Annotated in this window: 50 protein-coding genes and 12 pseudogenes (1 of these 62 cut by a window edge); 31 read left to right on the top strand and 31 right to left on the bottom strand. The window is 69.1% G+C overall.

Translation table 11 applies throughout. The annotated features are described in order from the left end of the window. Positions 1-488, bottom strand: partial view of an NAD-dependent epimerase/dehydratase family protein gene (locus ACFVYS_RS35990; protein WP_389509007.1) — the 5' end (the start) only. Its footprint begins 541 nt before the window's first position; the window shows 488 of its 1,029 coding nt (coding positions 1-488); its start codon is at positions 486-488; its stop codon lies off the left edge, out of view. Between the two features lie 1,172 nt (positions 489-1,660). Between ACFVYS_RS35990 and ACFVYS_RS35985 the strand changes: the two genes are divergently transcribed. Further along, a complete protein-coding gene (locus ACFVYS_RS35985; RefSeq protein WP_389509006.1) occupies positions 1,661-2,233 on the top strand; it encodes a hypothetical protein in 573 nt (190 codons plus the stop codon). Positions 2,234-2,496: 263 nt separating this feature from the next. Here ACFVYS_RS35985 and ACFVYS_RS35980 read toward each other — a convergent pair whose 3' ends face one another. The 3 genes from ACFVYS_RS35980 to ACFVYS_RS35970 all read right to left on the bottom strand — a co-directional run bounded on the left by ACFVYS_RS35980 (position 2,497) and on the right by ACFVYS_RS35970 (position 4,863). Then, on the bottom strand, positions 2,497-2,760 hold the full coding sequence (locus ACFVYS_RS35980) for a hypothetical protein (RefSeq protein WP_389509004.1): 264 nt from the start codon (positions 2,758-2,760) through the stop codon (positions 2,497-2,499). Between the two features lie 646 nt (positions 2,761-3,406). Then, the gene (locus ACFVYS_RS35975; protein ID WP_389509002.1) at positions 3,407-4,003 is read right to left on the bottom strand and encodes an NADPH-dependent F420 reductase; all 597 of its coding nucleotides are present in this window, start codon (positions 4,001-4,003) and stop codon (positions 3,407-3,409) included. Positions 4,004-4,044: 41 nt separating this feature from the next. After that, a complete protein-coding gene (locus ACFVYS_RS35970) occupies positions 4,045-4,863 on the bottom strand; it encodes a 3'(2'),5'-bisphosphate nucleotidase CysQ (RefSeq protein ID WP_389509000.1) in 819 nt (272 codons plus the stop codon). 139 nt (positions 4,864-5,002) lie between these two features. On the opposite strand from ACFVYS_RS35970, the pseudogene ACFVYS_RS35965 reads away from it, so the two are divergent. Further along, positions 5,003-5,910, top strand: a pseudogene (locus ACFVYS_RS35965) (LysR family transcriptional regulator). 957 nt (positions 5,911-6,867) lie between these two features. Here the strand turns inward: ACFVYS_RS35965 and ACFVYS_RS35960 are convergent. After that, positions 6,868-7,006: pseudogene (locus ACFVYS_RS35960) on the bottom strand (IS5/IS1182 family transposase); the annotation flags it as partial. A gap of 294 nt (positions 7,007-7,300) precedes the next feature. Next, positions 7,301-8,143, bottom strand: a complete 843-nt coding sequence (locus ACFVYS_RS35955) for a DUF6461 domain-containing protein (RefSeq protein WP_389508998.1) — start codon at positions 8,141-8,143, stop codon at positions 7,301-7,303. Between the two features lie 316 nt (positions 8,144-8,459). Between ACFVYS_RS35955 and ACFVYS_RS35950 the strand changes: the two genes are divergently transcribed. Beyond that, positions 8,460-9,593, top strand: a complete 1,134-nt coding sequence (locus tag ACFVYS_RS35950) for a hypothetical protein (RefSeq protein ID WP_389508996.1) — start codon at positions 8,460-8,462, stop codon at positions 9,591-9,593. Between the two features lie 116 nt (positions 9,594-9,709). Here ACFVYS_RS35950 and ACFVYS_RS35945 read toward each other — a convergent pair. Both ACFVYS_RS35945 and ACFVYS_RS35940 read right to left on the bottom strand, forming a co-directional pair. After that, positions 9,710-10,199: pseudogene (locus tag ACFVYS_RS35945) on the bottom strand (RNA-guided endonuclease InsQ/TnpB family protein); the annotation flags it as partial. Between the two features lie 751 nt (positions 10,200-10,950). Next, on the bottom strand, positions 10,951-11,295 hold the full coding sequence (locus ACFVYS_RS35940; RefSeq protein ID WP_389508994.1) for a hypothetical protein: 345 nt from the start codon (positions 11,293-11,295) through the stop codon (positions 10,951-10,953). Between the two features lie 2,181 nt (positions 11,296-13,476). Here ACFVYS_RS35940 and ACFVYS_RS35935 point away from each other — a divergent pair. Continuing rightward, a complete protein-coding gene (locus ACFVYS_RS35935) occupies positions 13,477-13,968 on the top strand; it encodes a sortase (protein ID WP_389508992.1) in 492 nt (163 codons plus the stop codon). Between the two features lie 116 nt (positions 13,969-14,084). Beyond that, positions 14,085-14,759, top strand: a complete 675-nt coding sequence (locus tag ACFVYS_RS35930) for a class F sortase (protein WP_389508990.1) — start codon at positions 14,085-14,087, stop codon at positions 14,757-14,759. A gap of 539 nt (positions 14,760-15,298) precedes the next feature. Here ACFVYS_RS35930 and ACFVYS_RS35925 read toward each other — a convergent pair. Beyond that, entirely contained in the window at positions 15,299-16,201 is a 903-nt protein-coding gene (locus ACFVYS_RS35925; protein ID WP_389508988.1) for an MBL fold metallo-hydrolase, read from the bottom strand. Positions 16,202-16,252: 51 nt separating this feature from the next. Then, entirely contained in the window at positions 16,253-17,515 is a 1,263-nt protein-coding gene (locus ACFVYS_RS35920; RefSeq protein ID WP_389508986.1) for an MFS transporter, read from the bottom strand. 128 nt (positions 17,516-17,643) lie between these two features. On the opposite strand from ACFVYS_RS35920, the gene ACFVYS_RS35915 reads away from it, so the two are divergent. From ACFVYS_RS35915 to ACFVYS_RS35900, 4 genes are all read left to right on the top strand, one after another. Beyond that, the gene (locus ACFVYS_RS35915; RefSeq protein ID WP_327188099.1) at positions 17,644-17,853 is read left to right on the top strand and encodes a hypothetical protein; all 210 of its coding nucleotides are present in this window, start codon (positions 17,644-17,646) and stop codon (positions 17,851-17,853) included. After that, positions 17,840-19,231, top strand: a complete 1,392-nt coding sequence (locus ACFVYS_RS35910; protein WP_389508984.1) for an amidase — start codon at positions 17,840-17,842, stop codon at positions 19,229-19,231. Before ACFVYS_RS35915 ends, ACFVYS_RS35910 begins: the two co-directional genes overlap by 14 nt. A 155-nt stretch (positions 19,232-19,386) precedes the next feature. After that, positions 19,387-19,965, top strand: coding sequence for a TetR/AcrR family transcriptional regulator (locus tag ACFVYS_RS35905; RefSeq protein ID WP_327188097.1), 579 nt, complete (start codon positions 19,387-19,389; stop codon positions 19,963-19,965). A gap of 109 nt (positions 19,966-20,074) precedes the next feature. After that, positions 20,075-20,503, top strand: a complete 429-nt coding sequence (locus ACFVYS_RS35900) for a hypothetical protein (RefSeq protein WP_389508982.1) — start codon at positions 20,075-20,077, stop codon at positions 20,501-20,503. Positions 20,504-20,599: 96 nt separating this feature from the next. Here the strand turns inward: ACFVYS_RS35900 and ACFVYS_RS35895 are convergent, their stop codons facing one another. Continuing rightward, positions 20,600-21,232, bottom strand: coding sequence for a hypothetical protein (locus ACFVYS_RS35895; RefSeq protein WP_389508980.1), 633 nt, complete (start codon positions 21,230-21,232; stop codon positions 20,600-20,602). A 952-nt stretch (positions 21,233-22,184) separates the two neighbouring features. Here ACFVYS_RS35895 and ACFVYS_RS35890 point away from each other — a divergent pair. The 3 genes and pseudogenes from ACFVYS_RS35890 (at position 22,185) to ACFVYS_RS35880 (ending at position 24,666) form a co-directional block, all read left to right on the top strand. Then, a complete protein-coding gene (locus tag ACFVYS_RS35890; protein WP_389508978.1) occupies positions 22,185-22,928 on the top strand; it encodes a class I SAM-dependent methyltransferase in 744 nt (247 codons plus the stop codon). 440 nt (positions 22,929-23,368) lie between these two features. Further along, positions 23,369-24,109, top strand: a pseudogene (locus tag ACFVYS_RS35885) (GNAT family N-acetyltransferase); the annotation flags it as partial. Between the two features lie 215 nt (positions 24,110-24,324). Next, positions 24,325-24,666, top strand: a complete 342-nt coding sequence (locus tag ACFVYS_RS35880) for a sterol carrier protein domain-containing protein (RefSeq protein ID WP_389509015.1) — start codon at positions 24,325-24,327, stop codon at positions 24,664-24,666. A 304-nt stretch (positions 24,667-24,970) separates the two neighbouring features. Here ACFVYS_RS35880 and ACFVYS_RS35875 read toward each other — a convergent pair whose 3' ends face one another. Then, entirely contained in the window at positions 24,971-26,077 is a 1,107-nt protein-coding gene (locus tag ACFVYS_RS35875; RefSeq protein ID WP_389508977.1) for a serine hydrolase domain-containing protein, read from the bottom strand. A 355-nt stretch (positions 26,078-26,432) separates the two neighbouring features. On the opposite strand from ACFVYS_RS35875, the gene ACFVYS_RS35870 reads away from it, so the two are divergent. Both ACFVYS_RS35870 and ACFVYS_RS35865 read left to right on the top strand, forming a co-directional pair. Then, entirely contained in the window at positions 26,433-26,849 is a 417-nt protein-coding gene (locus tag ACFVYS_RS35870) for a hypothetical protein (RefSeq protein WP_389508976.1), read from the top strand. Positions 26,850-26,924: 75 nt separating this feature from the next. Beyond that, positions 26,925-27,107: pseudogene (locus ACFVYS_RS35865) on the top strand (IS5/IS1182 family transposase); the annotation flags it as partial. Positions 27,108-27,299: 192 nt separating this feature from the next. Here ACFVYS_RS35865 and ACFVYS_RS35860 read toward each other — a convergent pair. From ACFVYS_RS35860 to ACFVYS_RS35810, 11 genes and pseudogenes are all read right to left on the bottom strand, one after another. Then, a complete protein-coding gene (locus tag ACFVYS_RS35860) occupies positions 27,300-27,590 on the bottom strand; it encodes a MerR family DNA-binding protein (RefSeq protein WP_389508974.1) in 291 nt (96 codons plus the stop codon). Between the two features lie 2 nt (positions 27,591-27,592). Continuing rightward, positions 27,593-28,132, bottom strand: a complete 540-nt coding sequence (locus ACFVYS_RS35855; RefSeq protein ID WP_389508973.1) for a hypothetical protein — start codon at positions 28,130-28,132, stop codon at positions 27,593-27,595. Continuing rightward, positions 28,068-28,529 (bottom strand): annotated as a pseudogene (locus tag ACFVYS_RS35850) (MFS transporter); the annotation flags it as partial. The gene ACFVYS_RS35855 and the pseudogene ACFVYS_RS35850, both read right to left, overlap by 65 nt. Positions 28,530-28,544: 15 nt before the next feature. Then, positions 28,545-28,754 carry a hypothetical protein gene (locus tag ACFVYS_RS35845; protein WP_389508972.1) on the bottom strand — a complete coding sequence of 70 codons (210 nt, stop codon included), beginning with the start codon at positions 28,752-28,754 and terminating at the stop codon, positions 28,545-28,547. Positions 28,755-28,872: 118 nt separating this feature from the next. Beyond that, positions 28,873-29,922: a hypothetical protein gene (locus tag ACFVYS_RS35840; RefSeq protein WP_389508970.1), complete on the bottom strand. Its 1,050-nt coding sequence runs from the start codon at positions 29,920-29,922 to the stop codon at positions 28,873-28,875. Between the two features lie 9 nt (positions 29,923-29,931). Then, positions 29,932-30,348 (bottom strand): MFS transporter, encoded by a 417-nt coding sequence (locus tag ACFVYS_RS35835; RefSeq protein ID WP_389508968.1) that lies wholly within the window; start codon positions 30,346-30,348, stop codon positions 29,932-29,934. Between the two features lie 55 nt (positions 30,349-30,403). Further along, positions 30,404-31,405: a hypothetical protein gene (locus ACFVYS_RS35830; protein ID WP_389508966.1), complete on the bottom strand. Its 1,002-nt coding sequence runs from the start codon at positions 31,403-31,405 to the stop codon at positions 30,404-30,406. A gap of 77 nt (positions 31,406-31,482) precedes the next feature. Next, complete coding sequence (locus tag ACFVYS_RS35825) at positions 31,483-32,397, bottom strand: polyprenyl synthetase family protein (RefSeq protein ID WP_389508964.1); 915 nt, start codon at positions 32,395-32,397, stop codon at positions 31,483-31,485. Between the two features lie 394 nt (positions 32,398-32,791). Then, a complete protein-coding gene (locus tag ACFVYS_RS35820) occupies positions 32,792-33,124 on the bottom strand; it encodes a hypothetical protein (RefSeq protein ID WP_389508962.1) in 333 nt (110 codons plus the stop codon). Between the two features lie 245 nt (positions 33,125-33,369). Then, on the bottom strand, positions 33,370-33,594 hold the full coding sequence (locus ACFVYS_RS35815; RefSeq protein ID WP_389508960.1) for a hypothetical protein: 225 nt from the start codon (positions 33,592-33,594) through the stop codon (positions 33,370-33,372). Next, positions 33,591-33,807 (bottom strand): annotated as a pseudogene (locus ACFVYS_RS35810) (hypothetical protein). The gene ACFVYS_RS35815 and the pseudogene ACFVYS_RS35810 overlap by 4 nt, the downstream one beginning before the upstream one ends. A 458-nt stretch (positions 33,808-34,265) precedes the next feature. On the opposite strand from ACFVYS_RS35810, the gene ACFVYS_RS35805 reads away from it, so the two are divergent. From ACFVYS_RS35805 to ACFVYS_RS35785, 5 genes are all read left to right on the top strand, one after another. Beyond that, positions 34,266-34,595, top strand: a complete 330-nt coding sequence (locus tag ACFVYS_RS35805) for a hypothetical protein (protein ID WP_389508958.1) — start codon at positions 34,266-34,268, stop codon at positions 34,593-34,595. A gap of 69 nt (positions 34,596-34,664) precedes the next feature. Then, positions 34,665-35,567: a Ku protein gene (locus tag ACFVYS_RS35800; protein WP_389508956.1), complete on the top strand. Its 903-nt coding sequence runs from the start codon at positions 34,665-34,667 to the stop codon at positions 35,565-35,567. A 66-nt stretch (positions 35,568-35,633) separates the two neighbouring features. Beyond that, the gene (locus tag ACFVYS_RS35795; protein WP_389508954.1) at positions 35,634-35,966 is read left to right on the top strand and encodes an STAS domain-containing protein; all 333 of its coding nucleotides are present in this window, start codon (positions 35,634-35,636) and stop codon (positions 35,964-35,966) included. Between the two features lie 160 nt (positions 35,967-36,126). After that, positions 36,127-36,564 (top strand): DUF6233 domain-containing protein, encoded by a 438-nt coding sequence (locus tag ACFVYS_RS35790; protein WP_389508952.1) that lies wholly within the window; start codon positions 36,127-36,129, stop codon positions 36,562-36,564. 130 nt (positions 36,565-36,694) lie between these two features. After that, on the top strand, positions 36,695-36,829 hold the full coding sequence (locus tag ACFVYS_RS35785) for a hypothetical protein (protein ID WP_389508950.1): 135 nt from the start codon (positions 36,695-36,697) through the stop codon (positions 36,827-36,829). Between the two features lie 140 nt (positions 36,830-36,969). Here ACFVYS_RS35785 and ACFVYS_RS35780 read toward each other — a convergent pair whose 3' ends face one another. Then, positions 36,970-37,566 carry a CAP domain-containing protein gene (locus ACFVYS_RS35780; RefSeq protein WP_389508949.1) on the bottom strand — a complete coding sequence of 199 codons (597 nt, stop codon included), beginning with the start codon at positions 37,564-37,566 and terminating at the stop codon, positions 36,970-36,972. Positions 37,567-38,453: 887 nt separating this feature from the next. Between ACFVYS_RS35780 and ACFVYS_RS35775 the strand changes: the two genes are divergently transcribed. The 4 genes from ACFVYS_RS35775 to ACFVYS_RS35760 all read left to right on the top strand — a co-directional run bounded on the left by ACFVYS_RS35775 (position 38,454) and on the right by ACFVYS_RS35760 (position 42,746). Beyond that, positions 38,454-38,786: a hypothetical protein gene (locus tag ACFVYS_RS35775; protein WP_389508947.1), complete on the top strand. Its 333-nt coding sequence runs from the start codon at positions 38,454-38,456 to the stop codon at positions 38,784-38,786. Positions 38,787-39,186: 400 nt separating this feature from the next. Next, the gene (locus ACFVYS_RS35770) at positions 39,187-39,699 is read left to right on the top strand and encodes a replication-relaxation family protein (RefSeq protein WP_389508945.1); all 513 of its coding nucleotides are present in this window, start codon (positions 39,187-39,189) and stop codon (positions 39,697-39,699) included. Between the two features lie 7 nt (positions 39,700-39,706). Then, positions 39,707-40,105 carry a hypothetical protein gene (locus ACFVYS_RS35765; protein WP_389508943.1) on the top strand — a complete coding sequence of 133 codons (399 nt, stop codon included), beginning with the start codon at positions 39,707-39,709 and terminating at the stop codon, positions 40,103-40,105. Positions 40,106-40,787: 682 nt separating this feature from the next. Continuing rightward, positions 40,788-42,746 (top strand): NAD-binding lipoprotein, encoded by a 1,959-nt coding sequence (locus ACFVYS_RS35760; protein WP_389508941.1) that lies wholly within the window; start codon positions 40,788-40,790, stop codon positions 42,744-42,746. A 22-nt stretch (positions 42,747-42,768) separates the two neighbouring features. Here ACFVYS_RS35760 and ACFVYS_RS35755 read toward each other — a convergent pair whose 3' ends face one another. Beyond that, the gene (locus ACFVYS_RS35755; protein ID WP_389509013.1) at positions 42,769-44,724 is read right to left on the bottom strand and encodes a flavin monoamine oxidase family protein; all 1,956 of its coding nucleotides are present in this window, start codon (positions 44,722-44,724) and stop codon (positions 42,769-42,771) included. Between the two features lie 307 nt (positions 44,725-45,031). On the opposite strand from ACFVYS_RS35755, the gene ACFVYS_RS35750 reads away from it, so the two are divergent. Then, positions 45,032-45,355, top strand: coding sequence for an ankyrin repeat domain-containing protein (locus tag ACFVYS_RS35750; RefSeq protein WP_389508940.1), 324 nt, complete (start codon positions 45,032-45,034; stop codon positions 45,353-45,355). Positions 45,356-45,433: 78 nt separating this feature from the next. Here the strand turns inward: ACFVYS_RS35750 and ACFVYS_RS35745 are convergent. Then, positions 45,434-45,697 (bottom strand): annotated as a pseudogene (locus tag ACFVYS_RS35745) (transposase); the annotation flags it as partial. Between the two features lie 731 nt (positions 45,698-46,428). On the opposite strand from ACFVYS_RS35745, the gene coaD reads away from it, so the two are divergent. Further along, positions 46,429-46,854, top strand: a complete 426-nt coding sequence (gene coaD / locus ACFVYS_RS35740) for a pantetheine-phosphate adenylyltransferase (RefSeq protein ID WP_389508938.1) — start codon at positions 46,429-46,431, stop codon at positions 46,852-46,854. 48 nt (positions 46,855-46,902) lie between these two features. Here coaD and ACFVYS_RS35735 read toward each other — a convergent pair. Next, positions 46,903-47,732 (bottom strand): IS5 family transposase gene (locus ACFVYS_RS35735; RefSeq protein WP_389509011.1). Its coding sequence is split into 2 segments (ribosomal slippage): positions 46,903-47,384 and positions 47,384-47,732, totalling 831 coding nucleotides; the frame shifts between segments, so codons are not numbered across the junction. A 38-nt stretch (positions 47,733-47,770) separates the two neighbouring features. Then, complete coding sequence (locus ACFVYS_RS35730; protein WP_389508936.1) at positions 47,771-48,451, bottom strand: DUF4241 domain-containing protein; 681 nt, start codon at positions 48,449-48,451, stop codon at positions 47,771-47,773. A 197-nt stretch (positions 48,452-48,648) separates the two neighbouring features. On the opposite strand from ACFVYS_RS35730, the pseudogene ACFVYS_RS35725 reads away from it, so the two are divergent. After that, positions 48,649-48,821: pseudogene (locus ACFVYS_RS35725) on the top strand (transcriptional regulator); the annotation flags it as partial. Positions 48,822-48,855: 34 nt separating this feature from the next. Here the strand turns inward: ACFVYS_RS35725 and secD are convergent. From secD to ACFVYS_RS35710, 3 genes and pseudogenes are all read right to left on the bottom strand, one after another. Further along, positions 48,856-51,119 (bottom strand): annotated as a pseudogene (secD, locus tag ACFVYS_RS35720) (protein translocase subunit SecD). 583 nt (positions 51,120-51,702) lie between these two features. Then, positions 51,703-52,368, bottom strand: coding sequence for a response regulator (locus ACFVYS_RS35715; protein ID WP_389508934.1), 666 nt, complete (start codon positions 52,366-52,368; stop codon positions 51,703-51,705). Further along, positions 52,365-53,315, bottom strand: coding sequence for a HAMP domain-containing sensor histidine kinase (locus tag ACFVYS_RS35710; protein WP_389508932.1), 951 nt, complete (start codon positions 53,313-53,315; stop codon positions 52,365-52,367). Before ACFVYS_RS35710 ends, ACFVYS_RS35715 begins: the two co-directional genes overlap by 4 nt. Positions 53,316-53,659: 344 nt before the next feature. On the opposite strand from ACFVYS_RS35710, the gene ACFVYS_RS35705 reads away from it, so the two are divergent. The 5 genes and pseudogenes from ACFVYS_RS35705 to ACFVYS_RS35685 all read left to right on the top strand — a co-directional run. Continuing rightward, positions 53,660-53,986 carry a TraR/DksA family transcriptional regulator gene (locus ACFVYS_RS35705; RefSeq protein WP_389508930.1) on the top strand — a complete coding sequence of 109 codons (327 nt, stop codon included), beginning with the start codon at positions 53,660-53,662 and terminating at the stop codon, positions 53,984-53,986. A gap of 46 nt (positions 53,987-54,032) precedes the next feature. Next, positions 54,033-54,407 carry a TraR/DksA family transcriptional regulator gene (locus ACFVYS_RS35700; RefSeq protein WP_389508928.1) on the top strand — a complete coding sequence of 125 codons (375 nt, stop codon included), beginning with the start codon at positions 54,033-54,035 and terminating at the stop codon, positions 54,405-54,407. Then, positions 54,404-55,264, top strand: coding sequence for a rod shape-determining protein (locus ACFVYS_RS35695; RefSeq protein WP_389508926.1), 861 nt, complete (start codon positions 54,404-54,406; stop codon positions 55,262-55,264). The genes ACFVYS_RS35700 and ACFVYS_RS35695 overlap by 4 nt, the downstream gene beginning before the upstream one ends. A gap of 3 nt (positions 55,265-55,267) precedes the next feature. Continuing rightward, positions 55,268-55,518: pseudogene (locus tag ACFVYS_RS35690) on the top strand (XRE family transcriptional regulator); the annotation flags it as partial. A 123-nt stretch (positions 55,519-55,641) separates the two neighbouring features. Then, positions 55,642-56,116 (top strand): annotated as a pseudogene (locus ACFVYS_RS35685) (hypothetical protein); the annotation flags it as partial.

The following is a 56,116-nucleotide window of genomic DNA, read 5'->3' as shown; positions in this document are numbered from 1 at the left end:
TGGTCGCGCTCGAAGGTGTCCAGGGTCCGCTCGAGGTAGGCCTTCTCCCGGCAGTAGGCGGCGTCCGGCCAGCCGTGCGTGGGCCAGGACTCGTCCACCGCGTGGTCCTTCGGTCCCGGCGAGTACGCGCCCACCGAGGACGCGTGCACGAGGACGGGCACCCGCGCGGCGGCCACGGCCTCGAATACCCGGATGCTGCCCAGGACGTTCGTACGCCAGGTCGCCGCCGGATCGTGTGTGGGCTGGAACGCCCAGGCCAGGTGCACGACCGCGTCCGCGTCGACGAAGGCCGCTGCGAGATCGGCCCGGTCCGAGGCCAGGTCAACGGCCGTCCACTCGGTCTCGCGCGGCAACCAGTCCGGGATCCGCCGGGCCAGACCCCGTACCGAGGCCACATCCGGGTCCTCCGACAGAAGCCGCACCACGCTCGTGCCGACATTTCCGGTCGCACCCGTGACGACGACCTTGCTGCCCGTTGCGCTGCTCACCGTCGGCTCCTCTCGCCGGTCCACGCAGGGACTGGCCGAGTACCCGGCCCCGCCGGGCGCACGCGACGCCCTCCGAGCGCGCCGGCCTGCGCGGCTAGGCCGCGAAGGCGTTCACACGGTCAGCACAGCTCCCACACCCAGACCGCCTGCCCCGGGTCCGTCGCCCAGTGCTTCACGCCAACGAGCTGCGCGGCAGTCGGGGACGGAGCGCACCGGCCGCGTAGCACTCAGTGTCAACGGCACTCCCCTCGTCCTTCTGGTGACCACTGGCGGGACGCCCTGCCAGCCCGCGCCGGCCGGGCGCGGGGCAGCGCGGCACGCAGGGAGACCAGGTGGGACAGGGCGGCCTCGGGTGGATGGTGCTGTCGCTGGCGTTCGGCTACCGGTTCCTGATGGACGAGGACCGGGGATTCCTTGCCTCAGCCGAAGACGTCCGCGTACTGGTGGGCATACTCACGTTGGCGGTCATCCCGACAACGGTCCGGGGGGTGTCTTCGCCGGCCAGGTCGTCGTCGAAGCCGACGATCATCTCCAGCTCGGCGAAGCACGCCGTCTCCTCGCCGGAGGTCTGCGGCCCTGCACCCACTGCCGGCCCGACAGCCAGCTGGACATCCCCGGCTTACCCCGCGGCACCACCTCGGCCCTCACCCACCGTCCCCCGCCGCAAGGACACCAGCACGATGAGCACTTCACCGCCCCCGCCTCCCGTCTCAGACCCTGACCCGTCCGTATTCGTCTGCTTGGGCAGCCAGGTCGGATCCTGCGCCATCTGCCAGCGCAAGATCCACAAGTACGGCCACGGCGGCAGCCCCTCTGCCAGTGGTGCATGACACCGGTTCTGCAGGGCTGGGGGCCGACCACCCGATTCACCAGTACGCGCAGCGCCTGAGAAGCTGCTTCACATTTTTCTTGCGTGGGCAGCAGCGGAGGGGTCTTCCGACGGCTGCCGCAAGATCGGCCGGATCGCCCCGGGGCAGACAGTTCCGCAGTTCCGTGCGCGCTGGTGGCGGTGAACCGTGGTCGCGCTTCCAGCGCCCCCCTCGCGGGCGGTTTGGCATGCGAAGCAGGTCAACACCTGCCGCTGGCAAGTGACACTCGGATGGCTGCGGGGGGATGACCTGGCCATCGGGGCGGGTGCCGTCCGTATGCCTTACGTCGACCAGGGGAGAAGCATGGCGAACGAGCTGAAGTACGGCGACCAGGTCCACCTGCAGAACGGCTACAACAGCTGGGCGGGCGGCTACCTGGACACCAACGGCCACAGCAGCGACGGCGGGGCGAAGTACGGAGTGTCGACGACGGACTCGCCCACGCGTGGAGAGGGCACCGGGACCTGGCAGATCCTCTCCGCCACCGGCAAAGCCGTGGGAGCCAACGTGGCCAGCGGGGACCTGGTCTATCTGCGCAACCTCTACGGCGGTGACGGCGGCTACCTCGACACCAACGGGCACGCGACCGCCGACCAGAAGAACAGCGGCGGCAAGTTCAACGTCCTGACCTCCAAAGACCAGGACCGCGCCCCCGGTACCGGCCGCTGGCGCCTCTTCGCCCAGGCGTCCAGCCCCGGTGACCAGCACGTCCGGCCCGGCGACGTGATCCACCTGTGGAACACCTACGGGGACAACGGCGGCTTCCTGGAGACGAACGGACACGGAACCGCCGGCGGCAGCAAGTACGACGTGTGCACCAACGCCTACTACAACCGGGCCCAGAACGTCGGCGACTGGAAACTCCACCGCGCGTAAGCCTCCCTCACTGCCAGGGCCCAACCGACACCCCACAAGGGCCCACACCGAACCCGCCCCGAACTTCACGGCCCAGGGCGGGTTCGGCCTTCGACCGGGACCCTCCCGGAGTACACCCGAACGCCACCGCCGCCTGGTGGAAGAGATCCCCGGTGACATGGCACCTGCCCCAGCCGATACTGACCGCCCCGACCGTCGTCGTCCGAGGAACTGAAGATCATCAGCGGGCGTGGCTCGGGGCGGTCAGTTGCACTCGATCGGTCTCACAGCTGCGGTGGGACCGGCCGGCCGAGAAACGCGGCAAGGCGGTCAATGGCCGGAGCGGTCTCCTCGACGGGTCGCGGCTCGGCGAATCGTCCCGTTCGGGACTGGGTGGAGAGTTGGGCCTGAGCGAACGCCAGGGCCTGCTCGGCAAGGTCTTCGGGCAGCCGGGCGGGGATTTGGATGGCCTGGGCGAGGTCCCATCCGTGAGCGAGCAGATCGTACAGGCGGATCTGCAAGCGCTCGGCGCCCGTGGCGCTCCCCAAGGGGCCGCTATAACTCCGCGCGAGCACCCCAGGGGCGGAGAAAGCTGCCAGCAGTGAAGCACTTGAGATCTTCGACGGAAACGGTAGTCATCCCGGGGAGACTACGGCGTCAACTGTCAGGCTGCCCACGAGATTTGCATCGGTGCGAAGAGCCCTGCCGATTCGGGCGACTGCGCGATCGCTCAGCGTCGATGAGAGGCAGCTGTCGCAGGTACCTGCCGGCTCACTAACCTCGGGCTTTCACGAGCGGTGCCGTCTACCGCTTGCTCAGAGACACGAGAAGTGCTCCTGACCTGCAACGATGAGACCTGTGGAGGGTCCTGGCCGTTGCTGTTGAAGGAGCACATCTCAGGTGAAGAGTACTGACCTAATCCGCACGGCCGTACCGTGAGCGCCGCGCGCGACTCGAGGACCTCTTCGCCAGCGGCGTGCTCAGCGCACCGGTTCACGCTGTGCCCCGCCACTACAGACCGGGAAACCGCCCTGGACTGGCTCGACCTGGCCTGGGGCGCCGCGGGCATCGAGGGCGTCGTGGTGAAGGGCGCCGATCGGGCCTATCCCATGGGCAGACGCGCCTGGTTGAAGGTGCGAAACCATCCATGCCGCGCGCCGTCTCCGGCTGCCTCCAGCCAGCGCAGCTCGACAGTCAGCGGGCGATTGAGATCGCGAAGGGTGTGAATCCGGCGGACCGGATGACGTGCGGTACGAACAGGATCGCGGCCTCTGTGGCGCGGGCGGTCTGGATCCCGCCGAGGTCGGTGATCCATTCCTTTTGCCAGCCGAGGTCGGTGAGCAGTTCGCGGACGGTCTGCTTGGCCTGCAGGTCCTCGCCGGAGAGGAACGCGGTCGGTGTCTGGGCGAGCGTGGCCGGCGAGGTCATCACCGGGAAGAGCATGGTGTTGAGTGTCTTGACGACGCGCGTTTCGGGGAGCGCTTCCTGGAGTTGTTCGGCGAGGCTCGAGCCGGGGTAGATCAGTTCGGCGGGCAGTCCGTCCGGTCCGTCGGTGGTGGCGTTGGAGACGTCGACGAGGATCTTGTCCCGGAGTTCTTCGCGCAGAGCGGCGAGCCGGTCCAGCGAGCCGGCACCCGGGGTGGCGTTGATGACGATCCGGGCAGTCCGGGCGGCGTCGGCGGCGACGCCCGGCGTGCGGTCCGCCGCGGTCACTTCGTGTCCTGCCCGGGCGAGGGCTGCGGCCAGGTTGCCGCCGACGCGGCCGTTTCCGAGAACTGCGATCGTGGTCATGATGATCTGGTCCTTCCGTGCGTGGAGGTTGTGGTGCGCGGTCAGCGCGAGAGCGTGGATACGGCCTCGGCGTGGACGCCGGGCGCGGCAGCCAGGAAGCTCTGGCTCTGCGGGGTCCAGGGGCGGCCCTCGGCGTCGGAGATCCGTCCGCCGGCCTCGGTGACGAGCAGCGCTCCGGGAAGCAGGTCCGCGCGGGCGCCGGCGAACTGCCAGAAGGCGTCGATGCGGCCGGCGGCCACGTTCAGCAGATGCAGGGTCGCGGGCACGGCGACGCGTACGACGAGCGCGTCGAAGAGCATCGCGGTGATCGAGGAGCCGACGCGCCGCACGACCTTTTCGTCCTCGTCCGGCCGGGCCTGGCTGGTGGCCACGATGCTCAGGCCGAGGTCCGCGCTCTGGGAGACGTGCATCGGCCGGCCGTCGAGTTGGGCGCCCGCACCGGTGAGCGCGGTGTAGGTCTCGCCGGTCAACGGCAGGTGCACCACGGTGAGCACCGGCTGGTTCTCACGCACGAGGGTGGCGGTCACCGCCCACTCCGGCAGGGCGTGCAGGTGGTTGACGTTGCCTTCGGCCGGATCCACGACCCACCATTCGCCGGGCGGCAGCGCCCCGCCGTCCAGTTCGTCCTCCACCCAGCCGGCCTCCGGGCGCAGCCGCGTGAGGCGGGGGCGCAGGATATCGAGTGCCGTGTCGTCGTTGCCGGCGAGCGCGCTCATCAGCTCTTCGCGGCTCTGGTAACGGACCACCTCGCCGAAGCGGCCACGCAGCGCCGAACCCGCCTCACGCACGGCGATCGCGGTCTGGGCGAGCAGGTCAGCGTCGGAGGCGGCGACGTCGGTGGTCTGGAGCGTTTCGGACATGGTGGTATTCCCGTCTGAGGAGGGGTACTGAGGCCGGTCGAAGGCCCAACTGCGCTTGGTTTCCTGCGCTTTCACCTCAACGGTATGCAGCCCTGCGGTTAACTTCAAATGCATGTCAGGCACGGCTGGGATTACTCACATGCAATTGGATTTGCATCTGCTCGCCGCGCTCGACGCGCTGCTGGAGGAGGGCAGTGTGGCCGGAGCGGCGGCGCGCCTGCATGTCACCGCCCCCGCGATGAGCCGGAGTCTGGGCCGGATTCGGCGCACGACCGGGGATCAGATCCTGGTGCGCACCGGCCGCACGATGACCCCGACGCCGTATGCGATCGCCGTCCGGGAACAGGTGCATGAGCTGCTGCACCAGGTACACGGGGTGCTGGCACCGAGCCGTGAACCCGATCTGGCAACGTTGGAGCGCATTTTCACACTCCGCCGGCACGATTCCCTGGTCGCCTCGAGCGGCCCCGCACTGCTGGCGGCCGTGCGCGGGCAGGCGCCGGGCGTGCGACTGCGCTTCGTCGCGTAATCGAGCATCGACACCCCCGAGTTGCGGCGCGGCGAGGTCGACCTGGAGGCGAACGCCAACCGCCCGAGCGCACCGGACATCCGTGCCGAGAACGTGGGCGAGACCCGCCTCGTCATCGTCGCAAGGCAGGGGCACCCCCTCACCGCGTCGGGACCGTCACCGCACAGCGGTACGCCGCCGCTGAGCACGTCACCGTCTCGCGACGTGGAAACCTCAGCAATGCCATCGACGACGCCCTCGCGCGGCTCCGCCTCACCCGCCACGTGGTGTCGACCGCGCCCACGGAAGCGGCCGCGCTGGAGTTCGCGCGCGGCTCCGATATCCTGGTCAGCGTCCCCGAGGCCGCCACCACGAGGTCAGCGGTCGCCGACCTCGGCCTGGTCGTGCTCCCCCTCCCGCTCGAACTGCCGTCGGCACCGATATACCTGTCGTGGCATCAGCGCTACGACACCGACCACGCCCACACCTGGCTGCGGGGACTGGCGCGAACCGCGCTGGCCACGTGCGGAGCGTCGTAGTCGGCGCCGTCCGGCCGCTTCACCCGTACGTCCACGGTCCACGCGACCAGCACGGCGATCTGCTTGAACGTCAGCAGCCGCTTGTCGTTGCGGGTGCTGGCCGTGGAGGCGGCCAGACCGACGCCTGCGGCTCACAATCGCGGATCTGCCGGTGGGCAAGTCAATCTCACCGGGATTTCCTGTACCTCAACTACTCACGCCCGGGGAGCCTCGTGAGTTCGCGAAAACTGAAGGGTTCTCGGTAGGAACCCACGGGTGCGACAGCCGATTCTCCGGTGACAGGGCGCGGGTTTACGACGAACCTGGGGTGCCGGACCGCCTATAGGGGTCGGTAGGTGCCGTACTTCCCGGCAAGGGAGTTCGTGGCGGCTTCGGCGACATCGGACCGGGGGCTGGACACGCATGAGGTGAGGAATTGGTGCACTCGCTGCCCTGTCCCGCCGGCTGCCGCTAGGCATCTCCATGTGCTCTGCCTCTCGCGGGGCGACACGGCCGCGCTTCCCTGATCGCGCCTCTGGTCGCGTCGGGGCGGCCGCGCACAGGGTGCCGGACTCCGGGTGTGACCTGTTGGACACGGCCTTGCGCGCTTGCCCATGGCCAAGAGCGCAAGGCCAGGAGTTCGTTCTGCCAGGTCAACGAGGCGCCATCGGAGCCGTCGCCCGCGACCCGCCGCGCAGTTTGCGCCCTGGGGCAGAGATAGGTGCATGCGCTTCGCTGGGGCTAGATCGAGCGCGTGCTCTCGAGCTGGTGAGAGAGGGCGAGCAGGGCGCGGTAATGCTGGTCCCGGACGAGTTCGTCGCGGTCGGAGCCGTGGCTAGGTCGGCGAGGGTGTCGACGTACGTGTTCTTCAGACGGTCGTGCCACGGGTCCAGGTGACGGTGGTGGTCTTGGGCAGTGCGTGCGGGACCGGGGGTAAGCTGCCCTGACCCCCGGAGCGTCGACATCGCGTTGCCGACGGCGGGCTGGACTCTTCCCACCCTCGGGAGTCGTGCCGGTTGCCGGGCAGCGGCCGGCCAACCACGACGACGCGGAGGGTATCGGCGTCGATGACCGCCTGATGGGCGGTGGAGTACCGATAGTTCTTCGACTCCTCGGCTGAACTTCGGCGCCGCCGGATCCTGCCGGTGATCTCCCGCAGAGGCGCCCCGAACTTCAAGGGCCTGGGCAAGCTCCGCTACGTGGTCGCGCAGACCTTCGCCCTGCTGCACCGGTTCAAGCGCCTGGCTGTGCGGTGGGCCTCCACGATGCCTTCGTCTCGCTGGGCTGCGGCCTCATCTGCTGGCGACGGCTCAAGAAGCCTGCCGGACCATCTTCGCTGAAGCCCGCGTGCCGGCACGTTCCCTTGTAGAGGGCGGCGTGTAACACGGGGCACCCTCCACCCGCTCGCTCGCTACTCACCTGTCTCGTGCTCCGAACGATCCATGGCCGGCGGCTCGTTGTAGGTGATCACGACCGGCGCGTTTGCCTCCGCCCGTACGCGGTCCGACGCCGTCGCGATCTCCGCGTAGGTCCATTCCCTGTGCAGGCGCTCCCCGTGGGCATCGGTGATGTCGATGACCACGCTGGTCCACTCTTCGGCGGGCTGTTCGGGGACGAGTCCCAACTCGTACGTAGCGTCCTGGAGGAGGGATTCAGTGACGCGTATGCCGGTGAGTCTCTCGGCCAGAGCGAGGACCGCCGCCTTCCCGTCGACGACCGGGGCGCTCTCGTCGTGCTCTCCCTTGAGGGTCAGAGGGAAGCCGACTTCCCGCAGCAGGGGGACCAGTTCATCGGGGGTATTACCGTCGCGCAACGAGGGGCCCTCGAACGTCGTACGGAGCTCACCGTCCTCGAACCAGTGGAAGAGGTGGATGGGCTTGCCGCCGTTGGTCGAGTGCGCCACGACCCGGCCGCCCCTCGACAGCGTCTCCACGCACGGCGCCGCGATGCCCAGCCCACCGTCGAAACCGAGGACGAGTGTCCAGTCGCCGTTCTCGCCCGGAGCGCTGAAGGCGCCCGCGACGTAGGACTCGTCCCAGTAGTCGTAATCCACCTCGGCGCGGTGAGCGTCGTCCGCCTCGATCAGCCCGGCCGTTCCCTCCCCAGTGCCGCGCGGCTCCGCCTCCATCGCACACAGCACCTCGCGCGGGGTCCGCCCCCATATCAGTGTCAAGGTGTATCCGCTCTCCATCATGTGGCGGAAGAGCGGCGAGGTGCGGATCCAGGCGTAATCGTGCGCAGTCACCAAGTTCATACGGCGCAGTGTGCCTGATGCCTCTGACAACGCCCGGTGCAAACCGGTTCCTACAGCTGGAGCAGGTCCTCGGGTCGCGCCGCCCTCGGCACGGTCGTCGGGGCCTGAGCCAGCAGCACGCCGCGCCCGCGTTCCAGCAGTTCGAACGCCTTGGCCGGGTCGTTGACCTGCAGCGCGGCGGCCGCAGCGTCGGCTCAGCTCGGCCCCGCAGGGAGGTGATCCTGTCTGAATTGAGACCTACCGGCGCTGGGATCCATAATGGCGCACCCTTCCGTTGCCAAGCGAGGTCGACTGCGACGGCGGTAGGGCCCGCCGCGTGAGCGAGTACCAGTACTACGAGTTCCAGGCGCTCGACCGGCCGCTCAACGGCGAGGAGCAGAAGCAGTTGCGGACTGTCTCCACCCGGGCCCGGATCACCGCCACGAGCTTCACCAACACCTACGAGTGGGGTGACTTGAAGGGCGACCCGCGTCGTATGACCGAGCGCTACTTCGACGCTCACCTATACGTAGCCAACTGGGGCACCCACCGGCTGATGCTCCGCCTGCCTCAGCGGACACTTAGCCTGCCCATGGTCGAGCCCTACTGTCTCGGCCCTCACCTCGATGCCTGGACCACCCGAACTCACCTCCTCCTCGATCTGACCAGCGAGGACGAAGAAGGCGACTGGGTCGAGGGCGCCGACGACTCGCTCGCCGCCCTCATCGGCGTCCGCGACGAACTCACTACCGGCGACCTGCGCCCCCTCTACCTCGCCTGGCTCTCAGCGCTCGCAGCTTGGGGACGGGTAGACGACGACGAAGAGGAGTACCGGACCTGTCTGGAGCCGCCCGTCCCGGCAGGGCTCAGTGAACTGACCGCCCCGCAGCGCGCGCTCGCGGACTTCCTCCGCGTGGACCAGGACCTGCTCTCCGCCGCGGCTCAGACCAGTCCCACCATGTCCGCGAAACCGCCCCGGCCCACGAAGAAGGAACTCGCACCGCTAATCGCCGCGCTGCCGCAGAAAGAGAAGGACACCCTGCTGCTACGGCTCGCCCTCGGACCCGAACCCGGCCTCCACACCGAACTTCTCCACCAGTTGCGCGGCACCACCACCCCCGCCCCCACTGCCGCCAGGCGCAGGTCAGCGGCCCACCTGCTGGACACCGCGCACACTCTGCACACAGACCGCCGACAGCACGCCAAAGCCGAACGAGCCGCGGCACGCACCCGGCACCTGAACGCCCTGACCGACGAGGCAGAATCCGTCTGGCAGCAGATCGAGGCACACCTGGCCACAAGGAAACCCAGCGCCCACGACCAAGCCGTCACTCTCCTCGCGGACCTACGCGACGCCTGCGCCGGCACCGAACAGCAGGCCGACTTCCACCAGCGCCTGACTCGCCTGCGCAAGGCCAACCGCCATCGCCCTGGCCTTGTGCAACGCCTTGACCGCCGCAACCTTCGATAGGGCTTCTGCTCCTGCGGTGTCCCCTTTCCTGCCGTGGCCGGGCAACTGCTCGGCTTCGTGGCCACCATCGCCCAGGTTTCGACGCCGGTCCGTCAGGCATCCCACCAGCCGCTCGTCTCTCGGCGTGCGTCGGCGACCCGCGCGTGAGCGCGGGCGACCTTCACCCTGGCCTTGCCCCGGTTGCTGGAACCCTTCTGCTTGCGGGACAGCTACCGCTGCGCCTTCTTCAGGCGCTTCTCGGCCCGGCGCAGGACGCGCGGGCTGTCGACCTTAGGGCCATCGGAGAGGACGGCGAAGTGTCCGAGGCCGAGGTCGACCCCGATCTCTGGCGTCGTCTCGGGCAGGACCTCCGAGGCGTCCGTCTCGACGACGAAGCTCGCGAAGTACCGGCCCGCGCTGTCCTTGATCACCGTCACTGCGGACGGCGTCGACGGCAGCGCGCGGGACCACTTCACCTTGAGATCACCGATCTTCCGGCAGGCGCAGCTTCCCGCCCGACGTGATCCGCCAGGCGGCGTTCGCGGTGAACCGGATCGACTGCCGGTTGTCCCGCTTCGACTTCAGGCGCGGCGCGCCCATGCGCGGGCCCTTGCCCTTGAGGCCGTCGAGGGCGGAGCTGGGCGACCTGGCCGAGATACGGCTCGACATCCAGCGCACCCCCAAATGGGCGCTGCGAGCTCGCCGTCTTCAGCTGATGTCGGAACCCAACGTCCAGCGGCGCTCGAAGCCGCAGCGGCTGGGCCAGCGGTCCGCCCCGAATCGCCAAGGACCAATCCGCCACCCGCGCATCGCCCACCGTGATCCGCCGCCGAACACGTCGAAGGCGGCTTGGAGCTGGGCGAGCCGGGTGCACCGTGGGCGGCTTGAGTAAACCCGTCAGCTCCTCCAGGCGTACCCAGTTCGAACGGGGCGGCTGGCAGTGACGCCCGCCGCAGGGAGCGGCGCGAGGCCCAGCGGGCGGCTCGGTGGGGGCGGCAGGACACCACCGGCATCGAGGACTCGGCGGCCTGGCAGCTCCAAGGGCGCGCTCTGTCTTGCCGCCGCCCGCCTTGCCCACGCCGCGCAGATCGGAGACGTCGTCGATCAGGGGCTGCAGTGGGTCTGGGTCCAGCCTCGACGGCCGCCGGCGCCTGGTCGCCAGCTATGCGAAGGAAACGCTGTTCGAGGTCGCAGCACAAGGCCCGTACCGGCTGTGACCGTCCCGCGGGCCAGTCCAGTGATCACAGCGGCCAGCAGGCCTCTACTCGTTCGGCCTCTGCCGATCCCTGCACGGGCAGGGCGCCCCACCGAACGCCCGTGATCACGATCAGAGCTCGACGTCCTACCGCCTACCTTGCACGAGCTCGATAGGAGGCCGTCACTCTCCTATGCCGTTCAAAGCCCAGCACGCCCAGGCAATGATGGTCACCGCCGTCGCAACGGCCACCGCGCCGAGGGTGATCCCGGCCCGCGCCCGGATGCGACTGGCTCCCTCGTCGCCGCGCATACGTCGCAGGGCAATACCTCCTGAGACGACCGCCCAGATCCCCAAGGGCAGGATGAAGTAGACAGGGAAGTAGCGGAACTGGTTCGGAACGGATTCCGGAAGCAGCGGGCAGCCGATCGCCACGACCGCAGCGGTGCCCACCATGAGTGACCAGGCGCCCGTCAGCTGCGGGGGAGCCTCTTCTTCGAACGGATCGCTCTGCTGTGCGGAACTCATGGTCCGAAACTAGGCGGCGGAAGGCGTCTTCCACCTGGGTGCGGCTACCTAGATGCGCGTGAGTAGGCCGGCAGCCGGAGGCGACCGTGGCCGCCATATCGCCCGGCGCGGGTCTCGAACGTTCCGCTAGCTGGTGCCCGTGGGTCACGCCGCCCCCAGGACAGCATGGACCCAATAGGCGTGTCGAAACTCTTGCCCCCGCCCGTTACGAACCCCGTCCAAACCTACCGACCGAGCGAATTCACAACTCGCCGGAGCTGGGGTTCGGCTCCGGGCAGACCTGCTGGCGCAGTGGCAGCAGGCCGAGGTCTTCAACCTGCTGCACCGAATCCTGCTTGCGTGTCGCCGACACTTGCGAACTGAACGCTGCTGGCGAACTCGCACCACAAGATCAATGATCGGGATGGTCCCGGGAGGGATCGCAGTCAGAGTCGGCTGAGTCGATGAGTGGTTGGCTGCGCCAGTCGTCCACAGAGCGTGTCGATCCGAGTCAGCGCCCAGTCGATCGGTTTCTCTGCGGAACGCAGACGGCGAAGGTGAGCACGCCACTCCGACTCGTCCTGAGTCTCGTACAACACCTCCCAGTAGCCCGAGCCAGGAGCAGTACGAGCGGTGGCCCGCCGACTCGCATCCTGCTGCTGGCGCTTCCTCTTCCGCTGACCTGGCACTGGTCCAGCATCGATGGCCCTGTGTCCCTCAGCAAGGCCATTGCCCCGGGCCCTGGTCGACAACGGCTGATGGAGGTCTTGAGCGGATGTGCCGGACGACCGCGGTGAGGTCACTTGCACGGTGGCGGCGGTATCCGTCCCCGGGCCGGAGACCGCGCCCAGCGCGCCGGCCGCTGCGACGGTCACGGGTTCTTACCTGTCGCGCGGCCCGGATGCCTCTCAACGAGGCCATGGCCCGGCTGACCGCCGGTACCGCGCTCTCCGCCTCCGGCCGCCAGGCCGAGGCACTCGCCGAGTTGGAGCAGGTGAAAGCCTTGGCGGATACCTGCGGGACCCTCGCCCTGTCCGAATTGGCTGAGCACGAAACACCACAGGATGGCCGCCCAGGCCCCGCCTCCGACACCTGGTACGACACCCGGGACCTGAAGTTCCCGAAGAGCACAAGCTCCGGTGGAGCGAGTCTTTCAAGAGTCATTCCCGGGCTTTGTCCATCTCGGCGTCGAGGAAGCCGCCCGTGCGGCTTGACCGCCTACCGGCGGCATCGGGGCTTGACCCAAGGCCGGGTAGTTAGCGTTTGCGCAGGTAACGCAAACCAGTTGAAGTATTTCTGACGCAAACGTCACCGCCCTCTCGGGGCATTGGCCAACGCCGATTGGACGCAGCAAAAGCTGATTGAGGGCAGCAGGTCACCTTCGACGTCGCCGCTGACGGTGTCGAGCAGGGTGATACGGGCTGTGCTGCGTTCGCCGACCGGCTGTTACTCGATGAAGAGGGCGCCTCGGCGACGGCCTCGACGATCTCCAGGCCGTGCTAGTGCTGGATTCCTCATTGAATGTACACATATCGGCGCCGTAGTAGGCGGGTTGGTGGTGCGGGTCTTCCCCATACCCAGGGCCGGGCTCGGGCGTTGAGCTGGGATGTTGCGAGGCGGGTGGCGCGTTCGATCTCGGCTGGAGAACGTGCTCATACCCGCAGTCCACTCGGGAAGACAATGTTGGTTGGACGCCGGTCGGGACGTCTGTAAAACGGCGGCCGTGCGGGGTGAGCCGCACCGGGCAGGACCTCGAGGGGTGCTGGCCCGTGGATCGCGTCCATCAATGGCCAGGCCGGTATGCCAGGCACTGAGGTGGAGAAACGATCACGACGGACCGCCCATCACAAGGAAGAGCGAAGAGGCCTGTTCCCGACCGTGGTGACACGCGAGTACCCGTCTCCCCAGGTCCCGGCGCAGCCGGAAGTGGTCACCCGCGCCCTGCCTCAGCGGGCGGAGGGGCACACCCGGTGTGAGTTCATTAGCCTGTTTGCCGACCTGTGGCGAATCCCCCACCACTCCGGTTCCCACTTCTCTGACCTGTGTGAATGCCCGTTCTCAGGCAATCGATACGCCTGTCCGGGCGAGACATGTGCCGATCCGTCATGTTGCGGAGGTGACACAGCGTCGGTTGCCTCAGCAGTGATGCACAATTCAGGCTTCACGCAACAGAACGGACAATGCTCCGCTGGAGGGGTTCTTGTGGGCAGTACACGTGTTGGCTTCACTATCGGCCTGATGGCCGGTTTCCTGGCTCTTCAGATTCCAGTCGCCGCTGCCGCCGGTGACTCAGGCCTCGACATTCGCCCGCAGCGGACCTCCCACGGCTCCACGGTCACCGTCAGCACCACCGCATGCGGTGCGGACGTGACCTACGGCAAGGGCGAGTCCGAGGTGGCAGGGGCGTTCCACCTGTTCGAAGGCGAGAGCAAGGGCGTGCTCACCGGCGAGTTCACCGTGCCGGAAGGATCTTCGCCCGGTACCGACACCGTAACCGTCAAATGCCCGCCGCGGACCAGGATCACGGACTCGTACCAGCTCCCGACACGCCAGCCTGACGGTGCCGTCGAGGCCGGTTTCGGAGACACAGGAAGGGGAGTCCCGCAGCTCGCTCTGGGCGCGGCGCTGGTCACCGCAGCCGCTGCCGGGGGGCTGGTGAGGATGCGCCGCCGCACGAGCTCGAACGGAAACTGACTGCCTGCTGCCCCACCGGCTCCCGGGGCCGGTTCCCGAGGCCTTCCTGGTCCCGGGAACCGGCCGGGAACCGATCGCCTCCCCTCTCCCCCGCTGCAGGCAAAGAACCCACCGCGATGGCCTCCAGGCGTACCACCGACTCTTCCTCATCCCCGTTCATCCCTTCGGCCAGGTCTTTGGCCTGGACGCTCGTGGCGGGGACCGTGCTGTTGGCCGGCGCGGTACACGACGAGCAGCCACCACAGCCTTCCGCCGGTCAGGCACTCTCTCCGCTGCCAGGTGCCTCGGTCTACCGCACCGCCGCCCCAGCCGGCCCCGCCGTGTCCCCGCTCCCGCCCGCGGACCCGCTCTGGCTCCGGATCCCCGCCATCAACGTGAACGCCCCCGTCACCAAGCTGCACCTCGACTCATCGGGGGCGCTCGAGCCCCCGCCCGCCGACGACCCCAACCGCGCCGGCTGGTACAGCGAGGGCACGGCACCGGGATCTGCCGGGACAGCCGTCACCGCGGGCCACGTGGACCTGCCCACCGGCAACGCGGGCGTCTTCTACGAGCTCGGCGCCCTGACCAAGGGCAACACCATCGAGATCGACCGGGCGGACCGGCGCACAGCCGTATTCACCGTCGACGCCCTCGAGATCTACGACAAGCAACGCTTCCCGAGCAAGAAGGTGTACGGCATCTCCGAGCGCGCTGAACTACGGGTGATCACCTGCGGCGGGGGCTACGCCAAGCACACCGGATACCAGGGCAACCTCGTGGTCTACGCGACACTCACCGCGGTCAGATGAGGCCATCGCTCGGCGTCGGTCCGGCACAGCCGCTGCCTCCTGAGCTGCCCGCTGGCGGGCCGTGAGCTCACCCCACCTCGTCGCCCTCGTCCGGGCAGGAGCCCACTTCGAACGCGGCCACCTCGTAGAGCGCCCTGAGGCTGTGGCCGCGCCCGCGCTCATCGACAAAAGACTCCCGTTCTCGGGCTCTGGTCCAACTTCTGTGAGCCGTGACTGCGAGTGATCGCTTAGATGTCGAAGAGCGCTTCCTCTTGTGGAGGGAGCGAAGGGTCAAGGACGTCGCGAAGGCGGGTGATGTCGTGGCGCCACTTCGAGCCGTTCGCGCTGCAGGTCAGCGTCGGCCGATTCGATCCCCGCCAGATACGACTGCAGCGCGGGAAACCCATCGACTCGAGCCGGCTATCCCCCGTACGTAGACGCCCTTCGCGTACTTGTCCCTGGCGTGTTCGACCTCGGCGGCGAATTCGAGAGGAGCGGCCCTGGTGGGGTCCGAGGGGCTGGGCCATACCTGCGGTGACCGAGACGGCGTGGCAACGGCATCAGGAAGCGGGGACGGGATCCAACCGGTAGGCGTCCCCATGGGCGACCACGCGGCCGGCGGTGGGCGGTGCGAAGTGGGTGCCGAGGAGGAGGGTGTCCGTGCCGGCGAGGGAGCCGAGCAGTTCGCGGCGGGTGGCCTCGGACTGCCGCGGGTCGATGTCGACGCAGGCGCCGATGACGGGGTGGGCGAGCTGGACGGGGTGGTGGACGCAGTCGCCGGAGATCAGCGCCGTCTCACCCTGGCTGGTCAGTTCCACGGCGACGTGGCCGGGGGTGTGGCCGGGTGTCGGGATCAAGCGCAGGCCGGGGGAGATCTCGGCCCCCTCGTGCGGGACGTCGACCGTGCTCAGCAGACCCGCCTGTTCGACCGGGATCACGGAGTCGCGGAACATCTGTTCGCGAGGCTCCTCCAAGTCGTACGTGGCCCAGAACTCCCGCTCGGCGCGGGAGGTGAGGTAGCGGGCGTTGGGGAAGGTGGGGACCCATTCGCCGTTCACCTGCCGTGTGTTCCAGCCGACGTGATCGGCGTGCAGGTGAGTGAGGATCACCAGGTCGACGGAGTCCGGGGGGAAACCGGCGCCGGTGAGGTGCTCCAGGAAGTCGGTCCGCAGGTCGTGCCAGGCCGGGTTGGCCCGCTCCTTGCCGTTGCCGATGCCGGTGTCGACGACAACGCGCAGCCCGTTCACGACGAACGCGAAGCTGTGGCTGTCGATGTGCAGAATCCCGTCCTGGCCGGCGAAGTGGGGGTGCAGCCAGTCCTGGGCGGTCACCATCTCAGGGGTGGCGTCGGGCAGCAGCCAGGGTCCGGTCGCGGGCGGCAGGGCGACTTCGTCGATGCGGTGGACGGTGACGCCGCCCACGGTCCAGGAGGGGACGGGGGTGGCGGCGGGGGAGGTGTGCATGGTGTGTCGTTTCCTTTGGTTCTCTGCAGTGGGAGCGGTCGGTTGTTCTCTTCAGTGGGAGCGGTCGGCTTCGGGGCGGGCCGCCCCGTGTCGTGACGCGGTGAGTGCCGCCAGGGCCGCCAGAGCGAGGAGAGCGGCGGTGATGGCGTAGGCGTGTGAGGTGGCCCCCAGCCCGTAGTGCTGGGTGGCGGCGCCCGCGGCGACGGCGGGCAGGCTCATGGAGAGGTAGCTGAGGATGTAGTAGGCGGCCAGTGTCGCGGCGCGGTCCCGCTCGTCGAGCGAGGCGAGGAGCATACGCAGCGCCCCCTGGGAAACGGCGCCGAAGGCGATGCCGGCCAGTACCGCGCCGCCGTAGACCGCGGGCAGCCCGGCGCCGTGCAGACCGCTCAGGGTCAGGGCCGCGGCGGGCAGGACGGACAGGCAGCCGCCGATCGCCGTGGCGCGGGGCGGCCTGCGCCGCAGCGCCCACACGGTGAGCGCGGCGGTGGCACTGAGGGTGAAGAAGACCATGCCACGGGCTGCTTGCGGGGCATCGGGGGCCACCAGGCCTACGAGGGCCGGACCGAGGGAGGAGTAGAAGCCGCCCAGCGCCCAGACGGTGCCGACAGCGGCGCCCGCGGCCAGCAGGGTGCGGCGGACCGGGGGCGGGACGCCGGCCCGCGGGCGCAGCGACCGCAGCGCTCCCACGCGGCGGTGGGCCGTCTCCGTGGTGAAGGTGGCCGCGATCGCCTGGGCGAGGAACAACGCCGCCAGCAGTACGTAGACGGTGACGGTGGGGGCGGGGGCGAAACGGACGAGCAGGGTGGAAACGAGCACGCCGGTGGCCATACCGGCGACCGGGGTGACGCTGTTGGCCAGGGCGGACCGGCCCGGGCGCCGGGGGTTCTCCAGGTCGAGGAGCGCCGCGCCCGCGGCGCTGGTGGCCGCGCCGGTGGCCGCTCCTTGCAGGACCCGGGCGATGGTCAGGGAGCCCGCGCCGTCCGCTGAGGCCAGGAGGACCATGGAGACGGCCGCCATGAGCAGGGCGCCTGCCAGGACGGGGCGTCGCCCCAGGTGGTCGGAGAGCGTTCCGGTGGTGAGCAGGGCCAGCAACAGGGCCAGGGCGTACGCGCTGAAGACCACGGTGACGGCGAGCGCGGAGAGGCCCCACTGGTCCTGGTAGAGAGGGTAGAGCGGGGTCGGAGCGCTGGACGCGGCCAGGAGGGCCGCGAGTATCGACACGTCGAGGGCGAAAGAAGCCGTGCGCCTCTTCGTACGGGCGCGGGCGGCCCGATGGGCGACGTGCGCGGGTGCGTCGGACATGACGCCGGGCATGGGACTCCTTCCGTAAATGCAATGAATTTGCGTTAACCCGAACGTAGAACCTATGGTCGGGTTAACGCAAATCGTTGGCTTTTAGTGCGGGGTGCTTCGTTGCCACGCCCCCTGATCAGGAGAAACCCGTGCCCTCCGTTGAACTCACGCCGCCCGAGGCCGCCCGCTGGGCCGCCCGTGCCGGACTTCCGCTGCCCGATGACCGCCACGCCGCAGTCGCCGCCACCGCCAACCACATCCACTCCGTCGTCTCGGTCCTGCGTGAGCTGGACTTCGGGGACACCCCGCCCGCCGGCGCCTACCGCGCTGGAAAGGAGAAGCACGATGCAGCCGTATGAGCTGACCCTCGCCGACGCCGCGCAGCAGATCCGGGCCCGCCGGCTGTCCCCCGTCGAGCTGGTGGACTCGGTCCTCGAACGCATCGACCAGGTGGACCCGCGCGTCGAGGCGTACGTCGCGGTCACCGCTGAGCAGGCCCGCGGCGCGGCGCGGGAGGCCGAGCAGGAAGCGGCCCGCGGCATGTTCCGGGGATCGCTGCACGGCGTCCCGGCCGGGCTCAAGGACCTGATCGACGTCGCCGGTTCGCCCACCAGCGCCAGTTCCCGGGTCCGGGCCGGCCACCGCGCCGCCGCCGACAGCACGGTCGCCGCCCGGCTGCGGGCCGCAGGCTCCGTCCTGGTCGGCAAGACCCACACCCACGAGTTCGCCTACGGCCTGACCACCCCGCAGACCGCCAACGCCTGGGACCGCGGCCGGGTCGCGGGAGGCTCCAGCGGCGGGTCCGCCGTCGCGGTGGCGGCCGGGGCGGCGACCTTCGCCCTCGGCACCGACACCGGCGGGTCGATCCGGGTTCCCGCCGCGCTGAACGGGGTCGTCGGCCTCAAGCCGACCTACGGGCTGGTGCCGCGCCACGGCGTCACATCGCTGTCCTGGTCGCTGGACCACGTCGGCCCGGTCACCCGCACCGTCGAGGACGCGGCCCTGGTCCTGAACGTCCTCGCCGGGCACGACCCGTGTGACCCCACCTCGCTGGACGCCCCCGCCATCGACCACCGGCCGGAACGGGAGCCGGACCTGGCGGGCGTGCGCGTCGGGGTACCGCGCAACTACTACTTCGACCATGTCGACGCGGAGGTGGAGACCGCCGTCCGCCGGGGCATCGCGCAGCTGGAGACGCTCGGCGCCCATCTCGTCGAGATCGATATCCCGATGACCCGGTACGTCCAGGCCACCCAGTGGGGGCTGATGGTGCCGGAGGCCACCGCCTACCACGAGGACACGCTGCGTGCCGTCCCCGAGCTGTACGGGGCGGACGTCCGCATCCTCCTGGAGGCCGGTGAGCTGATGGGCGCGGGCGACTATCTGCGTGCCCAGCGCTCCCGGACGCTCATGCAGGAAGAATGGGCCCGCATTCTGGAGAAGGTCGACGTGATCGCCGCCCCGGCGGTCCCGATGACCGCGGTGAAGACCGGCCAGGAGAGCGTCACCTGGTCCGACGGCTCGACCGAGGCCGTCTCCGACGCCTACGTGCGTCTGTCCTCCCCGGCCAACATCACCGGAGTGCCCGCCCTGTCCGTCCCGGTGGGCCACGACACGGCAGGCATGCCGATCGGCATGCAGCTGCTCGGGCGACCCTTCGGTGAGCGGCAGCTGCTGCGGGTGGGCCACGCCTACGAGCGGACGCAGCCCGCCCGATCGCTCGCGCCGACCGCCTGAGAGCGGCCTGCGGGCCGGACGGTTCCGGACCGGCCCCTATGCCGTTCGGCTCCGGTCAGGATCAGGACCGGATGCCCGCAGCGAGGGGGCCCTGGCGCGGCCGTCGAGCCGGCACGCTCCTCCTAAACGCAAGAACTGTGCTTTAAGGTGGAGTTATGAGTCGTAAGCCGATGGTGCGCCCCGGCGGGCGCAGTGCACGGGTCCAGGCTTCGGTGCACACCGCTGTCCGCGACATCCTGTCGGAGCGGGGCCGCGATGCGGTGACCGTCCCGCTGGTCGCCCAGCGCGCCGGAGTCACCCCCTCGACGATCTACCGCCGCTGGGGCGACCTTCAGGAGCTGCTGTCGGACGTCGCGGTGGAGCGCCTGCGGCCCGACACTGCGCCGGAGGACCACGGTGACCTGCTGTCCGACCTGACGGCCTGGGCCGAACAGTTCCTTGACGAGATGTCGTCCCCCTCCGGCCGCGCCTACATCCGTGACGCTCTGCTCGGAGACCCGGACGGCAGCTACGCCGGTCAGTGCTCGGCCTACGCGGCCGAACAGGTCGACGTCATGCTCGCCCGCGCGATCGGCCGCGAGGAGAACACTCCCGACGTCGAGACGGCGATGGACCGCGTGGTCGCCCCCATGATGTACCGCATCCTCTTCCGCCCGGCCGGACTCGACGCCGCGTACGCCCGTCGGCTGGTGACCGAGCTCCTCGACGCGGGCGAAGAACACCCCCTCCCATGATCCAGATTCCTCGCGGCCCGCGCAGGAGGTGCCCAGATTCACCGTTGCTCATGCCCGCGGGCTGTCGCGGCTCGGGCGAGGCGAGGGCCTTCGGCTTGTGGCGTGGTCCGTGGAGGTCACCGCTCTGGTCGGTATACGGAGCCGCGGCGGCCACGACCTTCTTGCCGAGGCTGGTGAGCTGCATGGGGTGTTTGACTCCGCCGCGGACCAGGAGCTCGCCGTCCAGGTCCTGTTCCAGCTTGCGGATCTGTTCCTGCCGCCGGCCGCAGCAGAGCGGGCAGGCCAACCAGCCTTGCTGCTGCGGCGGCGGTTGTACGTGGCCTTCGCCGAGGATGTGCCCACACGGGAGGCTGCGCCGCTTGAGCCGCCGCCGCTCCAGCTCCTCGAGCCGCCGGTATGCCGTCGCGCGACCGGGCAGCTTCACCTCGCCTTCGCCATAGCGGGCTTCCAGGCGTGGGCCGACGGAGCGGATCGCCTTCCCACAGGGCGGCTTCGATTCCTTTCCGTGCTCGGCATGCCCGACCCCCGAGCAGCTTGAGCGGGGAGCAGAGCTCCGGTCCTGACCTTGTTCTTTAACCTCCGGTGTTCTGTGACGGCTCCGCAGTTGGAACGCCCGAGATGTTGCCCGGGGTGTTCATGCTTCTATGCGCAGCCAGGTGTTGCCTGCGCGGAGCCAGAGGGAACCGTCGCGGCCTTGGCCGCAGTGCATGACGACTCGACCAGGCAGCCGTAGCCGACGGCGGCTGGTTACTGCCCAGGTGGTGCCGTTGAGCTCGGCACGTATGAGCTCGACGGACCGCTTGTTGTGGTCGCGGCGGGTGAGTACTGCCCTGTTGTCACAGATCGCGAATCCGTCCGGGGCTGGGACGGGGCTGGGGTAGCTGGCAATGTCGCCGGTGGACGGGGTGATCCGTGTCAGGAAGGTGCCGCCGCTGCCGCTGCCGGAGCACCAGACGAGCCATACCTGTTCGTTCTCGGTCGCGGCGGTGCAGCCTTCCAGCGGGTGGTCGGGCAGCCGACCCTTGGGCGTCCAGGAGGTCCGGCCCTGGCTGTCCCAGCCCGCGAGGCCCGCTCCCGACTCGGGGTGGCCGCCGTAGATGCCCTCATCGCCGTAAGCCGTCCAGATGCCTCCGTGGACGTCGGTGACCAAGGCGGGAATGTCATCACCGACGCAGAACTCGGCCTCAGGTGTCCCGGACGGGGAGAACACCACAGCGTTGGACGCCCAGGGCCGCTCGGTCTCGTTGCGGAACGTGCGCCCGCTCACCAGAAGGAATCGAGAATCCGGAAGCAGGGCCAAGTGACTGGGCCGAATCCGAATGTCATTCACCAGGATGCGCCGCTCCTCCTGTCCCGTGACGGTGACCAGCTCACCCGTGAACGGGACTTGCGGCCCCCACCCGATCCACCCCTTGATGTAGCGGGTGTGATCAAGGTATTGCCGGTGGACCAGCAGGACCGCAAGCTCCCCGGCGGGACCGACGCTCCACCAAAGGGCTCGGTGCCCCCGCATCGAGTCAGCAGCGGGAAGCCGCCACACGTTGTGTATCGCAGCATCGGAACCAGCAGCCAGGGGGCGGAGATTCATTGACAGTCGCCTCTAGGACTCCGGAGCCGAGTAGCCCGAAGAGCACTACCTTACCGGCCCTTACTCGGTCGAACTCCGGTGGAAATTCGTCCAGCGGCCGTGCCACGGGACATCCAGCGTCGAAATGTTCCTCGGACTATGTCACTGACCTGGGCATTTTCCGGACGCTGAGGCGGCCCTCGTCTGATCATGTGCTCCGACCAAGGTGCACCGATCAGAACGAAGGCCGTGTAGATGAGTCTGCTGCCTGACGCCGGCCCCAGGGAAGCGTTCGCGCAAGCGTCACGCTTCCGGGAGGACTTTCTGCGTGAAGCTGAGGGGGCTCGCGTTGACGCTGGCCGCTGTACGGGATCTGCGCGACTTCAGGGCACCGGCTTCGACTGAGCAGTTGGAGGCGTTCGAGACGGACGTGCTCTCCGGCTTCGTGCTGCTGACGGCGACTTCGTCGGCTGTTCGAGCCGTGACCGTGTCTCATCTCAGCGAGGCCGTGACGCGGCCAGGCCCATCTCGAGCGCGCGCCCACGTCACAGCAGGCGAGCCTCCTCGTTCCTGAGCGCCTCGCCCGATCCTCGTCAGTGCCGTGCACAAACTCGTTGGACAATCACATGGTTCTGCGGCAAGCGTGGAGGCCATGGAGCAGGAAGAGATCTGGAACGGCGAAGTTGCCGGGCGCTATGACACGCCCGGTTCCGGCATGTTCGCGCCTGAGGTCTTGGAGCCGGCCGTGGACCGCCTCGCCCGGCTCGCAGGGAAGGGACGAGCACTTGAGTTCGCCATCGGGACCGGCCGGGTGGCCGTTCCACTGGCCGAGCGAGGAGTCTGCGTCACCGGCATCGAGCTGTCCCTGCCGATGGTGGAGCAACTGCGAACGAAAGCGGATGAAGCAACAATCCCGGTGATCATCGGTGACATGGCGACCACCCGCGCACCCGGGACGTACACCCTCGTCTATCTCGTCTACAACACGATCTCCAACCTGCTCACCCAGGATGAGCAGGTTGCCTGCTTCCGCAATGCTGCCCGCCACCTCGCGCCCGGCGGCCGGTTCGTGATTGAGCTCGGGGTACCCGAGTTGCGCAAACTCCCGCCGGGCCAGACGGCCGTCGTGCGGCAGTTTGAACGCGGCTACATCGGCTTGCACACCTACGACGTCGTTCGCCAGCACATTGTGTCGCACCACGTCCGTTTCGACGAGAGCGAGCATGCACGGTTGTTCCGCACCCCTCATCGCTACATCTGGCCGGCCGAACTCGATCTCATGGCCAAACTGGCCGGCTTCGAACTGCAAGCCAGGCATGCGGACTGGGTCGGCTCCGCGTTCACCGCCGAGTCCTCATCTCACGTTTCGGTCTACCGCGTCCCGCGGGGGCAGTAGCTCCGCGCGGTCGGACGAACTCGGCATCTCGGGGCTTGCCCACGACCACCCTGGTCACGCCCTCACCCCGGGCGCCAGGGCGCCCCTGGCCGCCCGATGACTGCTCGGACATCGCGATCGAGGACACCCTGAACATCAGCCACGGCGCGGTCCGCCCGTGACCACCGCCTTCGCCGCACCCCGGACGACGCGGCCCGCGAGCAGGACATCCGCAAGAGCCGAGCAGCACTCCCCATGAGAAGAAGCCCGGCCCGCCCCACACCACCCGCGCGGCGCCACGACCTTCCAGATCCTCGCGCTGCCGATGACCACTCCCGGTGCCCCGCCTCACGAAACGCGACAGCGGGTGTTCATCGGTGCCGCAGGCGCAGGCAGAGGCCGCCGAACGACCGGAAGTGCGGAAGGGGTTCGCACAGCAGCCGCGAACCGTCAGAGCGCAGATGCGCCGGTCGTCAGCCCAGCCGGATGTGTTGTACACATGGCCGATGTCCACTTCTCTGTTCCAGCTTCGCGCCGTTGCCGAGCACGAGTTCGCTCCATGGGCGCGCATGATTGCCGACACCTATGGCATGGACCGGTCGCAAGAGGAACTGGCCGACCAGCTGGCCGCAACGGATCTCGCCCGCACCCTGGCCGTGTTCGAGGAGGGCGAGCCGGTCGCCGGAGCCTCCGTCTACAGCCGCATGCTCACCGTGCCCGGGGGCGTCCTGCCCGTCGCGGGCGTCGCCTCCGTGGGCGTGGCCCCGACGCATCGCCGCCGCGGCATCCTCACGTCGATGATGCGTGCCCAGCTGACCGACCTGCACGAGCAGCAGCGCGAGCCGATCTGCGCGCTGCGCCCCTCCGAGGCCGGCATCTACGGACGGTACGGCTACGGCCTCGCGACGCTGGGCAATCGGATGCGCTGCGACCGGCGTGCCATGCGGCTCCGCCCCGACACCGACTTCGGCGACGGGACCGTGCGCCTGCACAACGCCGTCCGGGGCCGCCCCCTCCTGGAGGAGATCTACGACCAGGTCCGCACCGCCACGGTCGGCTGGCCCGACCGGCAGGCGGCCCACTGGACGGTGCGCCTCGCCGACTATCCGCACCGCCGCGGTGCGGCGACCTCGCTCCGGTGCGCCGTGTACCACGAGCGTGACCAACGCGCCACCGGCTACGCGCTCTACCGGCACAGCTCCGCACCTGACGGGCTCGGCGGCAGCTCCGGGGTGGTGGAGGTGGTGGAGCTGGCAGCGGCTCGGGGCAGTCCTATGCGGCGCTGTGGCGCTTCCTCGCAGGCATCGACCTGGTGGCCTGGATCGACTACGAGGGCGCCGTGGACGAGTCCTTGCCGCACCTGCTGGTCGAGCCGCGAGCGGTTGCGGCCGCGCCGGTGGACCGTCTGTGGCTGCGTATGGCCGACGTCGACAGGGCTTTGACAGGCCGGAGTTACAGCCTTCCCCTGGACCTCGTCCTGGAGGTGCAGGACGACTTCTGCCCGTGGAACAGCGGGCGCCGCCGGCTGCAGGCGGAAGCAGGGACCGCCATCTGCGAGCCCACGACCGCCCCGGCCGACATACGGCTGACCGCGGCGGCACTCGGCGCCGCCTTCCTCGGCGGGACCTCGCTCGCCGCCCTCGCGGCTGCCGGTCTCGTCGAGGAACTGCGGCACGGCGCCCTATCCCTCGGCTCGGCAGCTTTCCGCGGCGAACGGGAACCCTGGTACCCCGGTGGCTGGGCCTTCCCGCTCTACTGACACATCCTTCGGACGCGTTCCGGCCGGATGAATCCGCGCATCCGCCGCCCGGCGAAGACGGCCTCCACGCCGCATTGCAGGGTCGACTCCTCTGCGTCGGCCAGCCGGATGAAGACCAGCGGCGGACTGGGCGCGATCACCGCCGGGCACGGCGAGCGAAAGCAGCCGGCCCACGCCACCCGGCGGGAAACGCCGGCCAGCCACCTCACCGCCCGGCAGGGCGACGATTCAACCCGAGGACAGCCGAAGCGTCAGTCAGTCGGAGAGTCAGACCCCCGAGCGATGCCATGGCCAATCCTCACTGTCAGTCGGTGAGAGCGGCGTTGACGATGGCCTTGATGTACGGGAGGTCATTACCTCTCCCCGTCGGGTTGAGGGAGTACACCACGCGGTGCCTGAGGTCGCGGGTGGCGAAGTACCCGTTGTCCCAGCCGGGGCGGGAACCGGTTTTACCCCACGCGTACGCGCCGTTTGGGAGCTGGTAGCGCAGGAGCCCGCCGATGCTGTAGCAGGCCGCCTGGCCGACGCAGTTCGTGTTGTCGACGGCGTTCTTCACGTTCGGTACCTCGAATACCAGCTTCTGCTGGGCGGGTGGGAGCAGTCGGCCCCGGAACAGTGCGGTGATGAAGCGGTCCAGGTCGGCGGCGGTGGAGATCATGCCTCCCTCGGCCCACGGGTACGGGCTCTGCTCAGTCACGTCCTGCCCATCCAGGTACACCTCCGCGTGGGGCGAGGGGATCGCCGGGTCGTCGGCGGCGGGCAGGCTGGTGTGCTTCAGATGCAGCGGCCAGATGATCGTGCGCTGCAGTTCGTCGGTGAAGGAGTGGCCGGTGATCTTCTCGACGATCAGGCCGAGGACGAAGGAGTTGAGTCCGTTGTACTGCTGCTCGGAGCCGGGTGCGGGCGGCGTGTCGGTGGCTGCGGCGAACGAGTTGCGCAGGAAGTCTTCGGGCGTCACAGATTTGAGCTGCCATCCGGGTCCGTCGCCGGGGCCAGGAGTCGGGGCGGGCTTGGGTAGGCCGCTCGTGTGGTCGAGGAGCTGGCGCACGGTGACGCGGCTGTACGCCTCGGGCAGGATTCGGGGAACGTACCAGCGCGCCGGTATGTCCAGGCCGATCCGGTGCTCGGCGACGAGTTGGAGCACCACCGTGTTGGTGAACGCTTTGGTGACACTGCCGATGCGGACATGGGCGTCAGCGGTGACCGGGCCGGCGGTGGCGCTCACACCGTCCCGTCTGATCAGCGCGCCCGCCACGACGTCGTCGGGCAGGTGGTCAAGGAGGTCCTGGATGGCGGTGTTCGCGGACGCCGAGGCGCTGGAAGCAGGCGTGGCAGCGGCCGCGGGCAGGGTCGCGCCGGCGGTGAGAGCAGTGGCCAGGACGAGGGTGGTGACGGCGAGTCTGATGCGCATCGAAGTTTCTCTCCACGGCGCTGATGGAATGTGTTGACAACGCCAACTCTGCTGCGCGCAGCCGCCGTCGCCCATCAGTGATCACCCTGATCACAACCCTGGGCTCCCCCTGACAGCTGCGATCTGGTGCCGCCACCTCATCAGTTCGCCGAGACGACGCCGTCGCGTCCTCGACTAGGGCCTGTCCGATGGGTCGCGTGAGCCGGTCAGGGCCGTGGCCTAAGGGCTGTCCCGCTATTTGTGCGTCCGCACCTATCGTGTGGTGGAGCGACGCTGACCGGGCGGCCGACTGGCCAGACCGGGCTCTAGTAATCCGGTTGGGCCCGCCCGCGGACGATGCGTATCCTCTCGGACCATGTGCTACCACGCGTTCAACGGCGCCTTCCGGCACTACGTATGCATCGCGTGCCGGCTCTCCTTCAAAGGCAGCACATGGCCGATCCGGAAGCGCATCTGTCCTGGCTGTCGTGAACAGCTCGTCTTCGCCGGCTACGACTTTGCTGCGCCCCGGCGACGCGACACGAAGGCATGGTCAGTCGTTGCGACTGTGCTCGCGGAGGAGCTGACCTACGATCACCGCCCCGGCTGCGGCTGCTCGCGGCTCCCCTCTTTCCGACCCCGGACCCGAGCTCAGGTGCGTGTCCGGCGCCGCGCAGCCGAGCGGCTGGGCCTGCCTCTGTCGGTGACTCTCGCTCGCCGCGACGCCTTCACCTCGGAGAGCCGCGACGAGCAACCGCCCTCTCCGGCGGCCGCGAAGCGCGATACGACCTGAGCGCCGCGTCGACGCGGCATGCCGCGCTGGCCATGTGAGCGGTCAGGGCGCGGTTCGCCTTGAGAAGATCCCGCTGTGGCTGGAGTGATCACGGCAGCGGAGCCGTCCTGGATACCCCCGTTCACCGGGCTGCGCCCGCGCGACTTTCGAAAGCTGGTCACGCTGTTACGCCGAGAAGGCGCCGATCGAACTCGCCGCGGGCGTCCCTGGTCACTGCCGCTGGAAGAGCGGGTGCTCCTAGTCACCGCGTACTGGCAGCGCACGCCCTGACCCCGTCGGGCGAAGGCAAGGACGGTCAGGACGACGGCGAGTGCAGGCAGCCAGCCCGCCACCAACCCGGCGCCGGCACCGACGACGCCCGCCGCGATCAGGACGGGCAGCGCGCAGCACGCGACGCAGGCCAGGGCGGCCAGGCCCCCGAGCGCCTTGGGGGTGCGGTGGGGGCGGAGGTCAGCAGCAGGGGCCGGCATTGCGGTTCTCCTCGGCGAGGTCGGTGAAGGGAATGGGGCAGCAGGCGCTGGACGCACAGACGGTCAGGTCGTCACAGCCCGCCTCCACGGCGGCGAGCAGGGCGGTGCGGATGGTGGTCAGGTCCGCGATCTTCGCGTCGACCTCGGCGAGCTTGGCCGCGGCACGGTCCTGGAGCCCTGCCACGGGGCGGCCGTGGCGGTGGCGGCCTGCCTCGAGGAGTTCCGCGACTTCCTCCAGCGTGAACCCGAGCCGCTGAGCGGCCTTGATCACTCTCAGCGCGGTGACCGCGTCCTCGCCGTAGAGGCGGTGGCCTCCGTTGCTGCCCCGGCACCGCCGCCAGCGGTGAGCTGGAAGACCAGGACGGGCCCGTATCCGGAGTCAGCAGCCGGGGCGGTGGCCAGGATGACGAACCCTGCGGCTACGAGTGCCATCCCGGCGGTGACCGGGATCTTGTCACCCCAGCGCGGCGCGATGAGAAGAGACAACCCGGCCCCGCAGCCCATCGCCCCGGCCAGCGGCAGCATGAGCCATCCGGTCTGGGCGGGGTTGTGGCCGAGCACCGTCTGCAGGTACAGGCTGATGATGAACAGTGCGAAGAACATGAGGGCCAGCGCGAGCGCCGCGGCTGAGAAGCGCCCATTGCGGCACAGGGCGACGGGGATGACGGGCGACGGATGTCTGCGATCCCACCACCCCAGTACCATCAGCACGCCCGCAGCGGCGGTGAAGGCGGTCATGACCAGCGGATCAGCCCAGCCGCGGACCGGTGCCTCGATGATCGCCCACACCAGGGCCAGCAGCCCGCCGGTCATCAGGGTCATGCCCAGCCAGCCAGTCACCTTGGCCAGGGCGCGGGTGCCGCGACTCGGGCACCCGGCACCATGCCCCGGCCACCGCCACGACCACCACGGGAACGTTGAGCCAGAACCCGGCCCGCCAGGAGAACTGCTCCACCAGCGCGCCCCCGGCGACCTGTCCGGCCAGCGCCCCAGCCCCCGCGACCAGGGCCCAGACCGCGATCGCCCGCCGCCGCGCCGTCGGCTCCGGGAACACCACCGTGATCAGTGAAAGCGTCGACGGCATCAGCAGCGCCGCCCCCAGCCCCATAACCACCCTGGCGGCGATCACCTGTCCCGCGTCCTGTGCGGTGGCGCCGTACACCGACGCCAGGCCGCATAGCACCAGGCCCAGCACGAACGCGCGGCGCCGCCCGTGCGCATCCCCTCACGACCCTCCGGCCAGGACGCCGCACGCCAGGGCCAGGGTGTAGCCGTCTGCGACCCACTGCAGTGTGCTCATGCCCGGCTCCAGCTCGGCCTGCAGACTGGGCAAGGCCACGTTCAGCACCGTCACATCCACGCCGATCAGGAACAGGCCGGCGCACAGTACCGACACAGCAGACTTCGGGTGTGCCGCCACTGTCGCCATCGTCATGGCTGAAGCAACCCCCAGAACGTAGTGGCGCCTATCGGTTTGTCGTACTTCTTGGGCGCCGCCCTGCCTGCCCTTGCAGAGCAGGCGCAACGAGGGAGCAGGCACAGGTACGGGCCTGTCAGCCGAGCTGGTCCCACCACCAGGCGATGGTCGGGATGGGCAGAGGTTCCGTGCTGGGGTCGCTGGGCTTGTCCACGATGGTGACGCCGTTCGCGGTCTCGGCGGAGCGGTAGCGGGCCGTCAGCGTGGGCAGGGTGATGTTTCCGGTGATCATGTGGTCCCATCCTGCGAGATAGCGGCGCATGTCCTCGTCGGCATCGCGCAGGAGCCTTTCGCGCAGGCGCAGGTAGAGAGTCATGATCCGGTCGCGGATGGCGACTGCCTCGGTGACGGCCCGCTCGAGGGACCAGTCGGGATGCTCGTAGCGGAGCGCGGCGAACAGGTTGTGCTTCCTGGAGGCCATGCGGCGTTCTTTGAAGTAGGAGTAGCGGTCGTTGTCCAGTGCGGTGATGTGCCCGGCCGCCTCCGTGAGGGCGCGGACTTCGGGGCGGGCCCATTGCTGTGCGCTGATCTCGGAATGTGTCGCCCCGTCCATGAAGCCGATGGCGGAGTATCCGCCGACCGAGCTGAATCGCAAAGCCAGGTAGTCGTTGACGTTGAGCGGGGTTCCCCACTGCACGAGAACGGCCTCCGTGGTCATGGAGTAGAGCCATTGGCTCTGTCCGGCAATGAAGCGTTCGTATTGCACGGGGGCCAAGGCTTCCCTGAGGGCCAGCACGGCATCGCGAAGTGCCCTGTCGGCGGGGGCCGCGGAGTCATGCCAGGCATCGGGAGACCTCAGGATGTGTTCCCAGCGGCCCAGTCCGACGATGATGTCGCCGAGCGGGAGGTCTGATTCGACACGGTCGTTCGGCAGCCAGCCCCACGTGTTGTAGCGGACGAAGGCCTTCGCGGTCTCGCCGGTCGCGTGCGGGATCAGGTGGGCGGTGAAGGCCGCACCGAGCTCAGCGAACACGGCGGTGCGCCGCGGATCGCCTTCACCGATGTCGAACTGCTCGGCCCAGTCGCGGGAAAATTCTCGCAGTGCGCCGAATTCCGGGCTGACGTAGGAGGTCAGTGGACAGTAGAAGGTGAGCAGTTGCGTGCCGAGATTCTCAACATCCGACATTTGTCCTCCTCATGGTGGAACGCCGACAAGGCCGTACCTACTTTCACGGTGACTGGGGCTTCGGGAGACGGCGCGGATGGTACGCATCAGCAGCGCCGCACCGCAGCCCATCGCCAGCCGCGCCGCGACGACCTGGCCCGTGCCGGTGGCCACCGGCGCCGTTCCGCACAGGGCCAGGCCGAGCGTGAAGGCGCGGCGCCGGCCGTGCGTATCGCTCCACACTCCGGCCGCCAGGACGCAGCAGGCCAGCGCGAGGGTGTAGGCGTCGGTGATCCACAGCGGGCCCTGCGGGCCGGGATGCAGATCGGATTGGAGGCTGGGCAGGGCCACGTTCATGACGGAGACGTCGAGGCCGATCAGGAACAGGCCGGTGCACAGCACTGCCAAGGCCCCGCGTGGGTGCGTGGCGCGCGGGGGCGGTGTCATGGTGCGATGTGCTCCCACCACCAGGCGATGGTCGGGTACGGCAGCGGATCGTCACTCAGGTGTGCGGGGGCGTGTGGGTGCGCCGGATGTCGGGGGCGGCTTCGGGGGCGAAGTAGCGCATGCAGGTGGTGCCGAAGGTGATGTCGCCGCTGATCACCCGCTCCACGCCGGTGAGGTACTTGCGCAGGCCGGGGCTGGCGGTGGGGAGGATCTGCTCGCGCAGTCGGAGATAGAGGGCGAGCATGGTGTCGCGGATCCTGATGCCCTCGAGCAGGGCCTGTTCGAGGGTCCAGTCGGGATGTTCGTGCTGGAGTGCGCCGAAGAGGTTGTAGTTGACCTGCGCCAGGTCCCTCTCCTTGCAGAAGGAGTAGCGGTCGTTGTCCAGCGCGGCAGCGAACAGACCTGCTTCGGTCGCTGCTTTCACCAGGGGCGAGGACCACTCCTGAGCGGTGATCTCGGTGCCTTCGACCGCGTCGAGGCAGCCGAGCGTGGCGTGGACGCCGACGGCGCCGATCCGCACGGCCAGATAGTCGTCGACCGTCAGAGGGGTACCGCGTTCGCGCAGGGCCCTCTCCCAGAGCATGGCGTGCAGCCAGCCGGCCTGCGTGGTGGTGAACCGCTCGTGCTGGACATCGCTCATGCAGGCGCGCTGGCGCTCGAAGACGTTGCGCAGCGCGTCGTCGAGGTGGGTTGTGTGGCTCTCCCAGGAGCGCGGACAAAGCATGGTGTGCGCCCAGCGGTACACCGCGTGGAGAACGTCGTCCCTGGCGTCCGGGTCGGGCACGATGAAGTCGTCGGCCATGAACGCCCAGCCGCTGTAGTCGGCCAGCGCCTGGGCCAGGTCGGGGTTCGTGGTGGCGTGCGGGAAGGCATGGGCGATCAGGGCGGCCCCTCCCACTCCGTACAGCGCGGAAAGGTTCGCATCGCCCCGGCCCAGGTCGAACTTCTGCGCCCACGCGGCACAGTTGGCACTCAGGCGCTCCGCATCGGCACCGGTCTCCTCCTCGAGAGGGCAGTAGAAGGTCCAGAACCCCTCGGGGAGCTCGGCAGGGTGCATCGGTGAGTTCTCCCTGTTCGGATGGTCGAACGGCATGAGATCGGTGGGGGCTTCGGGAACGGCGTTGCCCCAGAAGGTCAGTGGTCGCGGCGGGTGATCAGGTCGGCGAGGGCCGCCAGTTCAGCGGCCGCCACCGGCTCCGGCCGCACCTGGTCCAGCAGGTGCAGGGCGTCGGCGGTGTGACGGCGGGCGCGTCGTAGCGTGGCCTCCCGGGCGCCGGCCTGCTCGATCCAGTCCCTGGCCCGCGTGTAGTCCTCCTCGCCCAGCGGCCCGTTCGCGCTGTAGAGGGCGCGCAGTGACTGGGCTTGTGGGGTGTGGCCGGCCATGGCGGCTGCGACGGGAATGGTGACCTTGCGGGAGCGCAGGTCGGATAGGGCGGGCTTGCCCGTCACCGGCTCCTCGCCCCAGATGCCGAGGACGTCGTCGACGCACTGATATGCGATGCCCAGACGCCGTCCGAAACCGTGAAGGAGCCGGGCGCGCTCGGGGCTGGCGCCGCCCGCGATCGCTCCGAGTTCGCAGGCGCAGGCCAGCAGCGCGCCGGTCTTGCCGGCCGCGACCGACGCAGCCCGGTCCTCACTGACGTCGGTACCGGATTCCATGAGGGTGTCGAGGTACTCGCCTTCGATCAGCGCCTGCACGGCGGCCAGCAGCACCGGCACTGTCCGGTCCGCGTCCGGAGCCTCGGCGAGGGTCTGGACGGCGGCGAAGAAGAGAGCGTCGCCTGCGAGGATCGCCGCCGGAACGCCCTTCGCCGCCCAGAGCGCAGGCCGGCCGCGGCGCAGCGGATCCTGGTCGATGATGTCGTCGTGGAGCAGGCTGGCGTTGTGGACCAGTTCCACCGCCGCGGCCGCCGCCCGGGCTGTGTACGGGTCGCCGCCCACCGCCCGGCACGCCAGCAGGGCGAGGGCCGGGCGCACGCACTTGCTGACGGCCGGCGCGTCCAAGACCCCGCCGTCGTCGCTCCACCAGCCGAAATGCAGCCCCGCCACATGCCGGACCTGGGGAGGCAGAGTGTGGACTCGGGACCGGACCAACGGCCGCACCAAGGTCGCGGCCTGCGCGAGAATCGTCTCGCAGTCACGAGGTAAGTCAGCCACTCGACGCCCTTCCAGGGATCAGGCCATGTCCACGCCAGAATCAGGGTGCGAGCGGCAAGAGGGGCAGGGAGTGACAACCAGCGCGCGACGCACACCCCTGACCCGCTCCGCTCCCGTGCACGACACATGCGCCGCATGCGCCCTCCCCGTACCGGCGCCAGCTCAGCTCGCCGGACCGCGACTGGGTGCCTCGCCAACGCCGCCGCAGGGACCGACGGACCGGGAGAACCGCTTCGGAGAGAGCCGAGCACGCGCTTACACGACCGCAGGCGGGCGACCCGACCCTTCACTTCCCGGGATCTGGCTCAACCTTGACTCCGGGAGTCATCTGTCCGAGGTCCCACACCGTCGGGGCGCGATAGCCCGGACCGTTGATCGGTGTCCAGCACAGAGGACAGAAGATCGAGTCGGCGGCCTCATAGAATTCGAGTTCCGCGGGCTGGTCCCGAACAGACCTGGCTACCGCGAAGTCGATCGGCGCCTCCATGTAGCACCCCGGCCCGCCTTGGGTCGACCAGAACGGGCCCGGGCCATTGCCGGGCGGGAGGGGACTCAACCTGTTGCCGGCCCGGACGAGCGCGTCGACCACGGCCTCCAGGTGGTAATTCGTATGCTCCACGGCGTCAGTGTGCACCGGCCGTCCCGAGCGCCGAGGCCCGGGTGCAGCCAACCGGCCTGACCTCGCCCGGAACTTCGGCCACTGAGCGCACGTGCGACACGCTCTCGTCCGGCCACCGCACCCTCGCCGGGCGCCCGCGGGAGGAAGGACACCTCCCGGCCCTTGGCCGTGATCGTCCGACCCTCCGCCGGCGGCGCCATCGCTGCCGCCTCACAAAACGCGCACTGCGCAGCCGCCCGGTGCCTCTAGCCGGTCAGGCGGCATGTCTGCCAGCTGCGGCCGTCGCGGACCAGCGCCCCGCGGTCCTCCAGGTTGGCCAGGTGATAGGCCACCGACGCGGGGCTGCGCAGCCCGAGCTCCCGCGCCAGCGCGCGCACTGACAGCGCCTCACCCCGGTCCCGGATGGAGTGGCGGATCGCGCGGAGGATCTCCTCCTCGCGCGCCGTCAGGTGCTGCGGCCGCCGGTTCACCGCTGCCGCTCCAGCGCACGGCCCCGGCGTCGCAGCCCCTCCCGGCCGGCCGGTCCCTGTGTCCAGTACGGGTGCCACCACAGACGTACGGACAGCCGGAGCAGACGGCGGCGCAGCGCCGTGACGTTGCAGGGCCGGGGCGCGGCGAGCGCGCGGTAGGTCGCGTTCCAGGCGTGCCTGCACCAGGTCGTCGGGGAAGTCGGTGCCGTCCATACCTGCATTAGATCGCTTGTTCGATTTTCTTGCCAAGTGACGCGCTCCGCCGCAGCCGGACGGGCGAGGTTGCGGAGCTAGGACCGCCCCGGTGCAGGATGCCCACCGCCTCCAGGAACCGGCAGGCACTCGACTCACTAGCCTCTGGATGAGGGTCGTAGCACCTCGCCGTTCCGGCCGCACCGGCTCCCGGCGCCAGCCCACCGACTCCCTTATCTCCTCACGTAACACGATTCAAGATCTCGCGCGGCCTGGAAGCTGCAGCTCGCAGCTATCGAATACGCCTGCACAGCAGGCGAAAGTGCTGCCCACCGAGCGGGGTTGCGCGGCTAACCACCGCCCCCGCCACCATGCCTGCCACACCCGCTGCCGCATCCGGTGCTGTCCCCCGCCCCCGCCACCACCACAAGCGGTGACACACCCATGCCCTGCTCACCGCACCCCGCCAGGAGCCGACCATGAACGCCCCGACACTGCCCAGTCTTCTCTCCGGCCTCGCCGTCGGAGCCTCGACCCTCACCCACGCCCCCTGGTGGATCGTGGCCCCGCTCCTGCTCCCGACCACCGCCACAGCCATCACCACCCTCGTCACCACCTGCACCACCGCCCGCACAGAAGCCATGCGACGCCGCCACGAGGACGCCTTCCTCGACAAGGCCGTCCAAGCCGAGGACTGCACGACGGGCCTGGACCACATCGCCCGCATCCGGCAGGCCACCGCTCCCCCACCACCGGATCCCGCGGCGCAGACACAGCAGCCGGCCGAACCCCCGACACCCCCGCCATGACCAGCTGGTGCGGGCAGCGCGCACCCTTCGTAGGCTGTTGCTGCTCGGGGCCTGTCGCGGAGGTGTGCCATGCCCCGAACCATCTGGTCCGGCGCCATCTCGTTCGGGCTGGTCACCGTTCCGATCCATGTCCAGTCCGCCACCGAGAACCACTCCATCCGCTTCCACCAGTACCACCTTCAGGACATGGGGCGGATTCGCACCCGGAAGATCTGCGAGCTCGAGGACCGCGAGGTATCGAACGCCGAGATCGGCAAGGGTTATGAGTACGCCAAGGACCAGGTCGTCGCCATCAGCGACGAGGAACTGCGCGACCTGCCGCTGCCGACGGCCAAGGCGATCGAGATCGACGCCTTCGTCGCCGCGGACGACATCGACCCGATCCGGATCGGCGAGGGCTACTACCTCTCCCCCGACGGCCAGGTCGCGGCCAAGCCCTACAAGCTGCTCCGCGAGGCACTGGCCCGCTCGTCGAAGGTGGCCATCGCCAAATACGCATGGTCCGGGCGCGAGCGGCTCGGCATGCTACGGGTCCGCGGCGACGCCATCGTCCTGCACGCCATGCACTGGCCCGACGAAATCCGCGACCCCTCCGAACTCCTCCCCGAGCCCGTCGACGTGTCCGAAGAGGAGATCAAGGGCGCACTCGCGCTAATGGAGTCCATGTCCCGCGACGACCTCGAAGGCGACGACTTCAAGGACACCTACACCGAGGCCATGGAGAAGATCATCGAAGCCAAACGGGAAGAGAAGCCCCTCCCCGAGATCCCCGAGCCGGAGCAGCCGGGCCGGGTCCTCGACCTGATGGCTGCGCTCGAGGAATCCGTGTCCAAGGCGAAGGCCTCCCGCGGCGAGGACGCCGACGTGCACGAGCTGCCGAAGAAGAAGACGGCGGGGAAGAAGCAGCCGGCCAAGAAGACTGCCGCGGCGAAGAAGACGACCGGGCATGGACGGCGGCCGCGCAGCGCCTGAACCCCCGCCCGCCCACCGCTCACAGCGCCCTACCACCGTCGCCGGCAGCCAGGGCATGATCTCGCTATGAGCCACGAATCCGACGGCAAAGGAACGACGGTGCAGTACGAGCAGGACGGGGCATGGGTCGTCGTCGCACACGGCGACTACGACACCAACACCCTCGCCCCGCTCGAGGAAGCGCTCGACACCGCCGCCCGCAAGCACTCCCTCGTGGTGCTTGACGTCTCCGGCGTCTCCTTCGTCGACTCGACCTTCCTGAACCTGCTGCTGCGTATCCACCACATGACCTCACTGCGCATCGCAGGCCCAACACGACAGGTACGACGCGTTCTGGAGATCACCGGTGCCGACACCGTGCTCGACACCCGCGCAAGCATCCAGGACGCCCTGACCTAGCCAGCAGCCCGCACCCGCCGACGCATGGCCCCACCGGCCCGCAAGGACGCGCCCGGGCGCCCGGGCCTGCGCAGCACGCCCCAGCCACGGACCCGCCGCCCGGTGATCACTGACGTGCCCCCAGTCGAACCGGCAAGCCCGTACACCTAGAATCAAATATGTGTTCGATGACCTGCCGGAGGACCTGCCCCGCCTGGAGACACTGCGGGTGTGGCACACCCTCTGGCTGGCCCGCATCGATGCGAAGATCGCCGCTGTGCAGCAGCGGCAGGCAGAAGCCGAGCAGGGCCGGCGCCGCCGTCCCGAGCCGCCGGACTGGATGGTCGAGCTGGGCATTGGCGCCGGCCGCCCGCCGATCCAAGTCCACGCCGGTGACTGTCATATGGCGGGCAAGCGGCGGCGTCCGGTCGACCGCGACGAAGCACGCCGCCTTCTCGCCAACGGCATGCAGTCCTGCACTCATTGCCGCCCCGACACCCAGCTCGACATCCCCGGCTTACCCCGCGGCACCACCCCGGCCCTCCCACACCGTCCCCCGCCGCAAGGACACCAGCGTCATGAGCACCACGTCTCCCCCGCCGCCCATCGCAGACCCTGACCCGTGCGCGTTCGCCTGCCTGGGAAGCCAGGTCCTGGAGGACGAGGTGGCGGATGGCCGCGGTGCGTCCTCGCAGAATATGGCGTGGGCGCTCGCTGTATCGGGTCAACCTCGCGGAAAGCTCCGGCTCGTGTACGGCACAGTGCGCTTCAACCTGACCGTCAGCGGCACGCGGCGCCTGGTCGGCGGCGGTCCGATGCACTTCGCCGACGCCTGGGCGTTCCTGGACGGCGTGCAGGCCGGGGTCGCTGCGGTGGCCGAGTAGGCAGCCAGCACTGACGTTGCTCGTTCGAGGGGATTCCCGCCCCTGGTCCGAGGAACGCCCCATGGACTGCATCACCCCGGACGCCCGTCCGAACCGTGGACCCTCGTCCTAAAACAATCCGCACCTGAACCCGGAGGACATTAGAACGGTCCTTCCTTCCTGCCCATGTCTAGCACCCAGTAGTGGGCCCATGGGCCACCTTCCACATACCCAAAGCCAGCCTCGCGAATGTCGTCTGATGCATACCAGTCATCGTACAGGATGCTATTTCGATGACCCCATTTCGACGGTGCATCATGTTGCATCCAGAAGCGAACTACTTCCTCTGCGTCGGCGTATTCATAGGCTACGTTTTCCGACCGCCAGGCGTGGTACCCTGCCTCCCACATCGGCTGCCCAACGTCCCAGACCAGATTCCCGTCAGGACCGCGATGCATGTTTTGATCAGCATTCGCCCAGTCCTTGTCCTGGCTTTTCAAGAATATGGCGTGGGCGCTCGCTGTATCGGTCAACCTCGCGGAAAGCTGGAAGTCTGGGACCCCGGGCGGCATGATCGGGAAAGTGGGCGGCCAGGTTGAGGGCTCGGGCTGCGCGGGTTCGGAGTAGTCGATGGGCGGGTAGTTCTCCGGATGTGTACGTGCTTCTGTGACGAAGTGACGTAGATCTCTTTGCTGAGTAGACCAGCTGACAATGAGGTCGTCGGGCCGAGGGCGAATATCTGGGTGGTGTGGTGTCATCGTGATTCCTCTTCCATGCGTAGAGCGAACTTCAGCGGCTGGCGCCAGACTGTTCCCTCACGCCAGATGCCAGTTACCCCGATCTTGTCGGTTGGCGCACAAGAGCCCGAAATTTGCGGCTCACGCCGAGCGCCCTGGGCGCGACCCCATCGGGGCCGCCGGTACGTCGTACGCAACCCTTTAGTTGAGGATCCCAGGAATGCAGTTACGCTCCCTTTCCAGGACAACACCACCCCAGCAGCATCGCAAATCTTTGCGAGCCACGACGTCCTGTGGGTGTTCGACGCAGACGGTGCCGCCTCCATCTCTGCGGCGATGACCGCCCTCAGCGTTCGGGTCGTACGCCTGAGCTCGTGGGTGCCGTACTCGCCGAACCAGTTTCCGCGGCTCGGAGCCTGCGGGTTGGTCGTGGTTTCGGCTGCTGGTGAACCAGAGAGTCCTAACCATGTCGGCTGCCGCGCGACGTCTGGCCGGCTTCTTCGCGTACACCGCGGTGAGTGACAGCAGGTAGAGCAGCGCGACCGCGAGCAGGGCCCACACCAACAGTGGAACCCGGGCGAGGAACGGCAGAAACGCCGTCACGGCGACCCGCAGAGGGCTCGAGGCGTGTGCGGAACAGTGGAGTCGACTGCTCATGTCTTCCCAGAGCCCGCTGAACGAAGCTGATACAGAGGTCTTTGGCCTTTTTCGAGCCTTGCTCGTCGAACCGGAAAACCGCGTGACGGAGGCAACCGAGGAGCTGCTTGCTACACAACCGGGGCCGATCTAGACCTCGTGTCCATTCGTGCAAGCCACTGGGTTGTTACGCATGAGGGACATAAGGTCAGGTGCGTCAATGCAGTGGGTTAACGGCGCGGGCTTGGGCTCGATGGCTTTCAGGGGCGGGGATGCGGACAACGGAACCGGTAGCGGACTGGCTTTTCGCGGTGATGGCCGGTTTGGCAACTCTCGCCGGTCTTGTCCTTATTCTGGGAGAGCGGGTGAAGAGTCAACGAGGGGCTTCCGGCGATGTGCGCCGCGCTGTCTTCGGCGGCTTGCTGCTGCTTCTTGGGATGAGCGGCCTCTTGCGGAAGCTGCCGACTCTTCTCGGTGCGCCGTCGGCCGTCGTTTTGACCTGTGACGTGCTGAGCCTCGCGGTCATGCTGGTCGTCGTCGTGCCGCTACTGCGCAAACGCCCGCGTAAGGCTGCACGAACGACGTCTCGGACAAATCACGACTGAGTTCTGAACGCTTCGCCCTTCACAACCTGCATTACAACGGTCTCGCGCGGCCCCGCCGCGCGAAACCATCAGCAAACGCCCGACCCACAACAGCGCGCCCTGCGTTCCGGCCTGCCCCGTCCTCTTCCTTCGTCTCCGGCTGGTGTGGGCGCGGGGGTGCTCCGAGGGGGATGTCGGGCTTGCGACCACGCTGGAAATGCCATGGTGATCTGCGGTGATGCCACTCTCGGTCGCAGGGGGTGCTGCTCCTGGGCGGGGTCGGGGGTGGTGTTGTCGCACTGTGACCGTGGTCGGGTCCTGGTGGTCGGTGGTGTGGTCGGGGCCGGCTGATGCGCTCGGGCGTACGCGCGGTGCCGCATCAGGGCGGCACTGCACCGTGTGCGTGCGGGAGTTGCCGACGATGAAGATGACGAGAACGCGGGCGGATGTGGATGCCGGCGGCGGGGACTGGCTGGCGCTGGCGGTGCTGGTGCAGTACCGGATGGCCACCACCGAGCAGATGCACCTGATCACCGCCCCGCGGGTGCGGATCGAGCAGACCAGACGGCGGCTGGCCAAGCTGCGTGCCGAGGGCCTGGTCGACCGGATCACCTTGCCGCAGGCGGGCCGTACCCGGGTGTGGTTCGCCACCGGGTACGGGGTGCAGGTCGCTGCGGAGTGGCCGGAGCTGCGCGGGCGGCGGCCGCCGCGCCTGGTGTCGGATCCGATAGCGGCGCGGCTGCGGGTGAGCCACACCCTGACGGTCACGGAGACGGGGCTGCAGTTCCTGCTGGACGCGCGCCGCCGCGGCGAGGTGTGCCGGCCGCTGGACTTCCTGCCCGAGGTACACCACCCCATCGGAGGCGGTGAGGCCGTTATCCCGGACACGCTGATCTACTACCAGCGCGGGCGCCGGAACAGTGGCGGGGGGTGACTGGTCGATGCTGCGGGCGTTCCTCGAGGTCGACCGGGCGACCATGGGCCCCGAACGCCTCGCCGCCAAACTCCGCGGCTACGCCCGGCTCCACCACTACGCTCCTGCACCCGTCGGCCGGCGCCGCACAGTGGAGGCGGTCCCGGAGGAGTGGCAGCGGCACTATCCGCTTTTCCCGCGGCTGCTGTTCGTCCTGGACGGCACCGGCCCCGCCGGCATCGACAACCGTCTCCGAGCACTCCACGCGGCCGACGTCGACCTCGCGGTGGCGCTCTTCCTGCGGGAGGTGACGGTGCTGGTCGCGTCGATGACCGACCTGCTCCAGCACGGTCCCGCCGCGGCGGTGTGGCGCCCCATACGGGACCCCGAACGCCGGGTCGGCTGGATGGACCCGCTGACGCCGTAGACGGGTGCGCATCAGGCAATTGCGCAACCGGGTCGGTCTGCGCAATGCCCGCGAGGTCTGCGCAACGCCCCCGACCACAGGCCCGACGATGGTGGGCCGGGACTCCGGCCACAAGCCCGACCAGCGCAGGTCAGCGCGTTGCGCAGACATTGCGCAGACGCCCGGACCCAGATGCCCCCGCCACCGCCCCGCCGACTGCGCAAGAGGGCCGGCCGGGCACGGCCGCCGTCGTGCCAAACCCCATGGGCGTCACGCGCACCGGGCTCGGCGCGGCTGTTTCTGATTCCATGCTCAGTCGTTAGCCAGGTCGTGGACTGTTGCAGGGCGCCGCTCCGCCCAGATACGCCATCAGTGGGGTCGCGACGGCGTCGCGGATGACGTTGCCGCGTGCGACGGCCGCGGCCTTCTGGTTGCACCTCTCGGCGTTGTAGACGCAGTAGGTGGCCGCGATCTCCTTGGCCTTGTCGACGTCCTTGCCACCGACCTTCCCCCGGCACGGCGCTGCACCCGATCGCCAACGTCGCGCTCGACACCCCGCCCGGCCCGGCTTCCATGGTGCGTTCATACCTCTGAGTGAGGTCGGTCGGTTCCAGGGGGGCGGGAGCAGGGATCTGCCTAGGGTGATTCTGGGGTGGCGGGCAGCCGCTCCGATCGGCGCATCGACTCATGTACGGGAGCTTGTGTGGCGCAGCAGCACACGACGTCACTCCGGCACCGTCTCCGGTACCGCTTCGACCATCTGGTCTCGGGGGGAACGACCGCGCTCATCGGCTGGCTCGCCCTGGCCTGCCTCGCCGTCGTCGTTCCGGCGAGCATGGTCCTCGTCTGGTCCGACCGGGCCGCTCCGGCCACGCTCTCCGGTCGGCTCACCGCAGTGTGGGTCAGCGTCGGCCAGACGCTGAAGATCGGGGGCGCCGTCGGCTCACCGCTCTACGTGCTGGCTTCCGTATCGCTCGCGCTCGTGGCGCTGCTCTTCGTGTCGACCCTGGTCAGTCTGATCACCACGGGCATCAACCGGCGCATCATGTCGCTGCGCCTCGGCCACTCCACCGTGCTGGAGACGCGGCACACCGTCGTCCTGGGGTGGTCGGACCAGGTCTTTCCCGTGCTCGGGGAGCTGGTGGCCGCCAACGCGAACCAGCGCCGCTCCGCCGTCGCCGTGCTTGCCCCGCAGGACAAGGTGTGGATGGAGGACGAGATCTCCGCCCGCGTCAGCGACAGTGGCAGGACGCGGATCATCTGCCGCAACGGGAGCACCACCGACCCCACCGAGCTGTGCCGGGTGAGTCCGCGCACCGCGAAGGCGGTGCTGGTGCTGCCTCCCACCGGGGACACCGGTGACGCCCACGTGGTGAAGACGCTGCTCGCCCTCGACGCGGCCGTCCCCGGGTCCGGTCAGGGGGAAGCGGTGGTGGTCGCCGCCGTCCGTGACTCCCACAACCACCTGACCGCCAGGCTGGCTGCCGGGCCCACGGGACACGTCCTGTGCGTCGACGACATCGTCGCCCGGCTCCTCGTCCAGACCGCCCGGCAGCCCGGCCTCTCGCTCGTCTACTCGGAGTTGCTCGATTTCGAGGGCGACGAGTTCTACCCGGTCGCCGTCGGGGGCCTGGTGGGGCGAACGTTCGGCGAGGCGCTGCTGTCGTTCGCCACCTCCTCGGCGGTCGGCCTGCTGCACACCGACGGGAGCGTCACCCTCAATCCGGATCCGGGGGTGGCGATCGTCCCGGGCGACCGGATCATCGTCATCTCCCAGGACGACGACACGGCCGTGCGGGCGGACGTGGCCTCCCATGTCGAGGAGGATGCGATCGTGACGGCCGGGCCCAGGACCGACCAAGCCGAACGCCTCCTCCTGCTCGGCTGGAACCGCCGCGCCCCGCTCGTCATCGAGCAGTTCGACCAGTACGTGAGCCCGGGAACCACCCTGGACGTCGTGGCGCTCGGCGAGTACGCGGCCACGCGTGGCGCGCGAGCTCTCACGGCCGCGCGGTCCCGCCTCGAAGTCTCCTTCCGCGAGGGCGACGTCACCGACCCGCTCACCCTGGCCAAGCTGGACGTGCCCTCGTACGACAGCGTGATCGTGATCGGTGAGACGGAACTCGCGGCCCCGGCCTGCGGCTCGGCCTCGGGCACGCCCGTCGCCTCTCTCGCTCCGGTGACGGATCCGGAGGCGCGGGCGGACGACAGGACACTGGTCACCCTGCTGCATCTGCGGGCTGTCGGGGACGCCGCGCAACGGGAACTCGCGCTCACCACCGAGCTGTCCGACGACGGCAACCGGCTCCTCGCGCCCGCCCGTGACGGCGCCGACTTCATCGTGAGCGGCCGGCTGATCAGCCTTCTGATGACTCAGATCTCACAGAGCCCGTATCTCGCCGCGGTCTTCGAGGAGTTGTTCACGGCGGAGGGCCACGAGTTCCACCTCAAGCCGGCCGCGGACTACGTCCGGGCCGGCCATGAGGTCTTCTTCGCCACCACCGTCGAGTCGGCGCGGCGGCGCCGGGAATGCGCGGTCGGCTACCGGCTGCGCGCGCGGAGTGCCACGGGCCCCGACTACGGGGTGCGGATCAACCCCGACAAGCGGCAGCGGGTCCGGTTCTTGGAGGAGGACTGGCTGATCGTGCTCGCCGAGAGCTGACGGCGCGCCGCCTGGGCGGCCGCTACGCCGTGTGCACTTCCAGGGCGGTCCGCACCGCGGATTCTAGGGCTCCCTCGATCCACGCGGGCTTGATGGAGGTGTGGCATCCGGCGAAGTGCAGGTTGCCCTCGGCCTTTCGGACGTGGGCGAAGAGCTCGGTGTGCTGGCCGGGGAGCAGCACGGACGCCTCACCGTAGGCGTACGGGTCGCGCATCCAGGACTGGGTGCGGCCGACGCCGGTGTAGAACACCTCGATGCGCTGCCCGAACACCTCCTGGACCCCGGCGAGGGCGCGCGGGTAGCGCTCCTCGTCGTCCAGGGAGTCCCACTTCAGGGCGTCGTCCGACCAGCTGTAGGAGGCGAGGATGACGCCGCCGGCGCTGCCTTCGACGGGGTAGGAAGGCTGGAACATGAAGCGGTTGGGGTTGTCGGTGGCCGAGCCGCCACCGATGACGCCTGCCGCCTCGGGCTGGTCGCGGGTGACGACGCGGCTGGCCGTGTAGTGGGCACGCTGGCCTGCGGAGATGTGGCCCTCGGGTACGGAGGGGTGGGCGCCCAGCATGGTTCCGTTCGCCGGGCTCTGCCCGGTCTGGTACTTCCGGTACAGGCCGGGCTGCACGGCCTCCAACTCGCGCTTCCAGTCGGCCTCATCGAACTCCCACCAGCGGCGGCTGAATTCGAGCAGCACCTTGGTGGCGGCGTCGTAGTGCAGTTCGGTGACCGCGCGCCGCTTGCCGTAGGAGAGCGCCGGAGCGATGGGAATGTGGCGCAGCCCGGAGAAGGGGACGGTGATGATGGCGGTGTCGGCGGTGAAGGTCTCGCGCCGTACGGGGCTGCCGCCGTGGCCCTCGGAGACGGTTTCGACAGTGACCTTGCCCTCGCTGTGGGAGATGCGGGTGGCACGGCGGTCGAGCCGCACGAGGTCCTTTACGCGGGCGTACAGCGCGTCGGCCAGGGTGGCGGTGCCGTCGGGCAGTTCGTAGAAGGCGGTGTCGGGGCTGATCAGGGAGGCGCCGATGAAGCTGTGTACGAAGGCGAGGTGCAGGCGGGAGGTGAGGTTCTCGACGGTTCCGATCAGGTCGATGGTCCGCTCGTCGAGCCTTGCCTTTTCCGTCAGGAAGCGGTACATCGACATGTGGCCGTACCGCTGGATGACGCGTGCCCAGCCCTCGACGAGTTCCTTGTCCTTCTTGCCCTCGATCTCCTTGCGTACGGGGGCGAAGGCGTCGCGGACGATCTGCGAGGCGGGGACGGACTCGTACGCCTGCGGCACTCCGAAGGAACGATTGAGTGCCTGCGGGGCGCGCGCGTAGTCGGCGCGGCGGACGCGGATGCCGTTGACGTAGATCCACGTCCGGTAGGCGGGGCGGCCGGCCCCGTCCACGTCGACCAGGTGGAAGCGACGGCGCTTGAGGCCGAGGCTGTCCATCAGTCCGGTGACCAGGGGGTGGCTGTCGGGGATGCGCATCGCGCCGGCTTCGGCGTACTGCTTCGGGTCGGCAAAGGGCTGGGCGGCGTTCTCGTGGCCGCCGGTGCGGAAGGTCTTGATCCGGCCGCCCACCCGGTTGGCGTTGGCCTCGATGACGGTGACCTGGTGGCCGGCCTCGCGCAGGAGGTGTGCGGCGGTGAGGCCGGCCGGCCCGGCGCCGACGATCAGCACCTTCTTGCCGGGGCGGCGCGAGCGGGGCAGACCGTGCTTCAGGAGGATGTCGGCGTAGCGCGGTACGAGCGGCTGGTCCTCGTCGTCCCGTACGAGGATGGCCCGGGCGATCGTCAGGCAGGCGCCCCAGTCGGTGACCGCGGTGGCGGGGGCGGCCTGCGCCTGCGCGGTCTCGGCGGAGGTGGCGGCGATCGTCAGTCCGCCGGCTCCGGCGATGGCGGCCGCGCCGGCGATGACGGTACGGCGGGAGGGCGCCGGTGCGGGCCCGCCGGGGGTTCCGGGAGCTTCAGGGGTATCGGAGTTGGCAGCGGGATCCATGATCATGACCCAACTCTTGCCGCTCGCCCGGACCCGAACGACCAGAATGCACGCGCGCGGGGAAATACCACCCGGACGTGCGTCGCGCGCCGTCCCGAGCTGACGAACTGAGTTTCGTACGGGCGGCCTCCGCTCCGGCCGGGCGTCCGCTACGCGGGGGCCGTCGGGGCAGGGTCGGAGTCCACTCGCTGTCTCACAGGTCACCTACGACGGCGACGCCACGGAACAGAACTTCGGTGAGCCCGACGCTGCCGAGGGCCGGGGGGTGCCCCTATCTGTTTCGTCAAGCCGGGTGAGGATGTAGGGCATGGCGGATGGGGATCGGTTGGGTCGTGTGGCGGTGCACCATGCCGTCGTTGATGGTGATGTGGCCGGGGTCCGTGCAGCGTTGGCGGAGGGAGCCGATCCGGACGCCGCGGATGGCGCCGGGTGGACTCTCTTGCACTTCGCCGCTCAGGCCCAGGAGCCGGTGATCGTGGAAGAACTGCTGGCGGCGGGCACGTCCGTGGATGTCCCGGATGGTCAGGGCAACACCGCCTTGTGGCGGGCGGTCTTCAGCTATCGGGGTGATCCGGCGGTCCTGCGTCTCCTCCGGGCGGCGGGTGCTGACACCGACCTGGAGAACGGGTAAGGGGTCAGCCCGCGTGGCCTTGCGCAACGGATTGCGAACTATGACGTGGCGGCCCATCTGGCCGTGGGCTGTGCCTACTCACGCCGCCGATGCCGATGTCGATGTCGACGGTGATGTGTAGAAGGTGCCGTCGCGGAGCATCGCGAACAGCACGTCGACGCGGCGGCGGGCGAGACACATCAGGGCCTGCTTGTGCCGTTTCCCCTCGGCACTCTTCCGCTCGTAGTAGGTCCTGGACGCCGGGTCGGACAGCGAGGCGAACGCGGCCAGGAAGAACGCCCGTTTGAGGTGTTTGTTACCCCTGTGGGACGGGCTCTCGCCACGAATCGAGGACCCGGATCTGGCCGGATGAGCGCCGGGCCCTCCTGTAGCAACTCCAGCAGCCCGCGTCGGCGCTCTTCATATGTGCGCGGCCGCCAGTCGGTGTCCCCGACCGCAAGGAGATCAAAACCCGGCTCGACGCGCTCCTGACCTCCCCGGACTTGCTCGACGTCTGCCTGGCAAACCGTCTCCGCCTGGGCGCGACAGCCCACCCACACGCCACCACCCCTCGCAGAATGAAGCGCGTACGGCTACCTCATGACGTCCCTTGCACTTCCGGTCCCGTTGGCGCTGTGCCGTCCGGTCGAAGAGGTCTGCGTTGGTGTCGGTCTGAGCCTGGAGCCGAAGTTCGACGGATGGCACTGCCAGGTCCTCACCGGTGCGGGGCACCTCTGGAGCCGCCATGGCACCGACCTGGCGGCTCCCTTCGCCGATATCGCCCGCGCTGCTCGGGTGCTGCCCGAATGTGTACTGGACGGGGAGCTCGTAGCAGTCCTGAACAGCGGGGTGGTGGCCTTCTCCCGGCTGCAGTCCCGCTCCGGGCGGGGCCTCGGCGCGGGGAGGACTTCACGGTCCACCTGGCCGTCTCGCTTCCTCGGGGCTTAAGAGCGTGTCCCACGTGGCTGCGATCTACGTGGGACGTTGCGGTTGTTCCGTCCCGCTAGACGTTCTCCCTGCCACTCATGATCTTGGTGGTTTGGATGCCCTGGCACCCCACTCCCGGGGGCGGCCGCTTGTTACTCTTTCCGATCATGCGAGCCCTCTTCCCAGGATCCTTCGACCCGGTCACTCAAGGGCACCAGGACGTACTCCGGCGCGCTGCCCTCCTGTTCGACGAGGTCGTCGTGTGCGTGATGTTCAATTCGAACAAGACCGGCCGCTTCCCCATCACGGAACGGCTGGACCGGCTCCGCGCGGCAGCAACTGACTTGAGCAACGTTACGGTCGACTCACACACCGGTGGCCTGCTGGTCGACTACTGCCGCCGAGTCGGAATCGACGTCGTCATCCGCGGAGTCCGCGGCGTTGCCGACCTGGACTACGAAATGCCGATGGCCCGCATGAACCGCGAACTGGCCGGAGTCGAAACGTTCTTCATCGCTGCAGACCCCGCCCTGGCCCACATCTCCTCCACCCTCGTCACCGCGATGACTCAACAAGACCGTGTCCCCGAATGATGATTTGAGCGAGCTTCGTCCAGCAAGTGAGGGCGGCAGCGAGGGTTCCTAGGATGTGTCCTGGGCGGTGAGGCGGACGAGCCGTTTGTAGCAACAGAGGGCTGCAGCGAGGCCGAGAAACGCCAGGTAGTTACGGGGATGGCGTTCGTAGCGGTGATTGAGTCGGCGGTAGCCGGTCAGCCAGGACATGGTCCGTTCGATGACCCAGCGTCGGCGCCCCAGTCGTTCGCTGGACTCGATGCCCTTGCGAGCGATTCGAACGCCAATGCGCCTGCCCCATAGCCACTTCCGCAGGTGGGGGACGTCATATGCCTTGTCGGCGTGCAGGCGTCGAGGCTTGAAGAACCGCCCGCGGTGGGGGTCGTGTCTCGTTTGGTGACCCTCGATCATCGGCTTCAGGGCGAGGCTGTCGTGGGTGTTGGCGGCCGAGACGCCGACGAGGAGGGGCAGTCCGTTCGCGTCCGACAGGACGTGCATCTTGGAACCCGGCTTGCCCCGGTCCAGGGGACTCGGACCTGTGAGGTCGCCCGTTTTTTCGCCCTCACATGGGCGGAATCAAGCACGGCGCGGGAGAGGTCGAGCAGGCCGGCGTCGTCGAGGCGGTGCAGGATCTCCTCGTGCAGCCGACCCCATACTCCCGCCCGGGACCAGATCAGGAACCGGCGATGCGCGGTCGACTTCGATATGCCGAAGCACGGTGGCAAAGCCCGCCAGGCGCACCCGCTGACCAGCACGTAGATGATGGCCGCGAACAGCGTCTCATCAGGTGTGTCCTGTGTTCCGCCACCCTGCGGCCGCACCTTCGACGGCGGGATCAGCGGCTCCGCGATCTCCCACAGCCCGTCCGGAACAATCCAACTCCACCTACCCCGCCTCATAACCAAGCCCAACGACCCAGCTCCACATGGGACACGGTCTAAGAAGCCTGCGCGTCGGCCTCGGCCGAGTGGGGTATGACGAAGAAGTCGGTGAGGAAGCAGGCGACGCTGCCGTCCGCCGCGCGGCCGATCCACGTCGGATATGCGCCGTCGCCCCACCCGGACGTGAACCCGGCGAGGTTGTGGCCGCCCTCGCCCTGGGCCATGAAGACGCCGGGCCCGTGCCCGACAGACTCCATGGCCGCCCACACCGCCCCTTCCTCGTCCTCCGTCCCCGGAAAAGCGTTCTCGGCCGAGGCGTCGTAGAAGCAACCGGTACCCGCGTCCACGCCGTAGCCGAAGTACTGCTCGTCACCCAGTTCCGCCGGATCCTGCCCGGGCAGCAGCGCAAGCTCCCACCCGGCCACCTCCACATCACGAATCACCAGCCGGACGGCCGCGACGCGAGTGTGCGGGTGAGGCCCCGACTCCGCGCCTGGACGAACCAGCATGACAACGGCATCGTCCACGGCGTAACGGCCGGGCTCCACCGCCACCGTGAATGGTTGTACGTCCCCACTGCCCAGGTAAACGAACGGGTCGCACGCCACCACCTGACCCGAGTACAGGGTGAGTTCGCCCACGCGCACCACGGACAGCGTCCCGGTCAGGTCGCGTCCGCAAGCGAAGGCGGTCCCGTCGGTGAAGTACCGGGAGTAGTCGGGCGCGGTGATGGGCATGCGAGGAACCTCCGTGAACCGGTGTGTATTCGGTGGATCCTAGAAGCAGGCACTGACATGTCGGCGCCCGATCGCCGCGCCGCAGTGCTCTCCACCGACGAGACCACATCGGGCAGCGCTCACGCGTGAGCAGCGACCGTGTCGGTGACCGGCGCGGTGCACGACGAGCAGCCACCACAGCCTTCAGCAGGCCAGGCGTGCTGGGCAACTGCCCCTTCCACGCCCTGGCGCGTGAGCATGCGCAGACGGTGTGCGCATGAACCTGCACCTGATGCGCGGCGTCCTGCACGGGCTGGACGAGGGCAGGTATGCAGCCTGTCTCTCACCCAGCCCGGGCCGGTGCTGTGTCCGGTTGGAGCCTGTCGCCTGATCATCACAGACGACAGGACCGGACCTCCCCAACCTCAGCGGCGCGCGCTGCCCCTGACCGCGGGGATGCGACCGGCCCCGCCGCGCTGGTGCAGTTCGATGGCCAGCGGTGTGGCGGTGAACATCGAGGAGTAGGTGCCCACTACGAGGCCGATGAGGAGGGCGAGAGCGAAGTCGGTCAGAGTGTCGCCGCCGAGAACGGCCAGCGCGGTGAGGATGAACGCGGCGCCCATGCCGGTGTTGACGGTGCGGGGCAGGGTCTGCAGAAGCGCCTGGTTGGCGATGCGGGCGAAGGGCGTCTTGCGGTCATGGCGGCCGAGTTCCCTGATCCGGTCGAAGACGACGACGGAGTCGTTGACGGAGTAGCCGATGACGGTCAGCAGCGCGGCCAGGAAGACTCCGTCGACGGGCTTGCCGAGCCAGGCGAAAGTGCCGATGAGGATCACAACGTCGTGGGCGAGGGTGGCGACCGCCGAGGTGCCCAGCAGCCAGCGGAAGCGTGCCGCGAGATAGATCAGCTGGGCGGCGAGGGTGACACCGAGGGCGATGAGGGCGCCTTGGCGCAGTTCCTTGCCGAGGCTGGGTCCGATGGCTTCGTCGCGGATCTTGTCGGCCGGGTGTGTCAGGTCGGTGATGGTGTCGGTGATGGTCGCTGCCTGGGTGTTGCTCAAGTGGTGGGTACGGACGGTGAGCTGGTTCTCGCCGGAGGTCTGGACGACGGCCCGGGGGAATCCCGCGTCGGCGAGCGCGGTGCGGGCCCGGTCTGCGTCGACGGGGGCGGCGGTGCTGTATTCGATGAGGCGGCCACCGGTGAATTCGATGCCGAAGTCGAGGCCGCGCACAGCGATGCCGGAGGCAGCGAGGACGAGGGCGGCGGCGGAGGCGGCCAGCCACCGGCGCGGGTGGCGCATCAGGTCCGGGTGGGTACGGGCGAGGCGATCGCGGACTGTGCCGGTGTGGGCGATGCCGGTGAGGTGGGGGCGGCGGCGCAGGCGGGGGCGGGCGACGGCGTAGTCGGCCAGGGCACGGGTGATGACGAGAGCGCTGAGCATGGAGGCGAGGACGCCGATGCCCAGCGTGACGCCGAACCCGCGCACCGGGCCGGAAGCGAGGAAGAACAGCAGGCCGGCGGCGATGAGGGTGGTGATGTTGGAGTCGGCGATCGCGCTGAAGGCCCTGCGGAATCCGGCGGTCAGGGACGACCGTGGGGTGGGGCGGTGGCGAGAGGCGTACTCCTCGCGGGCGCGTTCGAAGACGAGCACGTTGGCGTCGACTGCCATGCCGATGGCCAGCACGAAGCCGGCGAGGCCGGGCAGGGTGAGGGTGGCGCCGAGGGCGGCGAGGGCGGCGTAGGAGATGAGGCCGTAGCAGGCCAGGGCGACGGTGGCCAGGGCGCCCATGAGGCGGTAGACGGCGATGATGAACAGCGAGGTCAGGGCGGTGCCGATGACGGCGGCCCAGGCGCTGGCCCTGATGGCTTCCGCGCCCAGGGTGGGGCCGACGGTGCGCTGCTCGACGGTCTCGACCGGCACCGGCAGGGCGCCGCCGTTGATGAGCAGGGCCAGCTCTTTGGCTTCGCTGTCGTTGAACGTGCCGGTGATCTGGGTGGAGCCGCCGCTGATGCCGGACCGGCAGGCGACGGACGGGTCGACCTGCGGCGAAGAAATGATCTTGTCGTCCAGGACGATGGCGACCCGGCGGGGTCTCCGGCCGTGTGGCAGGCGGCCTCGCCGGTCAGGCGGGCCCACCCCTGTTCGCCCGATCCCCTGAAGTCGACGGTGACGTGCCATCCGCCGCCGCTCTGCTGGTCGAAGCGGGCGGTTGCCTTCTCGACGTCCTTGCCGGTCAGTGAAGTCGCCTGAAGACGCAGATGTTGGCCGGACTCGTCGGCCAGCACCTGCTGACGAGGCCGTTTGGGCAGCGGTTCGGGCAGGTCGTCGGCGCCAGTGGCCGTGCCGAGTACCTGGTGGAAGGTGAGCTGGGCGGTGCGGCCGAGCACGTCGGCCGCCTTGCGGGAATCTTGCAGGCCGGGCAGTTCGACGACGATCCGGTCGCTGCCGGAGCGGGTGATGGTGGGTTCGGCGACACCGAGCGCGTCGATGCGGCCGCGCAGCACCTCTACGGTGCGGTCCGTGGCCTCGCCGTCGGTGTCGGCGGCGGTGGGGCGGGTTTCCAGCACGATCTGGGTGCCGCCTCGCAGATCGAGTCCGAGGTGGACGGGCACGGTGAGCGCGACGTACAGGGACAGGGCGACGGCAGCGAGGGCGATCAGCCCTCTGTTGTGCGGGGATCGGTTCACAGGGGGCCTCCGGCAGGCACACCACGGCCAGGACAGTGGCCGCGGCCAAGAAGGGAGAAGAGGTGAAGGTTCAGATGCCGGAGAGCACGGGTGGTGCCCTCACCCCATGGCGGTGTGCCGGTTGCTCCGATTCAGGCGGGCCTATCGCCGAGAACGGGGGCTGTGCGAGCCGGAACGGGTCGGCCCCCGTGCCAGGCGACGCACTCGGGGTGGAGACCGGCGGAGCATGACGCTCGCCGGCGCCGTCCCGATGGCTTCGAACGGAAACGGTGCAGACCGCGGGGTCCGCCCTGTCTGCGTAGGACTCGCTGTGCGCCGACGCGGCCTCGGCAGCGGCCACCGTGCCACTCGATACACGGGGGTCCTCACTGCCCAGGGCAGACGAGCCGAGCAGGGAGGCCAGAACAGCGAGCAGGACGGCCCACACCGCTGTCGAGCCAGATCCACGCGTGCGCGGAGCGGTGCGCTCGAAGCGGGCCATCCCCTCTCCCTTCCCCTTGGTGGCGGCCGGCTGGCAGCAGCGCGGAGCCTCAGGGCCCCGGCTGGGGAGTGGGCTGCCGGAGCCCTGAGGAAGACAGCAGACTCAGGCTTGGATGAGACCCGCGCGAATCGCGTAGCGGGTGAGTTCCAGCCGGTCCCGCAGGCCGAGCTTGTGCAGCAGGTTCTCCCGATGCCGGTGGACGGTCTTGATGCTGATGAAGAGCATCTCGGCGATCTCCTTCGACGAGTGCCCCTCGGCCACGAGCTTGAGGACCTCCTCCTCGCGTGCGGTCAGCACCTGATCGGGCGGCTCCTCGCCGTGGCGGACCCGGTCGAGGTAGTTGCGGATGAGCGCGGTGACCGCACCCGGATACAGGAAGGGCTCGTCGCGCATGGCGGCGCGGCATGCGGCCACCAGGTCGCGGTCGGCCACGGACTTGAGCACATATCCGCTGGCGCCGGCCTTCAGCGCCTGGAAGAAGTACTGCTCGTTGTCATGCATCGTCAGCATCAGCACCCGCATGCCGGGCTTGAGCGCGAGAAGTTCCCGGGTGGCCTGCAGGCCGGTCATCCGGGGCATGGCGATGTCCATCACGGCCAGGTCGACCTCATGGGTGCGGGCCAGCTCGATGGCCTCCGCCCCGTCCCCGGCCTCGGCGACGACCTCCAGGTCCGGCTCCCGGTCGAGGATGAGCCGCACCCCACGACGTACCAACGCATGATCGTCGGCGAGGAGGATACGGATCACGGATGTGTGCGGCGTGGTCATGGCTGCTTCCTGAGGGGCACGGTGAGCCGGACCGTCGTACCGGCCTGCGGCTGGGAGATGACATCCAGAGTGGCCCCGATCAGCAGGGCCCGCTCGCGCATTCCGCGCATTCCTGCCCCTTCGCGGGCAACCCCGGTGCCGCGGCCGTCGTCGATGACGGCCAGCACCACCGCCTCGCCGGTGTGGCGCAGGCTCACCTCGACCTGGCCGGCCTCGGCATGACGGGCCGCGTTGGTCAGGGCTTCCTGGGCGACGCGGTACAGCACCAGCTCCGTCTGATGGTCCAGCGCGGGCAGGCCGGTCTCGAAGCGACGTACCACACGCAGCCCTACGCGGGTGGCGAACTCGCTGGTCAGCGAGGTCAGCGCGCTGACCAGACCGAGATCCTCCAGTACGCCCGGCCGTAGCCGACGCACCAGACGCCGTACCTCGTCCAGGCTCCCCCGGGTGATCTCCTGTACTTGCCGCAGGTCACCGCGCAGGGGCTCGTCGGCGTCGTCGGCGGCCCGCTCCAGCGACAGCAGGATCGCGGTCATGCTCTGGCCCACCTCATCGTGCAGCTCCTGGGCGATGCGGCGCCGCTCCGCTTCCTGCGCGAACAGGGCGCGGGCGCTGCTGGAGGCCCGTTCGTGCTCGAGGCGCTCGAGCATGGCGTTGAAGGTGCGGATCAGTTCGGCGGTCTCACCACGGCCCCCTTCCGGCAGCCGTTGCCCGGGACGCAGCAGATCGACGGTGGCCATCAGCCGCGTGAGCCGCTCCAGCGGGGCCAGCCCGATCCGCAGCAGAGCGGCGTTGGCAACCAGCATGACCACCAGGCCGGACACGAGGATGACCGCCTCGGTCAGCACCACCGGCACGGAGACGGTCACCGGTGCCCACAGCAGCAGCGCGGTGGCGCTTCCCAGCACCACCGCATTGAGCACGAAGATCCGCCAGAACAGGGACACCGGAATGACGCCTCTCTATGTGTGACACGGCTTTGTCTCTTCTGTCGGTCACCAAGCACTCCGAGCATGAGCTGCGTCCACTGGTCCTGACCGGCCTGCTGTCCAGGCTGCCCGCTGCCGGTTCCGGCGTCGATGGGCTCCAATGCCCATTTCCCGCTCGTGGCCTCCCCATCCCGCGATGGGCCTTGCGCCCTGCCATAGATGGGTATCGCGCCCGATGGGCTTTGTGCGGCATCGCGGCCACGGTAGAGGCATGAACCAGCCCCCGTGACTCTCCCCCGGCCCTCGCCCCAATATCTACCCCGCCCGGCGCACCTCACCTCACGTGGAAAGAAGGAATCGCCATGTCACTCGATACGCCCCAGACCGAAACCCGCCCTGAACGGCTGACGGCGCACGAGGCCCTCCAGCGCCTCGAACACGAACGGGCCTCCCGCCTCACCCAACTGCGGGCCATCGACGAGGCCCGGGCTGACGCGGAGGAACAGGTGATGTCCACGCAGAAAGACACCATCCAGCGAGTCCTCGCCGAGGTCGAGGCCGCTTTCGCCCGCGTCCAGGACTGCAGCTACGGCATCTGCCAGGGCTGCGCCAGGCCGATCCCGGTCGAACGCCTCGAGATCCTGCCCTACACCCCGTTCTGCGTCCCCTGCCAGCGCTATTCCGCCTGACAACCACCCGTCCGACCTCCCTCTCCCGCCCTGCCCAGGGGGTGACTTGGTGAACCACCAGATCATCGACGACCGCAACACCAACCTGTCGATCGAGGACTTCGCCGCACTGCGCGAGAACCTGCACGAGCAGCGCCTGTTCCGCCAGGAACAGCTGCACCAGCTCTCCACCGCCGCCACGACCCGCGCCGACGCGCACCGCGACCGGCAAGCCGCCTCCCAGATCGAGGTCCGCGTCAAACTCGCCGCCTCCGCCCGCATGGTTCTGGCCGACGTCGAAGCCGCCCTCAAACGGATGGACCAGGGCCGCTACGGCACCTGCCACCTGTGCCGCAGCCCCATCGCCCGCGAGCGACTGATGATCGTGCCGCAGGCCCGCTACTGCGCCCGATGCCAGCAGGTCAGGGAGGCGGACCGGTGACCACCGCCCCCAGCCCCAATAGTCCCGTGGCCGCCCGGCACCGCTCGTGGCCCTGGTGCCGGCAGTGCACGGGCATCGCCCTCGATCTCGGCAGCGCCCGCACCCGCGCCTGGACGTCCGGACGGCGCATGATCCTCGACGTGCCCACGGTGACCTTCCCGGGCACCGGTGCCATGTATCCCATCCAGCGCGGGGCGATCGTCGACACCCCCGGAACGGCCCGGATGCTCGACCGGCTGCTCAGCCACCGCCTGCCCCGCTTCGGCCGCCCGCTGCTCATCCTGACCACGCCCGTCCTGGGCGGAGTCACTTACCGTGCCGAAGCCCGCACCGCAGTGGACGTCCTTCGCCCGCGCACCGTACTGACCGTCCCCACCGCCCGTGCTGTGGCGATGGCCGCGGACGCCGACCTCACCCATCCCCTGCTCGTCGTCGACATCGGCGCCCACCTCACCGAGGTCACGCTCCTCACCGACGGCGCGGTGACAGACGCCCGCCACACCGCCCTGGGCACCAGCGACCTGGACCGCCTCACCCCGCCCACGCAGATCACTGACGCGGTCGTCGCCATGCTGACCGCCATGCTGGACCAGGACCGCACCTCCCAGACGCTCGACGCCCTCCAGCGGGGCGCACTCCTCGCCGGCGGGGGCGCACTACGACCCGACATCACCTACGGCCTCACCGGCCAGCTGCATACCCCTGTCCAGCCCGTCCCCTCTCCCCACACCGCCGCAGTCCGCGGCGCAGCCAAACTCCTCCAAGCCGCCCACACCCACCCCTCCACCACGCAGCAGGGTCTGAATCCGGCTCGTCACATCAAGGGCGGCGACGCCGTCCTCGACGAAGGGGAGTAACCGGTGGGCGAGATCGACGATGCGATCGAGCGGGCCGACCGCGAAAGCTACACCCGCCAGCCGCCCAAGGCGCTCAAGGCAAGGTCGGCTGCCTGCTCAGGCAGCTGGGCAGCGCCCGCGCCGTCGCGCAGGGGGGCACCGCCGACTCCGTGAACAGGTACCGGCGCGGCGCCCGCAAGCACGCCCGCGTTGACGTCGCCGCGAAGATCGACGACGCGGTACGGCAGCGCTGCCAGCCACAGGTCCGCAACAGGTCAATCAGCACTTTGTGATCTTCGATCACTCACTGGTCGCGCTGCCGGAGCCGATGCTGACCACCCCTGTGTCCGTGCCTGATCTGCGGCCTGGCTGAGCGGGATTTCACCACGGTCTTCGCCATGGCCCACGACGTGGGGATCTCCTTCAACCGGATCGCCGAAGCGTGCGCGCTCAAATCCGATCGCGCCAGCCAGATCGCCCGGGGCACCGCAGCTGTCACCGCGCTGGCAACTGTCGAGAGAATCGCCGGCGGACTGCGCATTCCCGGTGCCCTACTGCGGCTCGCTGCGCAACCCTGGGAGGACACCGCCGCCCACAGCACGGAGTCCCGCCATGGAGAAGATGATCCGATGAAGCGCCGCAACCTGCTGCGCGGCGCACTGGCCGCCGGCCTCACCGCTCCGGCCCTCGCCGCCCTCACCGCCGCCCGGACCGACGTCGATCAGACCCTCTCCCCCGACATGCCCCAGGACTTGGCCGACCTGGAAGCGGCAGCCGAGAGCTACGGGTACGGCTACCACGGCCAGCAGCCCACCCGCGTCCTGGCCGACCTGGTCACCGACTTCGCCGGTCTGCGCCCGCTGCTCACCGTCC

This window comes from Streptomyces sp. NPDC058295, from assembly GCF_042880655.1.
Classification (GTDB): Bacteria; Actinomycetota; Actinomycetes; order Streptomycetales; family Streptomycetaceae; genus Streptomyces; species Streptomyces coriariae.
The sequence above is the reverse complement of the archived record's forward strand: the minus strand, read 5'-3'. Positions and strand labels throughout refer to the sequence as shown.

Coding starts and splice junctions, on each gene's coding strand:
- ACFVYS_RS35985 (WP_389509006.1), top strand. CDS start 1,661: ATGGCGAACGAGCTGAAGTACGGCGACCAGGTCCACCTGCAGAACGGC.
- ACFVYS_RS35975 (WP_389509002.1), bottom strand. CDS start 4,003: ATGACCACGATCGCAGTTCTCGGAAACGGCCGCGTCGGCGGCAACCTG.
- ACFVYS_RS35970 (WP_389509000.1), bottom strand. CDS start 4,863: ATGTCCGAAACGCTCCAGACCACCGACGTCGCCGCCTCCGACGCTGAC.
- ACFVYS_RS35955 (WP_389508998.1), bottom strand. CDS start 8,143: ATGAACTTGGTGACTGCGCACGATTACGCCTGGATCCGCACCTCGCCG.
- ACFVYS_RS35940 (WP_389508994.1), bottom strand. CDS start 11,295: ATGAGTTCCGCACAGCAGAGCGATCCGTTCGAAGAAGAGGCTCCCCCG.
- ACFVYS_RS35930 (WP_389508990.1), top strand. CDS start 14,085: ATGGCCTCCAGGCGTACCACCGACTCTTCCTCATCCCCGTTCATCCCT.
- ACFVYS_RS35925 (WP_389508988.1), bottom strand. CDS start 16,201: ATGCACACCTCCCCCGCCGCCACCCCCGTCCCCTCCTGGACCGTGGGC.
- ACFVYS_RS35920 (WP_389508986.1), bottom strand. CDS start 17,515: ATGCCCGGCGTCATGTCCGACGCACCCGCGCACGTCGCCCATCGGGCC.
- ACFVYS_RS35910 (WP_389508984.1), top strand. CDS start 17,840: ATGCAGCCGTATGAGCTGACCCTCGCCGACGCCGCGCAGCAGATCCGG.
- ACFVYS_RS35905 (WP_327188097.1), top strand. CDS start 19,387: ATGAGTCGTAAGCCGATGGTGCGCCCCGGCGGGCGCAGTGCACGGGTC.
- ACFVYS_RS35890 (WP_389508978.1), top strand. CDS start 22,185: ATGGAGCAGGAAGAGATCTGGAACGGCGAAGTTGCCGGGCGCTATGAC.
- ACFVYS_RS35880 (WP_389509015.1), top strand. CDS start 24,325: ATGGCCGACGTCGACAGGGCTTTGACAGGCCGGAGTTACAGCCTTCCC.
- ACFVYS_RS35875 (WP_389508977.1), bottom strand. CDS start 26,077: ATGCGCATCAGACTCGCCGTCACCACCCTCGTCCTGGCCACTGCTCTC.
- ACFVYS_RS35870 (WP_389508976.1), top strand. CDS start 26,433: ATGTGCTACCACGCGTTCAACGGCGCCTTCCGGCACTACGTATGCATC.
- ACFVYS_RS35855 (WP_389508973.1), bottom strand. CDS start 28,132: ATGACCGGCGGGCTGCTGGCCCTGGTGTGGGCGATCATCGAGGCACCG.
- ACFVYS_RS35845 (WP_389508972.1), bottom strand. CDS start 28,754: ATGACGATGGCGACAGTGGCGGCACACCCGAAGTCTGCTGTGTCGGTA.
- ACFVYS_RS35840 (WP_389508970.1), bottom strand. CDS start 29,922: ATGTCGGATGTTGAGAATCTCGGCACGCAACTGCTCACCTTCTACTGT.
- ACFVYS_RS35835 (WP_389508968.1), bottom strand. CDS start 30,348: ATGACACCGCCCCCGCGCGCCACGCACCCACGCGGGGCCTTGGCAGTG.
- ACFVYS_RS35830 (WP_389508966.1), bottom strand. CDS start 31,405: ATGCACCCTGCCGAGCTCCCCGAGGGGTTCTGGACCTTCTACTGCCCT.
- ACFVYS_RS35805 (WP_389508958.1), top strand. CDS start 34,266: ATGAACGCCCCGACACTGCCCAGTCTTCTCTCCGGCCTCGCCGTCGGA.
- ACFVYS_RS35800 (WP_389508956.1), top strand. CDS start 34,665: ATGCCCCGAACCATCTGGTCCGGCGCCATCTCGTTCGGGCTGGTCACC.
- ACFVYS_RS35795 (WP_389508954.1), top strand. CDS start 35,634: ATGAGCCACGAATCCGACGGCAAAGGAACGACGGTGCAGTACGAGCAG.
- ACFVYS_RS35780 (WP_389508949.1), bottom strand. CDS start 37,566: ATGACACCACACCACCCAGATATTCGCCCTCGGCCCGACGACCTCATT.
- ACFVYS_RS35775 (WP_389508947.1), top strand. CDS start 38,454: ATGCGGACAACGGAACCGGTAGCGGACTGGCTTTTCGCGGTGATGGCC.
- ACFVYS_RS35770 (WP_389508945.1), top strand. CDS start 39,187: ATGAAGATGACGAGAACGCGGGCGGATGTGGATGCCGGCGGCGGGGAC.
- ACFVYS_RS35765 (WP_389508943.1), top strand. CDS start 39,707: ATGCTGCGGGCGTTCCTCGAGGTCGACCGGGCGACCATGGGCCCCGAA.
- ACFVYS_RS35755 (WP_389509013.1), bottom strand. CDS start 44,724: ATGGATCCCGCTGCCAACTCCGATACCCCTGAAGCTCCCGGAACCCCC.
- ACFVYS_RS35750 (WP_389508940.1), top strand. CDS start 45,032: ATGGCGGATGGGGATCGGTTGGGTCGTGTGGCGGTGCACCATGCCGTC.
- coaD (WP_389508938.1), top strand. CDS start 46,429: ATGCGAGCCCTCTTCCCAGGATCCTTCGACCCGGTCACTCAAGGGCAC.
- ACFVYS_RS35730 (WP_389508936.1), bottom strand. CDS start 48,451: ATGCCCATCACCGCGCCCGACTACTCCCGGTACTTCACCGACGGGACC.
- ACFVYS_RS35715 (WP_389508934.1), bottom strand. CDS start 52,368: ATGACCACGCCGCACACATCCGTGATCCGTATCCTCCTCGCCGACGAT.
- ACFVYS_RS35705 (WP_389508930.1), top strand. CDS start 53,660: ATGTCACTCGATACGCCCCAGACCGAAACCCGCCCTGAACGGCTGACG.